Annotated in this window: 60 protein-coding genes, 2 tRNA genes and 1 pseudogene (1 of these 63 only partly in view); 29 read left to right on the top strand and 34 right to left on the bottom strand. The window is 61.0% G+C overall.

Annotation, left to right across the window (positions count from 1 at the left end):
* From NKF26_RS00315 to NKF26_RS00305, 3 genes are all read left to right on the top strand, one after another.
* On the top strand, positions 1–1,014 hold the 3' portion of the coding sequence (locus NKF26_RS00315) for an ATP-dependent DNA helicase (RefSeq protein ID WP_253224766.1). Its footprint begins 1,245 nt before the window's first position; only the last 1,014 of its 2,259 coding nucleotides appear in the window; the start codon falls outside the window, past its left edge; it ends in the stop codon at positions 1,012–1,014.
* Entirely contained in the window at positions 1,011–1,499 is a 489-nt protein-coding gene (gene cgi121, locus NKF26_RS00310) for a KEOPS complex subunit Cgi121 (protein ID WP_253224765.1), read from the top strand. The genes NKF26_RS00315 and cgi121 overlap by 4 nt, the downstream gene beginning before the upstream one ends.
* Before the next feature lie 62 nt (positions 1,500–1,561).
* Complete coding sequence (locus NKF26_RS00305) at positions 1,562–1,939, top strand: hypothetical protein (protein WP_253224764.1); 378 nt, start codon at positions 1,562–1,564, stop codon at positions 1,937–1,939.
* Positions 1,940–2,025: 86 nt separating this feature from the next.
* On the opposite strand, the gene NKF26_RS00300 is transcribed toward NKF26_RS00305, so the two are convergent.
* Both NKF26_RS00300 and NKF26_RS00295 read right to left on the bottom strand, forming a co-directional pair.
* Positions 2,026–2,098: transfer RNA gene (locus NKF26_RS00300), tRNA-Gln, on the bottom strand.
* A gap of 124 nt (positions 2,099–2,222) precedes the next feature.
* Positions 2,223–2,888, bottom strand: a complete 666-nt coding sequence (locus tag NKF26_RS00295) for a helix-turn-helix domain-containing protein (protein ID WP_253224763.1) — start codon at positions 2,886–2,888, stop codon at positions 2,223–2,225.
* A gap of 117 nt (positions 2,889–3,005) precedes the next feature.
* On the opposite strand from NKF26_RS00295, the gene NKF26_RS00290 reads away from it, so the two are divergent.
* The 3 genes from NKF26_RS00290 (at position 3,006) to NKF26_RS00280 (ending at position 5,498) form a co-directional block, all read left to right on the top strand.
* Positions 3,006–4,172 (top strand): FAD-dependent monooxygenase, encoded by a 1,167-nt coding sequence (locus tag NKF26_RS00290; protein WP_253224762.1) that lies wholly within the window; start codon positions 3,006–3,008, stop codon positions 4,170–4,172.
* Positions 4,173–4,234: 62 nt separating this feature from the next.
* Entirely contained in the window at positions 4,235–4,813 is a 579-nt protein-coding gene (locus NKF26_RS00285; RefSeq protein ID WP_253224761.1) for an IMP cyclohydrolase, read from the top strand.
* A 25-nt stretch (positions 4,814–4,838) separates the two neighbouring features.
* Positions 4,839–5,498 (top strand): metallophosphoesterase, encoded by a 660-nt coding sequence (locus NKF26_RS00280; protein ID WP_253224760.1) that lies wholly within the window; start codon positions 4,839–4,841, stop codon positions 5,496–5,498.
* 101 nt (positions 5,499–5,599) lie between these two features.
* Here the strand turns inward: NKF26_RS00280 and mdh are convergent, their stop codons facing one another.
* Together mdh and NKF26_RS00270 are read right to left on the bottom strand one after the other, a co-directional pair.
* Positions 5,600–6,517 carry a malate dehydrogenase gene (mdh, locus tag NKF26_RS00275; protein WP_066139714.1) on the bottom strand — a complete coding sequence of 306 codons (918 nt, stop codon included), beginning with the start codon at positions 6,515–6,517 and terminating at the stop codon, positions 5,600–5,602.
* 211 nt (positions 6,518–6,728) lie between these two features.
* Positions 6,729–7,409, bottom strand: a complete 681-nt coding sequence (locus NKF26_RS00270) for a class I SAM-dependent methyltransferase (RefSeq protein WP_253224759.1) — start codon at positions 7,407–7,409, stop codon at positions 6,729–6,731.
* A gap of 156 nt (positions 7,410–7,565) precedes the next feature.
* Here NKF26_RS00270 and NKF26_RS00265 point away from each other — a divergent pair, with 156 nt between their 5' ends.
* The 3 genes from NKF26_RS00265 (at position 7,566) to NKF26_RS00255 (ending at position 9,607) form a co-directional block, all read left to right on the top strand.
* A complete protein-coding gene (locus NKF26_RS00265) occupies positions 7,566–8,006 on the top strand; it encodes a DUF2391 family protein (protein WP_253224758.1) in 441 nt (146 codons plus the stop codon).
* Positions 8,007–8,054: 48 nt separating this feature from the next.
* Complete coding sequence (locus NKF26_RS00260; protein WP_253224757.1) at positions 8,055–8,645, top strand: hypothetical protein; 591 nt, start codon at positions 8,055–8,057, stop codon at positions 8,643–8,645.
* A gap of 107 nt (positions 8,646–8,752) precedes the next feature.
* A complete protein-coding gene (locus tag NKF26_RS00255) occupies positions 8,753–9,607 on the top strand; it encodes a universal stress protein (protein ID WP_253224756.1) in 855 nt (284 codons plus the stop codon).
* 28 nt (positions 9,608–9,635) lie between these two features.
* On the opposite strand, the gene NKF26_RS00250 is transcribed toward NKF26_RS00255, so the two are convergent.
* Positions 9,636–10,619, bottom strand: a complete 984-nt coding sequence (locus NKF26_RS00250; protein WP_253224755.1) for an A24 family peptidase C-terminal domain-containing protein — start codon at positions 10,617–10,619, stop codon at positions 9,636–9,638.
* 104 nt (positions 10,620–10,723) lie between these two features.
* Here NKF26_RS00250 and NKF26_RS00245 point away from each other — a divergent pair, with 104 nt between their 5' ends.
* Positions 10,724–11,314 carry a DUF3238 domain-containing protein gene (locus NKF26_RS00245; protein WP_253224754.1) on the top strand — a complete coding sequence of 197 codons (591 nt, stop codon included), beginning with the start codon at positions 10,724–10,726 and terminating at the stop codon, positions 11,312–11,314.
* Positions 11,315–11,367: 53 nt separating this feature from the next.
* On the opposite strand, the gene fer is transcribed toward NKF26_RS00245, so the two are convergent.
* Positions 11,368–11,757, bottom strand: coding sequence for a ferredoxin Fer (fer, locus tag NKF26_RS00240; RefSeq protein ID WP_253224753.1), 390 nt, complete (start codon positions 11,755–11,757; stop codon positions 11,368–11,370).
* Positions 11,758–11,856: 99 nt separating this feature from the next.
* On the bottom strand, positions 11,857–13,041 hold the full coding sequence (locus tag NKF26_RS00235) for an inorganic phosphate transporter (protein ID WP_066139695.1): 1,185 nt from the start codon (positions 13,039–13,041) through the stop codon (positions 11,857–11,859).
* Positions 13,042–13,117: 76 nt separating this feature from the next.
* Here NKF26_RS00235 and hisA point away from each other — a divergent pair, with 76 nt between their 5' ends.
* Positions 13,118–13,840, top strand: coding sequence for a 1-(5-phosphoribosyl)-5-[(5-phosphoribosylamino)methylideneamino]imidazole-4-carboxamide isomerase (gene hisA / locus NKF26_RS00230; protein WP_253224752.1), 723 nt, complete (start codon positions 13,118–13,120; stop codon positions 13,838–13,840).
* Between the two features lie 15 nt (positions 13,841–13,855).
* On the opposite strand, the gene NKF26_RS00225 is transcribed toward hisA, so the two are convergent.
* Positions 13,856–14,035 carry a hypothetical protein gene (locus tag NKF26_RS00225; RefSeq protein WP_253224751.1) on the bottom strand — a complete coding sequence of 60 codons (180 nt, stop codon included), beginning with the start codon at positions 14,033–14,035 and terminating at the stop codon, positions 13,856–13,858.
* Positions 14,036–14,156: 121 nt separating this feature from the next.
* On the opposite strand from NKF26_RS00225, the gene hisB reads away from it, so the two are divergent.
* Positions 14,157–14,744 (top strand): imidazoleglycerol-phosphate dehydratase HisB, encoded by a 588-nt coding sequence (gene hisB, locus NKF26_RS00220; protein WP_253224750.1) that lies wholly within the window; start codon positions 14,157–14,159, stop codon positions 14,742–14,744.
* On the opposite strand, the gene NKF26_RS00215 is transcribed toward hisB, so the two are convergent.
* Positions 14,745–15,302, bottom strand: coding sequence for a putative glycolipid-binding domain-containing protein (locus NKF26_RS00215; RefSeq protein ID WP_253224749.1), 558 nt, complete (start codon positions 15,300–15,302; stop codon positions 14,745–14,747).
* An 84-nt stretch (positions 15,303–15,386) separates the two neighbouring features.
* On the opposite strand from NKF26_RS00215, the gene NKF26_RS00210 reads away from it, so the two are divergent.
* The 3 genes from NKF26_RS00210 (at position 15,387) to NKF26_RS00200 (ending at position 17,479) form a co-directional block, all read left to right on the top strand.
* Positions 15,387–15,890: an ACT domain-containing protein gene (locus NKF26_RS00210; protein ID WP_253224748.1), complete on the top strand. Its 504-nt coding sequence runs from the start codon at positions 15,387–15,389 to the stop codon at positions 15,888–15,890.
* A gap of 81 nt (positions 15,891–15,971) precedes the next feature.
* Positions 15,972–16,751, top strand: a complete 780-nt coding sequence (locus tag NKF26_RS00205) for a trans-aconitate 2-methyltransferase (protein ID WP_253233887.1) — start codon at positions 15,972–15,974, stop codon at positions 16,749–16,751.
* An 83-nt stretch (positions 16,752–16,834) separates the two neighbouring features.
* The gene (locus NKF26_RS00200; protein WP_253233886.1) at positions 16,835–17,479 is read left to right on the top strand and encodes a YigZ family protein; all 645 of its coding nucleotides are present in this window, start codon (positions 16,835–16,837) and stop codon (positions 17,477–17,479) included.
* A gap of 18 nt (positions 17,480–17,497) precedes the next feature.
* On the opposite strand, the gene NKF26_RS00195 is transcribed toward NKF26_RS00200, so the two are convergent.
* The 5 genes from NKF26_RS00195 to NKF26_RS00175 all read right to left on the bottom strand — a co-directional run bounded on the left by NKF26_RS00195 (position 17,498) and on the right by NKF26_RS00175 (position 21,303).
* Positions 17,498–18,685 carry an inorganic phosphate transporter gene (locus tag NKF26_RS00195; RefSeq protein WP_253224745.1) on the bottom strand — a complete coding sequence of 396 codons (1,188 nt, stop codon included), beginning with the start codon at positions 18,683–18,685 and terminating at the stop codon, positions 17,498–17,500.
* 66 nt (positions 18,686–18,751) lie between these two features.
* On the bottom strand, positions 18,752–19,402 hold the full coding sequence (locus tag NKF26_RS00190) for a TMEM175 family protein (protein WP_253233885.1): 651 nt from the start codon (positions 19,400–19,402) through the stop codon (positions 18,752–18,754).
* Positions 19,403–19,493: 91 nt separating this feature from the next.
* Positions 19,494–20,183: a DUF5828 family protein gene (locus tag NKF26_RS00185; protein WP_253224743.1), complete on the bottom strand. Its 690-nt coding sequence runs from the start codon at positions 20,181–20,183 to the stop codon at positions 19,494–19,496.
* A 108-nt stretch (positions 20,184–20,291) separates the two neighbouring features.
* Positions 20,292–20,516, bottom strand: coding sequence for a hypothetical protein (locus NKF26_RS00180; protein WP_066139671.1), 225 nt, complete (start codon positions 20,514–20,516; stop codon positions 20,292–20,294).
* A gap of 37 nt (positions 20,517–20,553) precedes the next feature.
* A complete protein-coding gene (locus tag NKF26_RS00175) occupies positions 20,554–21,303 on the bottom strand; it encodes a class I SAM-dependent methyltransferase (protein WP_253224742.1) in 750 nt (249 codons plus the stop codon).
* Between the two features lie 102 nt (positions 21,304–21,405).
* Here NKF26_RS00175 and NKF26_RS00170 point away from each other — a divergent pair, with 102 nt between their 5' ends.
* Positions 21,406–22,008 (top strand): hypothetical protein, encoded by a 603-nt coding sequence (locus NKF26_RS00170; RefSeq protein WP_253224741.1) that lies wholly within the window; start codon positions 21,406–21,408, stop codon positions 22,006–22,008.
* Positions 22,009–22,016: 8 nt separating this feature from the next.
* Here the strand turns inward: NKF26_RS00170 and NKF26_RS00165 are convergent, their stop codons facing one another.
* From NKF26_RS00165 to NKF26_RS00155, 3 genes are all read right to left on the bottom strand, one after another.
* On the bottom strand, positions 22,017–23,765 hold the full coding sequence (locus NKF26_RS00165) for a carbon starvation protein A (RefSeq protein WP_253225573.1): 1,749 nt from the start codon (positions 23,763–23,765) through the stop codon (positions 22,017–22,019).
* Positions 23,766–23,895: 130 nt separating this feature from the next.
* Positions 23,896–24,864, bottom strand: coding sequence for a TRC40/GET3/ArsA family transport-energizing ATPase (locus NKF26_RS00160; RefSeq protein WP_253224740.1), 969 nt, complete (start codon positions 24,862–24,864; stop codon positions 23,896–23,898).
* A gap of 1 nt (position 24,865) precedes the next feature.
* Positions 24,866–25,162, bottom strand: a complete 297-nt coding sequence (locus NKF26_RS00155) for a hypothetical protein (protein ID WP_066139654.1) — start codon at positions 25,160–25,162, stop codon at positions 24,866–24,868.
* A 119-nt stretch (positions 25,163–25,281) separates the two neighbouring features.
* Here NKF26_RS00155 and NKF26_RS00150 point away from each other — a divergent pair, with 119 nt between their 5' ends.
* Together NKF26_RS00150 and upp are read left to right on the top strand one after the other, a co-directional pair.
* Complete coding sequence (locus tag NKF26_RS00150) at positions 25,282–26,532, top strand: GTP-binding protein (RefSeq protein WP_253224739.1); 1,251 nt, start codon at positions 25,282–25,284, stop codon at positions 26,530–26,532.
* An 89-nt stretch (positions 26,533–26,621) separates the two neighbouring features.
* Positions 26,622–27,299, top strand: a complete 678-nt coding sequence (gene upp, locus NKF26_RS00145) for a uracil phosphoribosyltransferase (protein WP_253224738.1) — start codon at positions 26,622–26,624, stop codon at positions 27,297–27,299.
* Positions 27,300–27,334: 35 nt separating this feature from the next.
* Here upp and NKF26_RS00140 read toward each other — a convergent pair whose 3' ends face one another.
* The 3 genes from NKF26_RS00140 to NKF26_RS00130 form a co-directional block, all read right to left on the bottom strand.
* Positions 27,335–27,862 carry an NUDIX domain-containing protein gene (locus NKF26_RS00140; protein ID WP_253224737.1) on the bottom strand — a complete coding sequence of 176 codons (528 nt, stop codon included), beginning with the start codon at positions 27,860–27,862 and terminating at the stop codon, positions 27,335–27,337.
* Between the two features lie 79 nt (positions 27,863–27,941).
* Positions 27,942–29,045, bottom strand: a complete 1,104-nt coding sequence (locus NKF26_RS00135; protein WP_253224736.1) for a threonine synthase — start codon at positions 29,043–29,045, stop codon at positions 27,942–27,944.
* A gap of 106 nt (positions 29,046–29,151) precedes the next feature.
* On the bottom strand, positions 29,152–30,108 hold the full coding sequence (locus tag NKF26_RS00130; RefSeq protein ID WP_253224735.1) for a succinylglutamate desuccinylase/aspartoacylase family protein: 957 nt from the start codon (positions 30,106–30,108) through the stop codon (positions 29,152–29,154).
* A gap of 203 nt (positions 30,109–30,311) precedes the next feature.
* On the opposite strand from NKF26_RS00130, the gene NKF26_RS00125 reads away from it, so the two are divergent.
* Positions 30,312–30,701, top strand: coding sequence for a RidA family protein (locus NKF26_RS00125; protein WP_253224734.1), 390 nt, complete (start codon positions 30,312–30,314; stop codon positions 30,699–30,701).
* A 12-nt stretch (positions 30,702–30,713) separates the two neighbouring features.
* Here NKF26_RS00125 and NKF26_RS00120 read toward each other — a convergent pair whose 3' ends face one another.
* The gene (locus NKF26_RS00120; protein WP_253224733.1) at positions 30,714–31,919 is read right to left on the bottom strand and encodes a potassium channel family protein; all 1,206 of its coding nucleotides are present in this window, start codon (positions 31,917–31,919) and stop codon (positions 30,714–30,716) included.
* 249 nt (positions 31,920–32,168) lie between these two features.
* Here NKF26_RS00120 and NKF26_RS00115 point away from each other — a divergent pair, with 249 nt between their 5' ends.
* Positions 32,169–32,396, top strand: coding sequence for a hypothetical protein (locus NKF26_RS00115; RefSeq protein ID WP_253224732.1), 228 nt, complete (start codon positions 32,169–32,171; stop codon positions 32,394–32,396).
* Positions 32,397–32,454: 58 nt separating this feature from the next.
* Here NKF26_RS00115 and NKF26_RS00110 read toward each other — a convergent pair whose 3' ends face one another.
* The 8 genes and pseudogenes from NKF26_RS00110 to ilvA form a co-directional block, all read right to left on the bottom strand.
* Complete coding sequence (locus NKF26_RS00110) at positions 32,455–33,441, bottom strand: ornithine cyclodeaminase family protein (protein ID WP_253224731.1); 987 nt, start codon at positions 33,439–33,441, stop codon at positions 32,455–32,457.
* A gap of 616 nt (positions 33,442–34,057) precedes the next feature.
* Positions 34,058–35,706 (bottom strand): annotated as a pseudogene (thsB, locus tag NKF26_RS00105) (thermosome subunit beta).
* A gap of 271 nt (positions 35,707–35,977) precedes the next feature.
* Positions 35,978–36,538: a hypothetical protein gene (locus NKF26_RS00100; protein ID WP_253224730.1), complete on the bottom strand. Its 561-nt coding sequence runs from the start codon at positions 36,536–36,538 to the stop codon at positions 35,978–35,980.
* Between the two features lie 72 nt (positions 36,539–36,610).
* The gene (locus NKF26_RS00095) at positions 36,611–37,234 is read right to left on the bottom strand and encodes a CAP domain-containing protein (RefSeq protein WP_253233884.1); all 624 of its coding nucleotides are present in this window, start codon (positions 37,232–37,234) and stop codon (positions 36,611–36,613) included.
* Between the two features lie 186 nt (positions 37,235–37,420).
* Positions 37,421–37,502, bottom strand: a tRNA-Ser gene (locus tag NKF26_RS00090).
* A gap of 42 nt (positions 37,503–37,544) precedes the next feature.
* Entirely contained in the window at positions 37,545–37,733 is a 189-nt protein-coding gene (locus tag NKF26_RS00085; protein WP_253224728.1) for a hypothetical protein, read from the bottom strand.
* A gap of 8 nt (positions 37,734–37,741) precedes the next feature.
* Complete coding sequence (locus tag NKF26_RS00080; protein WP_066139611.1) at positions 37,742–38,122, bottom strand: Rid family detoxifying hydrolase; 381 nt, start codon at positions 38,120–38,122, stop codon at positions 37,742–37,744.
* Positions 38,123–38,191: 69 nt separating this feature from the next.
* A complete protein-coding gene (gene ilvA, locus NKF26_RS00075) occupies positions 38,192–39,403 on the bottom strand; it encodes a threonine ammonia-lyase (protein WP_253224727.1) in 1,212 nt (403 codons plus the stop codon).
* A 238-nt stretch (positions 39,404–39,641) separates the two neighbouring features.
* On the opposite strand from ilvA, the gene NKF26_RS00070 reads away from it, so the two are divergent.
* Positions 39,642–41,984 carry a DEAD/DEAH box helicase gene (locus tag NKF26_RS00070; protein ID WP_253233883.1) on the top strand — a complete coding sequence of 781 codons (2,343 nt, stop codon included), beginning with the start codon at positions 39,642–39,644 and terminating at the stop codon, positions 41,982–41,984.
* On the opposite strand, the gene NKF26_RS00065 is transcribed toward NKF26_RS00070, so the two are convergent.
* Positions 41,953–42,621: an HAD family phosphatase gene (locus NKF26_RS00065; RefSeq protein ID WP_253225571.1), complete on the bottom strand. Its 669-nt coding sequence runs from the start codon at positions 42,619–42,621 to the stop codon at positions 41,953–41,955. The genes NKF26_RS00070 and NKF26_RS00065 overlap by 32 nt on opposite strands.
* A 94-nt stretch (positions 42,622–42,715) precedes the next feature.
* Between NKF26_RS00065 and NKF26_RS00060 the strand changes: the two genes are divergently transcribed.
* From NKF26_RS00060 to NKF26_RS00045, 4 genes are all read left to right on the top strand, one after another.
* A complete protein-coding gene (locus NKF26_RS00060; RefSeq protein WP_253224725.1) occupies positions 42,716–43,465 on the top strand; it encodes an endonuclease NucS domain-containing protein in 750 nt (249 codons plus the stop codon).
* 134 nt (positions 43,466–43,599) lie between these two features.
* On the top strand, positions 43,600–44,631 hold the full coding sequence (gene endA / locus NKF26_RS00055) for a tRNA-intron lyase (RefSeq protein ID WP_253224724.1): 1,032 nt from the start codon (positions 43,600–43,602) through the stop codon (positions 44,629–44,631).
* Entirely contained in the window at positions 44,628–46,187 is a 1,560-nt protein-coding gene (locus tag NKF26_RS00050; RefSeq protein ID WP_253224723.1) for a tryptophan--tRNA ligase, read from the top strand. Before endA ends, NKF26_RS00050 begins: the two co-directional genes overlap by 4 nt.
* 148 nt (positions 46,188–46,335) lie before the next feature.
* Positions 46,336–46,485: a hypothetical protein gene (locus NKF26_RS00045; protein ID WP_253224722.1), complete on the top strand. Its 150-nt coding sequence runs from the start codon at positions 46,336–46,338 to the stop codon at positions 46,483–46,485.
* A 72-nt stretch (positions 46,486–46,557) separates the two neighbouring features.
* Here NKF26_RS00045 and NKF26_RS00040 read toward each other — a convergent pair whose 3' ends face one another.
* Positions 46,558–47,043 (bottom strand): hypothetical protein, encoded by a 486-nt coding sequence (locus NKF26_RS00040; protein ID WP_253233882.1) that lies wholly within the window; start codon positions 47,041–47,043, stop codon positions 46,558–46,560.
* A 67-nt stretch (positions 47,044–47,110) separates the two neighbouring features.
* Positions 47,111–47,746 (bottom strand): trans-aconitate 2-methyltransferase, encoded by a 636-nt coding sequence (locus NKF26_RS00035; RefSeq protein ID WP_253224720.1) that lies wholly within the window; start codon positions 47,744–47,746, stop codon positions 47,111–47,113.
* A 277-nt stretch (positions 47,747–48,023) separates the two neighbouring features.
* On the opposite strand from NKF26_RS00035, the gene NKF26_RS00030 reads away from it, so the two are divergent.
* Genes NKF26_RS00030 through NKF26_RS00020 form a run of 3 tightly spaced genes read left to right on the top strand, consistent with a single transcriptional unit; the run spans position 48,024 to position 51,738 of the window.
* Positions 48,024–49,532, top strand: a complete 1,509-nt coding sequence (locus NKF26_RS00030) for a phenylalanine--tRNA ligase subunit alpha (RefSeq protein WP_253224719.1) — start codon at positions 48,024–48,026, stop codon at positions 49,530–49,532.
* Positions 49,532–51,247, top strand: coding sequence for a phenylalanine--tRNA ligase subunit beta (gene pheT, locus NKF26_RS00025; RefSeq protein WP_253224718.1), 1,716 nt, complete (start codon positions 49,532–49,534; stop codon positions 51,245–51,247). The genes NKF26_RS00030 and pheT overlap by 1 nt, the downstream gene beginning before the upstream one ends.
* A gap of 32 nt (positions 51,248–51,279) precedes the next feature.
* The gene (locus NKF26_RS00020) at positions 51,280–51,738 is read left to right on the top strand and encodes a GNAT family N-acetyltransferase (RefSeq protein WP_253224717.1); all 459 of its coding nucleotides are present in this window, start codon (positions 51,280–51,282) and stop codon (positions 51,736–51,738) included.
* Positions 51,739–51,747: 9 nt separating this feature from the next.
* Here NKF26_RS00020 and NKF26_RS00015 read toward each other — a convergent pair whose 3' ends face one another.
* Positions 51,748–52,806 (bottom strand): quinone-dependent dihydroorotate dehydrogenase, encoded by a 1,059-nt coding sequence (locus tag NKF26_RS00015; RefSeq protein WP_253224716.1) that lies wholly within the window; start codon positions 52,804–52,806, stop codon positions 51,748–51,750.
* A 42-nt stretch (positions 52,807–52,848) separates the two neighbouring features.
* Positions 52,849–53,046 (bottom strand): hypothetical protein, encoded by a 198-nt coding sequence (locus tag NKF26_RS00010; protein ID WP_007982308.1) that lies wholly within the window; start codon positions 53,044–53,046, stop codon positions 52,849–52,851.
* Positions 53,047–53,289: 243 nt separating this feature from the next.
* Between NKF26_RS00010 and NKF26_RS00005 the strand changes: the two genes are divergently transcribed.
* Positions 53,290–53,598, top strand: coding sequence for a non-histone chromosomal MC1 family protein (locus tag NKF26_RS00005; protein WP_253224715.1), 309 nt, complete (start codon positions 53,290–53,292; stop codon positions 53,596–53,598).
* The last annotated feature ends 552 nt before the right edge of the window (positions 53,599–54,150 follow it).

The following is a 54,150-nucleotide window of genomic DNA, read 5'->3' as shown; positions in this document are numbered from 1 at the left end:
GAACCGGTCCACTCCAAACTCGCGGCGGAACCCGCGCTTCGAACCCATATCCTCGCTACCGTCGCATCCGGGTTCGCGGGGACGGAGGAGGAACTGCTCGACTTCCTCGAACGGACGCTGTATGCGACCCAAACCGACGAGACAGGCCGACTCGAAACCGTCACCCAACGAGTGCTCGACTATCTCGAACGGAACGGCTTCCTCGAACGCGACGACCGACTGCGCGCGACCGGACTCGGCCATCGCGTCTCGCAACTGTATCTCGACCCGATGAGTGCCGCCGAAATCATCGACGGCCTCCGGGAGGCGGAGGGCGAACCGACCGCCCTCAGTCTGTACCACCTCGTCTCGCGTACGCCGGACATGTATCAACTCTATCTGCGCTCCGGCGACCGCGAACGATACACCGAAATCGCCTACGAGCGCGAACCCGAGTTCCTCGGACACATGCCCTCGGAGTTCGAGGACAACGCCTTCGAGGATTGGCTTTCCGCGCTGAAGACCGCCCGCCTGCTCGAAGATTGGGCGAGCGAACTGGACGAAGACCGCATTACCGAGCGCTACGCCATCGGCCCCGGCGACATCCGCGGCAAAGTCGAGACGGCACAGTGGCTGCTCAACGCGGCCGAGCGATTGGCCGCAGAACTCCAGCGCGACGATGTCGAGGGAATTCCATCCGCGACGACGACCGCCGTCAGGGAGGCGCGAAAACGCGTCGAGTACGGTGTCGAGGAGGAACTGCTCGACCTCGCGGGCGTCCGAAACGTCGGTCGAAAACGCGCCCGTCGGCTGTACGAAGCCGGTATCGAGTCGCGGGCTGACCTCCGTGAGGCGGACAAATCGGTCGTCCTGGGTGCGCTCCGCGGCCGGAAGAAGACGGCCGAAAGCATCCTCGAAAACGTCGGACGACAGGACCCATCGCTGGACGACGTCGAACCCGACACTGAAACCGCGGTGGCGAGCACTCGGGCGGCCAACGACAGCGGCCAGCAGAGTCTCGGTGATTTCGAATGAAACTGGTCGAAGGACGGGTGACGATCACGGACGTAAACGACTTCGTCGCCCGTCTCGGGTCGATCGGCGACGAGTTCGATTGTGCCGTTCAGGCTTTCGACGCCGACTACGTGGCCGGAAGAGACCATCTCCAATCCGCGGTGGACCACGCGAACCGTTCGTTCGAACGCGGTGAGAACGTCGCTCACGACCGATCGGTCGAAATTCTCCTGTACGCGGCGGGCCGTCGCCAGATCAATCAGGCGCTCGCGATGGGTATCTCGGAGGGTGAACAACGCGTCGTCGTCGTGGTCGATGGTGAGCGGGAACGACCCGCCGCGGATGCCGTCTCCGAGTTGGTGACTCCCGCAGAGACGCTCGGAACCGCGACCCGCGACTCCGTGTTCGAATTTTTCGAGATTTCGGAACGGGAAGCGGCGACGACGACTGTCGATCTCTCCGACCTCGTCTGCGAACGAGTTGCCTTGCTCGAAGTGGACAAGTAGGCTGACGGTGGCCGATTTTGATGGCCAGTATGAATTTCAAACGTCGCCGTGTACCGCTTCGTATGCCCGACGATCACGACGCCGAACGTGTACAGGACAGTGCGCGGAAACGACAGCGTGAGCGGGCCGAGCGCGTCGAAGACATGCTGGGCGACGCGGGTCGAATGCTCGGTGAGCACAAGTATCCGACGACGAGCGAGGAGTTGGCGACCGAATATGGCGACCAACCGCTCGACTTGCCGAACGAGACCGAAACGCTCGGAAGCGTCTTCGACCGACTCGTGGACGAGCGCTTCGAATCGCCAGAAGAGGCACGCGAGGCTGTGTATAACGAAATCTCGGGCGATGCCGGTGGGTTGGCGGAGTACAACGAGGAACGTGAACTACGCGAGTTGGACGACGAGGAAACGAGTTCGGAATCGAACGTCGATCAGGGGTAAACTGTCGAACGTTCCAGTTGAAACGGAGGGGTATTCGACCGTCCGGTCACGACGCTCGACGGGATGGTCGACCGAAAAATTTTGAGTAGTCCCACACGGATTCGAACCGCGGTCGTTGCCCCCAGAAGGCAACAGGATTGGCCACTACCCCATGGGACTGCTGTCGTTCAGCGACTTGGTTCGCTGAATCTGCATTCAACGGTAGCACAGTTCCGTATTTCAGTGTTTCGAACCCGGCCGAGCGTTGCATCCTGCTATCATGGACATCGATTCGGCTACGAACCTACTGGCTCGCGGCCACGAGCGACGAAATCAACGTCATTTCGATACGTTGTAACTGTTTGCTGATCGTTCCAGGAGCGACCGAGAGTTCGTCTGCTATCTCTCGATGCGTCGTTTCGCGGGGGATCTCGTAGTAGCCCTCTCGGACTGCCACTGCCAATACCTCCTGTTGGCGGCCGGTGAGCGTTGCGACCGGATCGGAAATCGATGGCAAGTACTCGCCCATCCGTTCGAGTTCGATTCCGAAGTCGGAAGGAACGTCGTTCAGTGCGGCACTCAGTGCGCGTTCCGTTCCCAAGAACGTCACCCGGACGCCGCGGTCGGTGCCGGTATCGACGAATTCGACCGGCCATTCGAGGACGATTTCGTGATCGAACAGCACACCCAACAGTGCGTCCATGAGCGGCGAGGACTCGTAGTGGGTGTACGTGATGCCGTCGCTTCCGGGTGGAACGTCGAAGTCCAATACCTCCGGCGTTTCCCGCAACAGTTCGCGTATTCGCGTTGGGTCCCCCCGAAGTCGGCTCAGCTCGGCGTACGTTCCATCACGAATCGGGTTGATATAGTAGGTCGTCTCGATGGTAACGTCCGATGCGTTTGCCACCGCATCGTCGAGCGGATGGAGGTCGCCCGCATCCCACCGAACGACGACTGTTGCATACCTCATGTCTCTCTCATCTACTTGTTCCCCGTGACGATTCGATATCGACGATCATCCCTTATAAAGACCAGTGGCATGCTAGAGAACAGAGCGACGATTCCCAGGTTCGTACACGTCGCTACGATGACAACAGATGTGCGATACGGTACGGACATGCGAGTTCTCGTAGTTGGTGGCGGAATCGCTGGGCTGACGCTGGCAGGACTGCTGGAAGGGAGAGGGTTTTCGCCCGACGTCGTGGAGAAGTCCGAAAACTACGGCGGTCTCGGCTACACGCTCAGCCTGTGGCCCGCAGGGTCGAACGTGTTGAAGGGACTCGGCAAATACGACGAACTCCTCGGGGATACCGACCAGTTCGAGGAGTACCACGTATTCAATCACAACGGAGAACAGCTACACGAGTACGATATGGAGAGTCTCGCGGACGAGTACGGTGAGACGTTCCTCGTTTGGCGACCGAATCTCATCGACGTGTTACAGACGACCGTTTCGGAGGGGACTATCAGGATGGGGACGACCGTCACGGACGTCGCCCAGCACGCCGACGGAGTAGACGTCACCTTCACCGATGGCACGACTGGAACGTACGACCTCGTCGTCGGTGCCGACGGTATTCACTCGACAGTTCGAGAACTGGTGTTCGGTGACGTGGAGTTGACCTACCACGACATGACTGGGTGGGCGTTCTGGGTCGATCCCTCGATGGCGACGACGGGCGAGGTACAGGAACATTGGGGTGCGGGACGGTTCGTCGGACTGTATCCGACGGAAGACAAGTTGGCGTGCTTCCTCGCTGCCACCGCGCCGGAAGGAACACCGGATCCGGTCGACGAGCGAATCGAGAGGATCCGAACGACTTTCGACGATATGAGCGGCCTGGTGCCGGATATTCTCGACGAGATGGACGATCCGGCGACGATGTGGCACGACGATTTCTACGACCTCCACATGGACGAGTGGACCAAGGGACGTGTCGTCCTGATCGGCGATGCCGGACATGCAATCCTGCCGACCGCTGGCGTCGGTGCGTCGATGGCGATGGAATCGGCGGCGGTTCTCGCGGACGAGTTGACTCGCACCGACTCGAAGTTTATCGAACAGGCCCTCTCCCACTACGTCTCCCGTCGCCGTGATCGGGTCGATACGGTACAGAAGAAGTCGCGTCGGATCGGTTCGTTCGTCATGGTTGAAAACCACTTCTTGGCGGGTATCCGCGATCAAGGCGTGAAGTTCTACTCCCAAGAACGGATGGAGGAGTATTTCCAGGAGTTCCTGTCGAGCGAGATATAAGATAACACCGTATCTTTGCACAAACCAGCACCTATTTCCGTCCCAATTACGCATGTTCGTGTATGTACGTCGGACGCTTCATCATCGTTGGACCGGAGACAGGCGCGTATCGAGTTTCGTCGCGGTCGTTCCCGAATCGGAAGGCAGTCGCGCGTGAGGACACCGTCACCGTCGGGCCGACCGAGGACGCGCCGGAGACGGACAACCCGTATATTTCGTACAACTGTGCTCGCGTCGTCGGCGACACGGCCGTCATCGGCAACGGGTCGCAGGTGGACCCGATCGCGGAGAAAATCGAACTCGGCTACCCGGCACGTGATGCCCTCGTCGAGTGTCTGCTCTCGCTGGACTACGAGAAGGACGACTATGACACGCCGCGAATCGCGGGTACCATCGGCGAGGAATCGTACATCGGTATCGTCCGGCGCGATGCCCTGTTGGTACGGGAAGTGACGGAGCCGACGCTCGTCGCAACCTACGAGAAGGACGCGCCGGAGTCGTTCGATTTCGAGGCTGACGACGCCGAGAGCGCGGCGAGCACCGCCTACGACCTCGACTTCGAGCATCCCGTCTGTGCGGTCGGTGTTACCCGCAACGGCGGAAACGACGGATTCGACCTCGCCGTCGAGAACGGGAATTAAGGCACCGCCGAACGTATCACCCGACATGAAAGTCGGTATTCTCTCGGACGTTCACTCGAATCGCATCGCGCTCGATGCCGTTCTCGATGATATGCCCCCCGTCGAGGCGTTGCTCTGTGCCGGTGACGTGGTCGGCTACAACCCGTGGCCCGCCGAGTGCGTCGATATCGTCCGCGACCGAGCCACGGCGTGCGTGATGGGCAATCACGACCGAGCGGTCGTCTCGGAGACGCCGTTCGCGTTCAACGGCATGGCGCAGGCTGGCGTCGAGCACGCCCGTGCCGAACTCAACGATTTGCAACGGGAGTGGCTCGCCCGCCTTCCGGATTCGCGTCTCGCGTGCGATGGCCGCGTGAGAATCGTCCACGGTCACCCGGACGACCCGGACCACTACACCTACCCCGAGGAGTTCGACGCCGACATGCTCGGCGACGAGGATGTACTCGTCATGGGTCACACGCACGTCCAGCATCACGAAACGTACGACGAGGGAATCGTGATGAACCCCGGCAGCGTCGGCCAACCGCGCGACGGCGACCCCCGCGCGGCCTACGCGGTTCTGGACCTCGACGACATGACGGTGGACGAACGACGCGTCGAGTACGACATCGGGACGGTGCAGGAGGCGGTTCGGGAAGCCGGATTGCCGAACAAGATCGGCACGCGGTTGGAACTGGGTCGATAGTCGCCGTATCGAGGTTTCGCGAGCCGTTTCCGTCGCCTCTCTACTCTTCTCGTCCGCATCGCGTCCAAAAAAGAACTGACTGTGAGTCGCTCGAAACTCGCTTACTCGATCTTCTCGTACTGCTCCGCGAGTTTGTCGGCGGCCTCGCCGAGTTGTTCGCGCTCGAACTCGGTGAGGTCCCACTCGACGACTTCCTCGACACCGTTCGTACCGAGTTTGACGGGGACACCGAGTGCGACGCCCTCGTGACCGTACTCGCCTTCGAGTTTGACGGAACCGGGGAGCACTTCGCCGGTGTCGCGGATGACGGCTTCGACCATGTGGCCGACGCCCGTCGCCGGACCCCACTGGGTCGCGCCCTTCTTCTCGATGACGTTCATCGCGCTCTCTTTGAGCTCGCCGAGGATCTCCTCTTTCTCGTCGTCCGTGAACTCGGGGTCGGCACCGTCGATGCGGACCTTCGAGAAGACCGGCACCTGTGCGTCGCCGTGCTCGCCCATGATGGTCGCTTCGACGTTCTGGACGGGCGCATCGAAGCGCTGGCTCAGCACGTAGCGGAACCGGGCGCTGTCGAGGCGGCCGCCGAAGCCGATAACTTTCTCCCGTGCTCGGTCGCCTGTCTCGTAGAGGTGACGGTTGAGCAGGTCCACCGGGTTCGAGGTGGTGATGGTGACGAAATCGTCGTCGTTGTGCTCGGCGATGGAGGATCCGATGTCCTCCATGATGGGTGCGTTGTCACCCGCGAGGTCGATACGCGTCTGTCCCGGCTGGCGCGGAATCCCGGCCGTGATGACGACGACGTCCGATCCGGCGGTGTCCTCGTAGGTGCCCTGTCGAACGGTCGTGTTCGAGTCGTAGGCGGCCCCGTGGTTCACGTCGGCGGCCTGTCCAATCGTCTTGTCTTCCATGTCCGGAATGTCCACGAAAACCAGTTCGTCCGCGACGTCACGCAGTGCGATGTTGTAGCCTGCGGCGGCTCCAACAGTGCCTGCCGCACCGACTACGCTTACTTTCACCATGTCACCTAAAAGACGCCCTGCTGTTTGGTTAAATCCTCCGGAAGCGGGATTCTTCGCGCGACCATCGATGATGTGTTTAGAGGCGTCCGCCGTTACGGACCGAATTTGAGGTTACCGCGGTTGACCGTTCGCTTCGAAACGACTCCGTTTCTGGCGAGAAACGCGAACGACGAATCGAGTCGTCTCGAACTTCGACCGGAAATGAAGGGGTTCAGGGCGCGACGCCGACCGTCAACAGGGTGCCGAACTCGCGGTAGCGTTCGACCATCGCCTCACGCGTCTCCCAGCTGTCGGTGGGAAACTCCGACGCGTCGGGAATGTCGATCTCCCGATCCGGGATGTTGTCCTGTTCGGCGACGTACAGTCCCGCGTCGCGGAATGCGTCTCGATACTCCGCAGCGCTCCAGCGTGTCATCTCGACGGCAATCGAGTCCTGCCATTCGTGGGAGTGGACGTTCTCCTCGTAGTAGTTCACCGCACAGAAGACGGTCCCACCGGGGCGCAGAATCCGCCGAACTTCCCGAAGCATCTCGTGGGGCTCGTTCGCGTAGTAGAACGCCTCCATGGTGAAGACATGGTCCACGCTGTCGTCCGCGAACGGCAGGTGGTCGAAGTCGCCGACGAGGTACGACACGGCGGAATCGTCCGTGTACCCGTACGCGTTCCGCGCCATCTCTGGCGACCCGTCGAGGCCGTACACCCGTCCCGCGCCTTTCGTTTCGCGCAGTGCGCGCCCGGCGTAGCCACTCCCACACCCCAAATCGAGTACCGTGTCACCTTCCTCGACCGGCATGCGAGCGAGCGCGTATTTCGCCGTGTGCCAGTGGCGGTCTTCCATCCCTTTGTCGCGGCCGTCCGCCGCCCAATCGTCGAACTCCTCGCGGACACTCATGCACGGGAGAACGGGCGTCCCCGACAAAACGGGTTCGGAACGTGCCGAGTTCGAGCCACATCGAGTTCGGAACGCACTGAGTCGGAAGCGTATCCACCGGAAAACACGGCGATCCGAACGGCCAGCGCTTTATTTCTCGACTCCGTTTCGAGCGATATGGTCGGTTCGAGAAAACGATACGCCTTCGCCGATACGGCCCAGCAAATCCTCGGTGGGTTTCTCCTCGCTGGTCCGTTCGTCGTCACACAGGAGGTGTGGGACGTGGCGGCGACGATGTCGCTGATGCACGCCATCGCGACCGTCTGCCTCGTCTTTGGAATCGGGTACGGTGCACTCTACAAAGCGGACCACGACCGCGACCCGGACCGCGAGGCGGACGTGGCCGGGATTCCAACCCGCTTCATCTCGCTCATGCTCGTCTCCTTCGGGTCGGTTGCTATCCTCGCAATCGTGTTCGCCGCGCCGGAGACGTTCCTCCACGACGGCCTCTTCGACGGTCACACGTCCACCGAAGTCCTGTTCACGACGGCGAAAGCCGTCAGCGTCGGGTCAGTCTTCAGCGTCGTCGGGGCGGCCACCGCCGACACCGTGTTCTGACGTCCATTCCCGCATATTTTAAGTCGGTGCCACTAGTTACCGGACCATATGGATTACCAACTCGACATCGAGAACACGCCCGATTCGATACCCGGTGGAACAGGCGTCCTTCTGCTACACCCGAGTACCGGCGAAACCGACCGAATCGACACGGATTTTCTGAAAACTGACACCGACCGCTTCCTCGTTATCTCGACACGGACCACGGCCCGCGAGGTAAAACAGAAACTCGACCACTACGACGTGGACGAGAGCAAAGCGGACATCCTCGACACCTTGAGCATCGAACGAGGCTACTCCCGCCGAAGCACGAACGACGTCCATTACGTGTCGGCCCCCGACGACCTCGAAGGCATCCTCTCGGTTACGGAAACGTTCCTGACCGAAACCGACGGCAAACGCCGTATCAGTTTCGACTCCATCACGGAGATGGCATACTACGCCGACGAACAGCGGGTGTACGAGACGGTCGAGCAAGTCCTCGGATTGCTCGAAGAAAACGACGCTGTCGGCCTGTTCCACCTCTCGAAAGGCGTCCACGACGAAGTGCAAATCGAGCGCTTCCTCGGCCTGTTCGACGCCGTCGTCGATTTGGACCGGGACGGAAACGTCGACACCGATTTCTCGAAAGTGAACTGATATCTGTCGAGTTCAGCGATATCGCCAACCCAATCCTATCTCCACTCGAAACGCTCCCCTCCTCGGGGAGCTAACGCTTTTGCCATCGGCCACCGTATGTCTCGAAAATGGGGGGAACGAGTGAGTATCGCATCGCCGTCGCCATCGCCGACCCCGCGAACGCCGCGCAGTTGACCCGAACCGCCGTCGATATCGCACGTGAACGGGACGGTGAGGTGCTCGTCCTGCGGGTACTCGTGACCGAGCGCCAATCGCCGTTCGCGCTCTACAACGACGACGTCATCATCCGCGAGTTCGGCGGGGAGGAACAGGAGATTCTCGACCGTGTGGTCGAAACTGCACGGGGTGCGGTCCCGGTCAGCGGGCAGTTGCTCGTCTCCTTCGACGTCGCTCGCGCACTCACGAACGCCGTCGTGGAATTCGACTGCGACGCGCTCATCGTCGGTTGGCAGGCGCGCGAACGGCCGAGCGAAATCGTTCTCGGGAGCAACATCGACCGACTCGTTGCCAGAACGCCGTCCGACGTTCTCGTGGAGAAAATCGGCCCTGCGGACGGCGTGGATTCGATTCTCGTCCCCGTCGCCGAAGGCCCACATGCCGAACTCGCGGCGGACGTCGCCCGTGCTATCGCGGTGGCGAACGATGCGGAAATCAACCTCCTCCGTGTCGGAACGGAGGATACGACGGCCGAGCGATTACTCGCCGGTATCGCGGCCCGCGTGGCTCCCGCGGACGTCGACCGGGAGGTTCGAACCGGATCAGTCACCGACACCGTTGTCGAGGAAGCGTCGAATCACGACATCACTATTCTCGGCTCGACGCGACAAGGGATGCTTCGACGGCAACTCGTCGGATCGGTTCCGCAAGCCGTCGGCCGACGCGCGGATACGACCGTCATCATCACTCGTCGAGAGGTCGGGATTCGGCCACGACTCACGCGATTGGTTCGTGAGACGTTGTGAGAAGTACGGAACCGAGAACAGTTCGAGATCAGATGGTCGCCAGTCCGAGGACGGCCAGCGCACCCGACAGGATGTCGCCGTAGCCCAACGCGACGACGAGTCCGACGAACAGCGGGACGATGAACGGGATTCCCGGCGACACCCACATCTCGTCCTTCGTCACCAGCACCTCCAACCCGTCGCGGAGCTTTTTCGGCGTCGTCCCGTAGGCACCGTGGTCGATGCTGTCGAGGAAGTGGGCGGCACCCCACGGGTCCTCGTAGCCCCCCGATTCGACTGTCCGTTCGCGTTCGATCACCGTCCCGCCGTCGGTCACCATGCCGTCTGTTGGCGGGTTCGATTCCGCGGGCAGGCTTGCCGGGTCACGCAGGTCGTTCGCTCCGTTCCTGAGGTCGGCTAGCGTCGCCCCGCGCCACCGTAGATACATCCGAATCGCGTCCAAATCCACGCCGTTGCGGGTCACCTCGTCCGGTGTCTCCAACAATCGGCCGTGGGCCGTCGGAATCTCGTCCCAGTCCACGACTCGACCGACGAACATCACAGACGAAAGTCGCCCGGTCGCCAAATTGGTTACGAACAGCGCGGCCGGATACAGCGCCCCCAGCAACACCGTATTCGTCAGGATCGTCAACGAGAATACGCCGAGGACGGTTCCCTGCATGGGATACGATTGACTGCCGAGATAGTACGTCGGATAGGACGGAAACAGGGCGGCGACCACGAGAAACGCCTTCATATCCGCGCCGCCGAAGGCTCGGAACCACCAGAAGGCGACGACGAGCGGCGCGACGAACCCGAGACTCACCGCGACGTGAAAGAGGAACAGTTTTCGTTGAAATGGCGACGAACCCATCGCGGTCACCCCGTCCCAGACGAGCAACACGGCGGCGAGCGCTGCGAGCGGATACCACGTCTTGTTGGGTACCCGCCGCGTCTTCACGTCACGCCACGCGGCCCATCCGAAGACGGGGACGGCGAGCAGTCGAAGGAGATCGGGAATCGAAGTATGCACCAAACGGTAGCCCTCCTTGAGATGTTTTAGCTGTTACGGTATATTTGAAGGAAATTGAATATTTCCCACTAATTTTATTTTGTCTTGGTTTGTTCGAGTATCCTATGAGTACAGGGGACGTCTCCCTCGTAAAAATACGGGGCGCTGCTTTCATCCCATCCACCTGGCTTTCACGCCCGAGCGAGGGCGACGGGATGCTCGAATTCAAAGGTGACGACCGTGAATTCACGCCACACGCCGTCAACACCGGTCGGTGCCGCGTCGAACAGGAAGCCGTGGTCGATTTCACAAACGGAACGCTCCTCTCGTTCGCCGACGCCGGACAATCGGTAGAGCGCATCACCTACCCTGACGGAACCGAAGACCGACGAAGCGGGAAAGCGTCGGCGGGAGGAATCTTCTGCACCGACCCGCAGTGGCACGACGATTACGTCGAGTTCGACATGCACGCGAGCGCGAGCAACCCGCTCCGTGCACACGCCGATCCGGTCGATTATCACCTCGAAGCCGTCGTGTGGAACGACGGAGCCGTATACGTTCACGGGCATCACGACGGCTTCCCGTGTTTCGAGTTCTACGTGCAGACCGACTTCGGCGAGTTCCGACCGCTATATCGCCACGACTATCGGGAGACGGGCGATGAACCCCTCGCGCTGGCTGGACCGATGGAGTACGAGTTCGAACGCAGTCTCTGAGACGCGTCGCTCTCGAATATTGCCTAAAAAACCCCCTCCCGAACTCCGTTCGTTTATATGACGCGGTTCTGCAGGTAGTCGAGGTGCTTTGCGTTGTAGACGATTTTGACCTCGTCCGTTGCCGGGCTACCGATGCAGGTCAGGCGAACGTTCTTGTCTTCGACTTCCTCGTCGCTGAGGATCTGCTGCATGTCCATGTCGATCTCGCCCTCTTTGATGATGGACGCGCAGTTCGCACAGGCACCGGCGCGGCACGAGAAGGGCCAGTCGTAGCCCTGTGCCTCGGCGGATTCGAGGATGTATTCGCCCTGGTTGACTTCGAGCGTGCCGTAGTCTTCTTCGTCGAAGCCAGCGTCGGCGGCCTTTTCGAACAGGTCGTCATCGTTAATATCCCAGCCCTGGTCGTCCAGCACTTCGTAGTTGAGGTATTCTACGGTAGGCATCACTCGGGGTTTGGTCGGCGGTATGGTTAGTAGTTGTTGTTTCGTCTGCTTGTGGTGATAAATCAGGAACGATTCGTTCAACTCCCGAATTCCCTACAATCAGCTCGGCGAGAGGGGAACGATAACGAACAGGAGATACGACGCGACGGCCGAGATGGACGGCGTCAATATCCAGAGGACGATGACGCGGCCGGTCGTCGATGGATCGAACAAGTCCCGCGCCTTCAACGTCTCCGGCTCCTCTTCGCCTATCTTCGCCACTTCCTTCTGTTCTTCGGGAAGCACGTTGACCGTCATCTCCTTGCGTTTCTCCCCGTCGTCGCCCCGCACTGCGGCGGTAGCCGCATCGGAGATTCGCACCGTCCGCGTCGCTCGCCCCCAGCCGAGCCCGACGATACACATCGTGGCGCTCACTGCGAGGCTGGCGGGAATACCGATCGCCGAGAGGAACGTGATGAGACTCGCGCTGACGATTTCGACGATGAGTGCCGCCAGCAGGGGCAGGTCGGTCAGGTCGTTCCCGACCGTATCGAGCGTTCTCCGTGCGATAGTGAACGCACCGAGTGCGATTGCGGCACCCGCGAGCAGGACGCCTTGACTCCCGGTGATGTCGCCGCTTCCGACGAGCGGTGCGACCGCGTTGGCGACGTTCGATGCGCCCGCCGAGAACGCCATGTAACAGCCGATGCCGACGACGAGGATCGTCACCATGACCTCCTTCGTCGTCGCGTTCGAGGAGACCGTCGGATACGGTACCGAGCCGACGCGGTTGAACTCGAACAACGGCTCCTCCGACTGTTCGAGTTTGAACCACACGTCGAGGTACGGATACAGATAGCGACCGATGACGGCACAGATCCAGAAGGCCGTAATCGGCGCGAGAAGCCACGCCGAGACGATTCGGAACATAACCCCCTGGTTGAGGGTTCCGGTCGCCGCTCCGAGCCCTGCGATCGCTCCGACGGCCGTCATCGAAGTGGACGCGGGAACGCCGAAGAGGTTCGAGATGAGGAGGGCCAATCCGACGAAGAAGAGGACGCCGACGCTGGCAACGATTGTAAACCGTAAATCGACGATATCGCTGCTCATCGTTTTGATAACGTTTCGTCCGACTGTCCAGCCACCGAGGACCGCGAACGCCGTCATCAATGTGGCTGCACCGAGTTTCGAGACGGTCTTGCTCCCCACCGCAGGGCCGAACGCCACACCGGTCGAAGAACCACCGATATTAAATCCAACAAACGCCGCGACGGCAAGACCGACGAGTAGCAGAATTTCGACCATACTCTTACATTCGTCCCTACGTCTTAAACGGTACCGACTCGGTTGGGTTTAGGGGCCACCCCACCTAAAGCAGAGTATGTTCCCGACGTTCGAAGTCATCCCTGCCGTCGATATGCAGGATGGAGAAGTGGTACAACTCGTCCAGGGCGAAAAAGGCACGGAAACGACCTACGGCGACCCCGTGGACGCCGCGCAGAAGTGGGTCGAAGGCGGTGCGGAAACGCTCCACCTCGTCGATCTGGACGGCGCGTTCGAAGGTGAGCGCAAGAACGCCACCGCGGTCGATGCGATTTTGGACGCCGTCGATGTCGAGGTACAACTCGGCGGCGGTATTCGAAGGGCAACCGACGCGATCGATCTCCTCTCGCGCGGCGTTGATCGCGTCATCCTCGGTACCGCCGCCATCGAAAACCCGGATATCGTCTCGGAGATCAGCGAGTCGTACCCCGGTTCCGTGATGGTAAGCCTCGACGCGAAGGACGGCGAGGTCCTCGTCTCCGGGTGGACGGAATCGACGGGACTCGACCCGGCAGAGGCGGCGACTCGGTACGAAGAACTCGGCGCTGGTGCGATTCTGTTTACCGATGTCGATGTCGAAGGACAAATGGAGGGCGTCCAGACCGACCCCGTTCGGCAGGTCGCCGAAGCGGTCGAGATTCCAGTCGTCGCGAGCGGCGGGGTCGCGTCCGTGGACGACGTTCGAACGCTTCGGGATGTGGGAGCGAGCGCTGTCGTCGTCGGGAGCGCCCTCTATCGTGGAGAGTTCTCACTATCGGACGCGAAGCGTGCGCTCGACTAACGAATATCGTCGAGTCTAACGGGTTTCTCCAGCAAGTCCTTTGAGGGCGTCGGGTGCGTCCCCGAGGCGTGGCTCCGCAAGCCCGTAGGAACCGAGGGCGGCCATCGGTGCGCCGAGGGCCAGGCCGGGCACCGTTCCACAGAGGAGGATGCCGACGGCGACCAACAGGACGCTGAGCATATCTCGCTTTAGCACGAATAAACATATGAGCGCGGGGTAAATATATTTGCGTCAGACATATGTCTGTCTTCCAGAGTGGTTTCGCTGATTTACCACGAGCGGAATTCCCTTGTAGCCACGGCCAAATCACATAGGTATGAGCGACCGAACCGCCGCCGTGACCCGTGAGACGGCGGAAACGACCATCGAAATCACGCTCGACGTGGACGGCGACGGCGACTCCACCGTCGAGACGGGAATCGGCTTCTTCGACCACATGCTCGATAGCTTCGCCCGCCACGGTCTGTTCGACCTGACGGTTCGCGCCGACGGCGACCTCCACATCGACGATCATCACACCGTCGAGGACGTGGCCATCACCCTCGGCGAGGCGTTCGACGAGGCGCTCGGTGACCGACGAGCGATCCGGCGCTTCGCCGACCGGAAGGTTCCGTTGGACGAGGCCGTCGGCGACATCGTCGTGGACGTGAGCGGCCGTCCTCTCTTCCGATTCGACGGTGAGTTCTCACAGGAGCGCGTCGGCGACATGACTAGCCACATGGCGAAACACTTCCTCCGCTCGCTGGCGATGAACGCCGGATTGACGCTCCACGCGGGCGTCTACGGCGAGAACGCCCATCACGAAATCGAGGCCCTGTTCAAGGCCACCGCACGGGCGCTGGACGACGCGACGCAAATCGACGAGCGACGGAGCGACGTGGCGAGTACGAAGGAGAGTCTGTAGCTACGGGAACATCCGCCGAAACACGCCCGGATAGTTCACCACTACCCCGTCGGAATCGACGGGTAGGTCGGCGGTAAATCCGCTTTTCAAACTCTCGTAGCGATACATTCCACCTGACGAACCGAGCGGCTCCAAACAGGTGTATCGCTGTTCGACCGGCGTCGCCGTCATCGATGGCACGTCGAGATAGACGACGGAAATCGTCTCGGACTCGCCGGAACCCAACCCGAGTCGGCGAATGGGAATCGTGTTGGTGAACGGCGTCGCCGAGATATCCACGTCACGGCATCCTGCGAGCTCCAGTGCCCGAGTGCCGTCCTTCGTCCAGTTTCCGTCCCCGTCGTGGTCCAGTTCGATTCCCGACCCTGTCCCGAGCGGATCGGTTTCGATCCGTCGAACCGCTCCCGACCCGTCACACTCCACACGATACCGTATCCGAAACGGTTTCTCGTCCCTGATTCCGACGACGACGCCGTCAGCATTGATGTGGTCGAACTCGACGGTGAGGTGTTCCGTACTGACCCCGTCTCCTGCCTCCCAAACCACGTTCCGTTGCATAGTTTTCGGTCGAAGTGTGATTCGATAAACACTCGCTTTCGACCCCAACAGGACTAAATCGTCGGGCACGTCTATTCGACAAGGATGTTCGACAGAATCATGCAGAAGTTCGAGGGCAGTCCGAGCCAGCAACAGGTCATTCGGCTTCTCCTCGAACGCGGGTTCTCGGTCAGCGACGAGGGACGGGTGGTCTCGGGCAGTATCGAGATTCCGAACACGCAGATAGCGCGCGAAATCGGGGTGGACCGTCGCGTCGTCGATTCGACAACGGACGCGATTCTCAAGGACGAGGAACTGCGCCGTATCTTCCAGAACATCTCCTCGATTCCGAGCCTGATGGATTTGGCCCCCGTACTCGACCTATCGGTGCTGACGATCGACGTGCGGAACGCCGACGAACCGGGCATCGTGGCGACCGTCACGTCCCTGCTGGCGGATAACGACATCTCCATCCGCCAGACGATCAGCGAGGACCCGGAATTCACCGACGACCCGCGCCTCTATCTCGTCACGGACGAGGACGTGCCGGGCGACGTGCTCAACCAACTGAAGAACTTGGAGTTCGTGCATCAGATCCAACTGAGCTGAGACGTTTCGGACACTGGAACACCGCGAACGGAAATCTGTTCGATGGGGAGATAGAAATAGGACCGACGTGAACTCGGCAGCATGAATCGACCGGACGAAGGCACGGAAAACGAGTGGGACACGACCGATTACGACGAGGGCCACTCCTTCGTCTTCGAGTACGGCGAGGGCGTCGTCGATCTCCTCGAACCGAAGACCGGCGAGCGCGTCCTCGACCTCGGATGCGGAACCGGCCATCTGGCCGATCGAATCGCCAGTTCCGGGGCGGACGTCGTCGGTCTCGATTCCTCCGCGGAGATGATATCGGAGGCACGCGAGAGCTATCCGGAGTGCCGGTTCGTCCACGGGGATGCACGCGATTTCTCGTTCTCGGAGCCGTTCGACGCCGTGTTCTCGAACGCGGCGCTCCACTGGGTCTCCGAGCAGGACGCCGTCCTTGACTCCATCACCGACACGCTCCGACCTGACGGTCGGTTCGTCGCCGAACTCGGTGGAACCGGGAACGTCGCTACCATCCTCGATGCAGTACGGGACGTCGCTACTGACCGTGGCTACGATATCGAGAATCCGTGGTACTTCCCGAGCGTCGGCGAATACACCACGAACCTCGAAGCACACGGCTTCGAGGTTCGCTACGCGACCCTGTTCGACCGTCCAACGGAACTCGACGGCGGTCCGGATGGACTGTCGTCGTGGCTCGAGATGTTCGGTGACGGGCTCTTGGCCCCGGTTCCGGACGACGAACAGCGCGCGGTCGTTTCCGCCGTGGAGGACCGTCTCCGCGATGACCTGTTCGAGGACGGGACGTGGACCGCGGATTATCGCCGACTTCGCGTCGTCGCCGTCAATAAACCCGAGTGAGCACCGTGTGCATGCGAGCCGAAATCGTCCCCTCCGCAACGAAATCCACGCCTTTTCGGTGTCGCCCATCGAACCGGTGAACGATGGCTGGCACGACGTACCGGACCGTGGCAGGTCGAGGGGAGTCGGCGTTCGAAGTCCGTGGCTCGGAGTTCATCGGCTACGTGGCACCCGTGGACAGCGTCGAATCGGCCGAATCGTTCATCGAGGAAATCGGGGAACTACACGCCGACGCGACTCACAACGTGCCAGCGTACCGCGTTCAAGGTGGGAACGATTCCGGCGACGGATCGGACGACCTCGGCGGGTTCGTTCGGGAATGGTCGAGCGACGACGGCGAACCGACCAGCAGTGCGGGGAAACCCGCCTTGAACGTCCTCCACCAACGCGATATCGAGAACGTGGTCGCCGTCGTCACGCGCTACTACGGCGGGACGAACCTCGGCGTCGGCGGCCTCGTTCGGGCCTATTCCCGCGCCGTCAAGGAAGCGGTGGACGACGCCGGAGTCGTCGAGGAACGCCCACACCGCCGTCTCGATATCTCGGTCGAATACGACGACTCGGGTACCGTCCGCGGTATTTTGGAGAGCGAAGGCGTCGAATTCGACGCCGAGTACGACGAGTCCGTCGGGTTTTCCGTTCGAGTTCCCGTCGAGGAAAGTGACGCGCTGTGTGACCGACTGCGAAGCGCGACGAGCGGTCGGGCCGACATTCGACCCGACACCTGATCGTCATCCGACTTTCGATCAGAAAACCGCGTTGGCCGCGCTGAACGCACCGTAACCCACGCCGAGCGCGAGCGCGAGCGAGAGCACCCACGCGAGGACGGTGTACACCATCTTCTTTCCGCTGACGCCGCCACCGCTCGCGGCGAAGCCGCTGCCGATGATCGTGCTGACGATGATTTCGTTGAACGAGACGGGAATGCCGAAGAAGACGGCACTCTGTGCGATGGCGAACGCCGGAATGAGTGCGGCTATCGATCGCCGCGGCCCCAGCGCCGAGTAGTCCTGTGCGAGCGCCTTTATCATCCGGGGCGCGCCCGTCCACGACCCGGCGAGCAGGCCGAGTCCGCCGCCGACGAGCACCGGAACCAGCGGAATCGAGTACGGGTCCAACAGCGGGAGCAGCGGCCCGATGGCGAGTCCGACCTGACTCCCACCTGCGGAGAACGCCACGAGGCCCCCAAGTGCGAGCAGGAATCGACGCTGTCCGCGGTTCAGGTCCGAACTCAGTTCGCGTCGGAGTGCGAGGGCGACCAGTCCGCCGAGGACGAGCGACGAGAGGACGATTCCGACATCAATGCCACCGACGGTCGGAAGCTGGAGATGCATGCTGACTGCTTGGGCGATCGAGTCGCTTTCGCCCGGCGGGCCGAGGAAGACGAATCCGACGTTGGCGATGATGAGGCCGACGACCCCTCCTAAAAGCGGAATCGAAACCGTCTCCGAGACGTCCTCACGTCGGAGCACGCGAGCGGTCGCGTAGGCGATTCCCCCGCCGACGAACGGCGTGAGTATCCAGAGGGAAACTATCTGTTGGTACTTCGGCCACGCCGGGACGCCGCCGAGTGCCAACCCGACGCCGACGATTGCGCCAGTGACGGTGAACGCGGTGGCGATCGGATAGCCGGTGAACACGCCGATTGCGACCAGAATCGCCGCCGTCAGCAGTCCCGTCGTCGCGGCGAGCGGCGACAGCTGTACGCCGTGAATCAGTTGCCTCCCAACCGCTTGGGAGACGTTTGCGCCTTGTAGCGCCGCCCCCAGAAACCCGAGAATGCCGACGAGAAACCCCGCACGCATTACGGAGAGGGCGTTCGCACCGACTGCCGGGGCGAACGGGGTCGAGCCGCTCGACCCCGCTCCGATGGCCCACGCCATGAATAGACTCGCGACCCCGGCGATAACGACCGTCAGCAACCCTCCAGCCATATCTATCCGATATAGCGTCTCGCGTCAATAGTGTACCGACTGATATCGGTTCCCGACACCGTGTTTTCAGCGACCATCCGACCCCCGCCCTGATACTTCGACACTTTCGATGAGCCGTGATTGCAACGCGGCGTTTATCGGAATCAGAAGCACCCACAGGAAGATCGCCACCGTCGAATCGAACGCGGCGACGAGTATCGAGGCGACGAACACCAGCGGCGAGGCGAGAAACCGTGCCGCCTGAATCCCGACGGTACGTGAGGTGATTCCCTCTTCGATGAGTTCGCTCCGGGAAGCGTACAGCCAGAGGGCGGCGAGGCTGAACCCAGTGAGTGCCAGCACACCAGCGAGAAACATCACACCGAACCGTCCCGGATAGGTGCTGAACATGCTGGTCGCGTACGGGACGAACGCAACCATGAGTAGAAAGAGGAGGTTGAGCCACACGATTCCTTTCGAGTGCCGCTCGACGTGGACGAAAACGCGTCGGTGGAGTACCCAGTAGAGGCCGATGACCGAGAAACTCAACACGAACCCGAAAAATTCGTTCCACTGTTCGAGGACGCGGATCGGAAGCTCCGATTCCGAAGCGCCAGCCGGAATGACTGGTACCGTGATCTCCAACACTAATAGGGTGATCGCGATGGCGATAACCCCGTCACTGAGCGCGAGGAGTCGATCGGTCTCGTCCGACTCCTGTCGAAATGGAAATGACATATCATGTTCTACGTCATCGATAAACTACCGCATTGTGCCCATCCCTGCCAGTTCGAGCACGACCCTCGATATCGAGAAAAATCCGGTTCGATCAGGTTCTGTCGGCCCGTGGCCCGCCGCTTCGTTTCGGTGCTTCGACGCCTTCCGCCGCTTCGACCGTCTCGGTCTGTTTTTCGGTTTCGACGTGCCAACGGTCGATCTCGTCCTCGTACGCCGTGAGCGAATCGGATACCTCGTTCTTCAGGTGGTCGTCGTTGACGTTCACCTCGAAGATGAATCCTTCCTCGCCGTCCTCCATCCGACTCGTCTGCTGGATGTTCGCGCTGACGAGTTCGTTGTCGAAGTAGTACGGCGCGAGTTGTGTCATCACCTTCTGATACACCGTGTCCTCGACCTTCCGGATGGCTTTTCGGCTTGCGGAGTCGGCGGCACGCGCCACGTAGTTCACCGAGTCCTGCCATCGGTCGACGGCACCTTCGGTGTCGTCTTTTTCCAGTTTCTCGTACGATTCGGTCAGTTTTTCACTCGCTGTTCGGAGATCGTCGTCCGGGGATTCGCCCGCTTGTTCGCCCTTGCCTTCGTTGACGTGTGCTTGTTCCGCCGTCTTCTCGGCGACGTCCTCGCCGAGTCGCTCGTGCGACTTGGGTCGCCACTCGTCCCATTCTCGGAATGCCTCACCCGACACGTCCGCCTCACGAAGGGCTTGCGTGATCCGCTCCCCGTGCTCGACGATATCTCCCCAGCTACCTCGGAGTTTGAAGCCAGAGATGCTCTCTTCCATTCGATTACTCGCTCGTATGTCCTACAGGGTATTATCTTTTACCGCCAATTCGCGTGAGAAGCCTTCTCACGCGCGATCCTTCGAGTTTCACAGTATGTGCCGGTTAGATTATTCGCCTCGAAAATTCCCGTACGTTACTCGCTCAGCGTACGTATTCAGTCGATCTTTCGCGCGTCCGAGCAGTTCGACGTGGCGGCTCACCGCCCGCATCTCGTCCTCGTCTACCTCGATTCGTTCGTCCCCGTAGATGTCGCGCGCCTCGCCATCTTCGGTCGCGTCGATGACGGTCGAGAGACCGCACCGACCACACGCTTCCGTCCGTTTTCCACCCATAGTTCGCCGTACGGACGCGACCGTGTTATGTGTTACCCTATTGGTCCCGTTTCCGTCCGTTTTCCCCGTCGTCCTTCCGAAGGACGGCTTTGTAGTAGCCATCTCCCGGACGGACCTCGGCGACGTACCACGGCGTTCCGACGGTCACGTCCTGCAGTCGGTCGGGTGAGAAGAGGACGAAGTGAAGGCTTCGTCCGACTTCCCGCTCCCCGTCTCGTTCGTATTCGAAGTGGAACGTCCGATGGGCGATACCCCGTCGCGGGTCGGGTCGATAGCCGAAGACATCGTCCGGTCCGCAGTTCGTCGGATCGTAGTTGTCCACGACGGCGACACCGTCCTCCTCGGTAATCCGGGCGAGGTCGGAGAGAAATTGTCGTGCACCGGCGAGTGACCCCGTGAGACCGAGTTGTGTCCCGTTGAGGAGCACGGAGCGGAAGCGATTCGGCGGAAACGCCAGCTCGAACATGTCCATCACGCGGGCGTCTTCGACGCCGCGCTCGCGGGTCGCTTCGACGGCGGCCGGACTGACGTCGATGGCGACGACTTCCCCCCTCTTTTGGAGAAATTCGGCGTACTGCCCCGACCCACAGCCGATATCGACGACCGGACAAGGGAGCGAATCGAGGAGGTCCTTCCAGCTATCGCTCCACTCCTCCGGCTGTCTGAAGTAGTTCTCGTAAATGTGCCCGTCCCACGTTTCCGCGCCGTCCCTGTACAGACAGTCGCCGCGCAGTCCGCCGCGTTCGTAATCCAGTATCGCTCGACCGAGTGGGTCCGAATCCATCATAGTCTGTCACACACTATCATTTGTAATAAAATCATGATGAGTGACGGTACCCATGAGCAACCCAACAACGGATATTTATCGCTCCCTCGCAATCGATCGAGTATGGATGGCGGTATCGAATCTCACGATTCGGACGGTTCGGCGACGGTTCCAGATTGGGACGACGAGTACGTAGACCGGGTCAGCGACAGGCTGTTCGTCAATTACGACCTCGAAAAAGCCTACTCAGTCCGTGGCGAGCCGTTCACGCTCTACGGACGGCTGTTGATCGAGACCCAGAAACAGTTCCTCCACCGCTCCATCAACTACGCCAACCACAGCGCCGAGGAACACCTGTTCGTCCGCCGTGCGGAGTCGGTTCGTGTGCGTGACCTCGAATCCATCGTGGACTTCGGTCACGAACTCGCCGACGAGTGGATCGACCCCGACGAGGAACACTTCGGAACGAACTTCACCTTCGTCGTGATCGCCCCCGAAATCCCGGACGACGTGGATGATTTCGTCGCCGACTTCAGCGACCGAACGCTCCTGAAATACGGCTTACACGGCCAGTACGAGATCAACCTCGCCGTCGTCGCCCCAGACCACGAAACCCTCGTCGCCAGCAAGAACGCGGACGTCGGCAAGGCGTTCGCTCTCTGGCAACCACTCGTCCCCAAAAAATCCGGTCTGTTGTCTCGATTTGTTCGGCGATTCAAACCGTAGTCGGCGGCTTATTCCTCGGCGTCACCCCCGTCGGTGACGGGTCTTCCACTGGGTTCGTTGCGCGCGGACGTGATGTTCGCATAGCCGATTCTGACCAGCGAGAGCGCGAGTCCGACGAGGACGAGCGCGATGATCGTTTGGACCCCGGCAGAAAGCGCGCTTCCGAGTGACATACTGCTGCCTTGGACGAACTTCTGCCAGATGTTCTGATACAGCGCGAGATACAGCAACCCGAGGATGGTCACGATGGTCATTGCCGCCATCGGGACGCCCGTGCTGAGGAGCTGTTTGCTCTTGTCCCAGTTGGCGAGCCACACCGTCGCCGTCAGCAGCGCCAGCGCCGCGAGCAACTGGTTCGCCCCGCCGAACAGCGGCCAGAGGTCCGACCACGTTCCGGACGCCACGAGCGCGTAGGCGATGACGCACTGCAATCCCGCGTTGAAGTATCGGTTCGACGCCACGCTTTGAACCTGCGTCTCCGGCGTGCCGACGATTTCCTCGAACATGTACCGACCGAGGCGAAGCGCCGTGTCGGTCGAGGTGAGCAGGAAACTCACCATGACGAGCGCCATGAACGGCGCACCGAAGCTGGGGTCGATGCCGAAGCTCGTGAGCATGATACCGCCACCGGTCGCGAAGTTGGGGAGTGCCTGTCCAACACCGCCACCCTCGACGACCTTTCCGACGAGCGCGACCGACGCGAGTGCAAGCGTTGCGAGAAGCCCCTCACCGAGCATGCCGCCGTACCCGATGACCCGCGCGTCCGATTCCTTGTTCAGCTGTTTCGAGGTCGTTCCGGACGACACGAGCGAGTGGAACCCGCTGATGGTCCCGCACGCGATGGTGATGAACAGCAGCGGGAACAACGGCTGGTCGGTCACGCCCCAGAAGCCGTTATATCCCGAAATGTTGACCGTGAGCGGTTGGGTCGGTGTGATGGCTCCGATGTTGAGCCAACCGCCAATCGTCCCGACGATGACCGCCAACAGCGCCCCGCCGACGCCCGCGTACAACAGGAACGACGACAGGTAATCACGCGGTTGCAGGAGCGTCCACACCGGCAGGACGCTCGCGATGAACGCGTACAGCAGGACGATCGGAACCCACGTTTCCGCCGTGAGTTCGATGGGGTACGCCTGTCCGACGAAAACGCTGGCGAACACCCCGATCACGAAAATCACCGTTCCCGGCCCGAACGGCAGGTTCAGTTGGTACAGGTAAACTCCGAACACGACCGCCAACGCGATGTATAACATGCTCGCCGTTGCGGCGCTCGGGTATTTCTCGAAGACGACCCCGACGACGAACGCGAACACGGCGACGACGAGAATGATGGTCAGGAACGCGAACCACAGCAGCATGTTCTTGCCGCGCTCGCCGACGTACTCACCGATGATGTGCCCGATGGACTTCCCCTCGTGACGGAGACTGCTCGACAACGAGATGAAGTCGTGGGTCGCGCCGAGCAGCGGATTACCGATGGCAATCCACAGCAGCGCCGGTATCCATCCCCAAATTACCCCTGCCGTAATCGGGCCGACGATTGGTGCACCTCCTGCAATACTGGAATAGTGATGTCCCAACAGGACGGGCTTTTTCGCGGGAACGTACTCCTGCCCGTCCTCGTACTTATGCGCCGGCGTCTCGTTGCTGTCGTCCAATTCTACGAACTGTGCGAGATATCGTGAATACGTCAGATATCCTATGCTGAAAAGTACCAGTACGCCGAGTACCAGCCATATGATTGCAATCGCCATGGTATTTTGCCTCATGGCAAGTAGAATGATGATGAACAATAAGTGTTCCTCCTGCCGTCTGCGGCGTTGGACGGCCAAAAACGTCGTTTCTCGAACAACCCGTACTTGTTTTTAACAGATTAGTGACTGATTACTCCGCGACCGTCGGCTCGACGTCGACCGCCAACTCGTCCGCAACGTCAGTCAGCAGGCTTCCTTTCACTTCTGATACTCTCGATTCGATGACTGCGGCGACCGGTTCGTCGAACGATTCGCGGATGTGGTCTATCCTGTCGCGCTCGGTCCGACAGCGATCACGGAGATACGTCGCCCCGCGTCCGGTTTCGTCGTCGTCGGGTTCCGGCGTCACCTTGTTGATGACGAGTCCCGACACGGGCAGTCCCGATTCGGTGAGTTCCTCGACCGCCCTCCCGGTCTCACGGATCGACAACTCGTCCGGATTGAGGACGAGGAAGAACGACGCGTCGTCGCGCAACACGTTCCCCGCGAACTCGAACAACTCCTTTCGCTCCTGTAACCGAGCGATGATCGGGTCCCCGTCCGCCACTCGACGCGGTTCCCTGTCGCCGATCGCGGCCTTTTCGAACAGGTCGATACTCTGTCGGCGCTTGTGAAGCAGGCGGTCGATCCAGCCTTCGAGGAACTCGGGAAGCGAGAGGAGTCGGAGCGTCCCGCCGGTCGGCGAGGTGTCGAAGACGACGCGGTCGTACTCCTCCGAACTCTGCATCACGTCGATGAACCGGTCGAACAGCGCCGATTCGTGCGCGCCCGGCGTCTGGTGTGCCATCTCGACTTGGCGGTCGATGGCGTTCACCAACCCCGCGCTGACGTGGTCGCCCAGGGAGCGTTTTATCTCCATCAGGTGGTTTTCGACCTCCTCCTCGGGGTCGATCTCCATCGCCCAGAGGTTCTCGATTCCCTCCACCGAACGAGGGTCGTCGCCGAACTGCTGGTCGAACACGTCGGACGTGCTGTGTGCCGGGTCGGTCGAAACGACCAGCGTTTTCAACCCCGATCGGGCGCATTTCAGGCTGTATGCACTCGAAACGGTCGTCTTTCCGACACCGCCCTTGCCGCCGAAGAACACGAACTTGTTCATGCTAGAAGTGGAACTGTTGGCCCTTTCGTTCGACGAGCGATTCACGGTCCCACATCCGCCGTTCCCACGCCTCGAACTCGTCGGTGAGGTACGGGAGCAGTTCGGCGGTGTAGTACGATACCGGACTCGGTACCCCGAACACGTCGGGGAAGCACGCGAGCATGAATTCGTCCTCCAAATCCTCGGCTTCCTTCTCTATCAGTTCGTAGGCGGGATGGGAAATCATCCCGTGATAGAGGCCGCGAAGCCACTCCTCGACGGAGCGACGGAACGTCTCGATTCGGTCCGCGAGAGACATACACACACAGTATTCCCCTCGCTATTTAAGCAGGCCGGTCGGTTCGAACGCCGGTTCGGACGGTTCGAAAGGCGTCCAGCCAGGCTTAACACGGTGGAATACGTGTGCCACGATAACAAATGAATCAGGGGTCCATTCCGGTCACGATTTTGAGTGGCAACCTCGGCGCGGGCAAGACGACGACGCTCAACCACCTCCTGCGTGAGAGCGACGACACGGACATCGCGGTTCTCGTCAACGACATGGGTGAGATCAACATCGACGCCGAACTGCTGGAGGACGGCACCGAACTCGTCGCGGACGAGGGAGTCGCCGAACTCTCGAACGGCTGTATCTGCTGTGAGCTACAGGACGATTTGCGAACCGAAGTCACCCGTCTCGCCCGCGAATGGGAGTTCGACACGCTCGTCGTCGAAGCGTCCGGCATCAGCGAACCCGCCCCCATCGCGCGGTTGTTCACGACGGAATCGCGCGTGGCCGCCCGCTACGACGTGGACGCGACCGTCACCGTCGTCAGCGCCCGACAATTCCGGGACTTCTTCGAACCCGGTGCGCCCGTCGAGCGAACGGAAACGGAGGACGGCGAGGTGCGCCCCCTCTCGGACCTCGTCATCGAGCAGATCGAGTTCTGTGACATCCTCCTTCTGAACAAATGCGACCTCGTGGACGACGACCGACTGGACGAAATCGAAGCCACCCTCCGCGCGCTCCAACCCCGCGCGGAACTGATTCGAACCGAACACGGACGGGTTTCCCCCGACCGAGTGCTCCAGCGCGGCCTGTTCGACCTCGGCGCAGTCAGTGACTCCGCCGGATGGAAGCAGGCCATGGAACACGCGGACGGTCACGACGGCGACCATCACCACGATTCCGAAGGGACACACGACCACAACAACAACCACGACCACGGCCACCGCCATCCGCAGGAGGCCTTCGGGATCACGTCGGTGTCGTATCGCGCCACCCGACCGCTTCATCCCGCTCGCTTGCACGACTTCTTCGCGTCGCTCCCGGACGGCATCGTCCGCGCCAAGGGGACGTTCTGGGTCGCCGGACGGGACGACGTGAAACTGGAATACGGGCAGGCAGGATCGTCCGCCCGTGTGACCGTCGCCGGGGCGTGGATCGCCAGCCTTCCGGAGATCGATCAGGACCTCTACCGGAGCAACCGCTCGGCAAGTTACTGGGACGAGGAGTGGGGCGACCGCCGGACGCAACTCGTCTTCATCGGAACCGACGTGGACGAGGATGGTATTCTCGCCACGCTGGACGACTGCGCGCTGACCGACGACGAGATGGACGCCGACTGGAACGCGTTCGACGACCCGTTCCCGAGCGACGAGGACGGTCTGCTGACCTACGGCGAATGACCAGTTGGCGGCGTTCCACGACTGTCACTGGCTCCCGCGGGTTCGCTCGTATCGTTAGCTTATAGCCACTCGCCACTCACGAATCGAATATGACTATCGAGAAGCGAGGTGACGCCCACCTCATCACGCACGCGATGGCGAAGGACACCCTCTCGAAGATTCGAGACGAGAAGACCGAACAGGTCGGCTTCCGCAAGGGACTCGTGAAACTCGGTCGTATCTGTGGCTACGAAATCATCGACGGCGCGATGGACACCGAGTACGTCTCCATCGACACGCCGTTGACCGAGACCACCGGCGAGCGCGTCAAAGGACTCGACAACGTGGTCATCATCAACGTCCTCCGCGCCGCGACGCCGTTCGTCGAAGGCCTGCTCAAGGCGTTCCCCCGCGCCAAACAGGGCGTCATCAGCGCCGGACGCGACGAGGAAGCGGGCATGAACGAAGACGGTGAGTTCCCCATCACCATCGACTACGTCAAGCTCCCCGAAATCACCGAGGAGGACACCGTCATCGTCGCCGACCCGATGCTCGCCACGGGTAGCACGATGTGTGCCGTCCTCGAAGAAGTGCTCCGCGAGCAGCCCAATCCGGAGAACTTCTTCGTCCTCTCGGCCGTCAGCGCCCCCGACGGATTGCTCCACGTCCACGACCAGTTCCCCGAGGCCGACCTCCTGACCGTCAGCATCGACGACCACCTCAACGACGACGGCTTCATCGTCCCCGGACTGGGCGACGCGGGCGACCGCGCCTTCCGAACGACGTAACCGACACGTTTCGCGGTCCCTCGCACAGTCGGTCGTTACCTGTCCAAAACCCCGGCCGCCGTCTCGAAGCGCTCGCGTTGATTTTCTCGAAACGGTGCGCCGGTCCGCTCAAATTCATCCGGGGCTATGAACCGGGCTTCATCGGCATCCGACCCGGGCACCACCTCGCCGTCCGTCTTCTCGCGCCGAACCACGTAGCCGATGGAGACGACGTACTTCCCGCGATACGGACCAAAAGAACGCGCGTCGAGAAGTGAGAGGTCGTCCGGAGTAACCGAGAGTCCCGTCTCCTCGTGGAGTTCGCGGGCCGCCCCGGCCGCGGGCGGTTCGCCCACTTCGAGATGACCGCCGGGAATCGTCCACTCACCTCGTCCGGGGTCGGCCGCGCGCTTGACGATGAGAGCGCTGTCGTCGTCCACGGCGGCGACGCCCGCACAGGGTACCGGATTGTGCCAGACGACTCGGTCACAGTCCGGACAGAGGTGCCGCTGGCGGCCTTCGATTTTCGCCGTTGTCAGTTCGGTGCCGCAGTACGGGCAGTTGTTCGGCGGTCGGTTGACCATTCGTGAAATCGATTCGACAGAACTCGCAAAAGGGTATCGATAACGTGGATGACGCACGAAAACGACCGCCGCAATCCCGTTACGATTTCAGCCCGCTTCCGGTGAGGGGAACGACCACGTCCGCGTCCTCGTCCAAAATCCCGTGCTCGCGGTAGGCCGTCAGTCCCGCGACGGCCACCGCGCTCGTCGGTTCGATGTAAAAACCGGTTCGGTGAAGCCTGTCGAGGGCGTCCTGGGTCGCACCGGCGTCGAGCGAGATGGCGTCGCCGCCCGTCTCGTGGATGGCGTCGAGGATTTGGTCACGGCGGACGGGTCGGGTGATCTGAATCCCGTCGGCGACGTCGTTCCGCTCGGGTTTGTCCCTCCCGTCGCCGTCGAGTTCGTCTGCGATGGGGGAGACACCGGCGGCCTGCACTCCGAGCAGTCGCGGCATCGAATCCGTCCACCCCGCGTCGTACAGGGCGCGAAAGCCGCGGTACGTTCCCAGAAACAGCGTGCCGTGGCCGAGCGGCGTCACGACCGCATCCGGAACCTCCCAGTCGCGCTGGGCGGCGAGTTCCAGCGCGAACGTCATCGTGCCAGCGAAGAAGGCCGGGTTCCACGCGTGGCTGGCGTACCAACCACTACCGGCTTCGACGGCCTCGATACAGGCATCGGTCACGTCCTGTCTACTTCCCTCGATGCGAACGGGGGTCGCGCCCACACACTCGATGGCTTTGACTTTCGAGGCTTTCGCGTCCGCCGGAACGTAGATCTCTGCGTCGATTCCGGCGCGAGCGGCGTACTGAGCGATTGCCGCACCCGCGTTGCCCGAGGAGTCCTCGATCACGGTCTCGACGCCGAGTTCGGCGGCACGCGACAGGGTCGTCGTCGCGCCTCTGTCCTTGAAACTCCCCGACGGAAACACGCAGTCGAGTTTGAACTGGGCGTTCCAGTCGTCTGCGTCCACGAGCGGCGTGAACCCCTCGCCGAGGCTCGCGACGCGGCGGACGGGGAGGAACTCCTCGAACGCCCAGAGACCGTCCCTCGTGTCGATGTCAGAGAAATCGGGAGCGGGACGGTCCGGGTCGGGAAGCGGTCGTTCGGCGAAGTCGAGTGGATGGCCGCACTCACACCGCCACGGTTCGTCTGCTCCGGCGGCGTATTCGCGTCCACAGGCCGAACATGAGAGGTTGGAGAGCATTGTGATAGTGGGGAAACTCCGGTCGTTGTAAGTGTCGTGGGGAGCGGAGCGTTGTGAGTCTTGTGAACGGGAAGTTGTGAACGGAAAGTGTCGTCAGTCGGAGCAATCAGTAGCGACTGACGTCGATGCCGATCGAACAGACGTATTCGCCAGTGGCGACCTGCGGCAGGCGACGGGAGCGCCAGAAGATACCGGAGCGGTCGGCGGTGATTTCGGCCTTGAGCTTACCGAACACATTGGTGATGGTGAATAGGGTTTCACCCGGTGAGACTTCGTCGCCGAGGTCCTTCTCGAAGTTGACGAGACCGCCGCTCGGTGCGCCGTAGCGGTCGAACCCGGTTGCGCGGGTCTGCGAGTTCAGCTCCACGTCCCCTTCGAGGAAGCCGTAGTATCGGAGGACGTTGAATGTACCATCCACGCCGTACTGGATGCTCTCTTCGTCCCATCCGACACAGCCGCCGAGTTCGGGGTCGATGGTCGGAATACCGTCGTCGGGCGCGGCGCGGGCGAGTTGCCCGTCCGGACCCTTCTGGTCGAGAACGTAGCCGCAGTCGAACACTTTTGCGAGTTCGAGACATTCGTCGTGCAGTCGATGGCGCGGCCCACAGCGAACACGAGCCTCGTTCATCATTCGACTGGTCGAACCCTGATGCAAGTCGAGAATGAGATCGGCACGCGAGGCGGCCTCGAAGGTCGCCGCCGCGATTCGTTCGCTCGACGTCCCCGACTCGTTGCCGGGGTACGTTCGATTCATTTTCGTGTCGTCGATTGGGTTCCGGTGTTCCGCGACCTGAAAACCGTGGTAGTTGACGAGTCCAGTGACGAGAATCGTCCCCGAAATATCCTCGGGAGCGAGTTGCGGGACGACTCGATTCACGACGCCGAGACCGTTGAGTTCGTCGCCATCGCTAACTGCCTGTATGTAGAGCGTCTTTCCATCATGCGCGCCGTTGATGACGGCGACGGGAAGCCCGAACTGGCTCCCGTCACGGGTTTCACCAACCGGGAGGCGGCCCGTGTCGATTTCCCCTGGGGCCGCGCTCGCCGTTCCGAGCGTTGTCATTATCGATACACCGTCGCCGAAAACCCTTAGCAGTTCGGTATTCCGGTTGCCAGTTGGATGAACTGTCGGTCTGTATCGAATTGGGATTGTGAACTTCTTCTCCTTCGACCACCCGTATTTCCCGGATACTACTCCTTCCGAAAATACTTTGAACTGATAGCTTTCACACCAACGATTTTACCTCGGTGTGTCGTGGCCCATCCATGGAACGAAAACGCGTCTCCAGTGGTACCGAGTGGGAGGACCGCGTCGGCTACTCGCGTGCGGTTCGTATCGGTACCGACGTTCGCGTCTCCGGGACCACGGCCACCGCCGAGGATGGGTCCATCGTCGGTGAAGGGGACGCCTATGCCCAGACGAAGCGGGCGCTCGAAAATATCGAAACCGCGCTCACTGAAGCGGGGGCACACCTTGACGACGTGGTTCGAACGCGGATGTACGTGACCGACATCGAAAACTGGGAACCGGTCGGCGAGGCACACGCCGAATTCTTCGCCGACGTGCGTCCAGCCACGAGCATGGTCGAGGTGAGCCGACTCATCGCTCCCGAACTGCTGGTCGAAATAGAAGCCGACGCCATCATCACCGTGTGAAATCGTCCGGAATTACTCACCTTGCGTGCTGCCGGACAACTCTTCGAGTCGTTCCGCACCCAACCGCGTTCCCTTCGCCAGGAGCACGTCCCCGGCGTTGATTTCGGTTTCCGGCCCGGGCGAGATGACCCAATCGTCCGGCGGCCGCCGAACCGCGATGACGCGCATTCCCGTCTCGGTTTCGACCCGCTCGGCTCCCAGTGTCGTGCCGTCGAACGCGCTCCCGTGCGTGACCGTCACGCGGACGATGACCTCGTCGCTCTCCTGTACGGCGTACTCCACGACCGGATGGGTACCCAGACCACGGAGCACGCCCTCGCTGATTTCCACCGCCGCGTCGCTGATGACTTCCGTACTGTTTGCGAGGTGGACGAGACCGCGCAAGGAAACGGGATCGTCCGCGTTCGCCGCCGCCTGCAACGTCCACGCCTCGAACCGCGACTGGAGTGCGTCCACTTCGGCTTCGAGTTCCACGACTTCCTCCGCCACGTCCGTGCTGTCGAACAGGACGCTCCCGTAGGCCAGATCAACCGCTAACTCACTCATGTTCTTCATCAACACGATTGAATCGACGGCGCGTTCGAGGTCCGTATCCCCGCCTTCCGGTGGTTCCGGCGGTTGATACTCCTTCCCGGTCGCTTGCTTGTACACCTCCGCGACGCCGTCTTCCGATCCGCGCAGGAGCAGTCGGTCGTCCACCCGGAGGTCGGTGTCACGATGCGGGTTCAGAATCCAGTCGCCGCCGCGATGAATGGCGATGACGCGAACCCCCGTCTCGGTTTCGAGGTTCAACCCGCCGAGCGTCTGTCCCGCGAGCGGCGACGAACTCGCCACCGAGACGTGTACCAGTGTCTCTATCGCCTCCGGAAGCGTCGCCCGCATCGCCTGCGGGAGACCGATATCCTCCAACACTACCTTCGCGATGTCGCCCGCCGCGTCGGCAATCTTCTCCGCGGCTCCGACGACGCCGAGTACGGGTGCGAGTTCCTCGGCGTCCTCCGGACTTCTGGCGGCCATGAGCAGGCTCATCCGCGCCTGCAACTGAAGCACGTCCATCTTCCCTTCGAGCGCGAGCACCTCCTCGGCGATGTCGTCACTGCCGTGGAGGACCGCGGAGTACGAGAGGTCGATCAGAAGTTCCGCCGTGTCCTTCATCTCCGCCAAAACCTCTTTCACACTCCGTGGTTCGTACTCCACGTCGCCGCTCGCGGGTTCCATAGTCCGACGTTGGTCGCTCTCCCGTAAAAACGTTCGCTGGTTGCAACAGGAACCGTTCGTCGAGTCCCGTGTTCGTCCTCGAACGCCGTTTGGAACTCATGCGATGATCGTCCGTGATGTACTCGTCGTGTTCACTACCCCGTGGTTTCCACTGGAACTCCATCGTCACCGATCGATCGAATCCGGATCGAACACGCAATGCGCTCGTGTCGTGCGAATGCTTATCATTTTTCCCGCCTTCTTTCTCCCATGAGTCAGGAGGAGTCGGAAGACCATCCGGTCACGAAGGTCGTGCGAACCGTCACGCCGCCCTACTACGGTCATTCGGACAGGGAGATGAACACCATCGGCGCGGGTATCTTTCTCGGCCTGCTCGTCCTGCTGATTCCGCTGTTGCCGTTCCTGATCATCGTCTGGGTCATCTCGAAGCTGACCGACGAACTCACGACGCGGGCACCGGTCGGCGACGAGGAGTAGCTACTGGGGCTAAAATCATCAAAAAACGGCCCGCTTCAATCCGGTTCGGATCCCTGAATCAGACGCCGAGAAGGTCGAACGGGTAGCCGTTGTCGTTCTCGTTCGCGTGCTCGTAGACGACGTGTGCGGCGGCAACGTCTTGAATCGCCAGTCCGGTGCTGTCGAAGACGGTGACGCCGTCGTCTCCGGTGCGGCCCTCCAAGTCGCCGATCACGATGTCGCCGATGTCGCCGTGGATGTCGTCGTCCGTGAGGGTTCCCTCGTTGTACGGGACGTTGATCTCGCCCGAGTGGGTGGTCTGGGCGTGGTCGTCGATGACGAGTTTCGCGTTCAACAGCACCTCGTCCGCGATCTCGTGTTTGCCCTCCGCGTCGGCACCCATCGCGTTGATGTGGGTGTGCTCGCCGACGGCGTCGGCCGAGACGATGGGGGATTCGACCGGCGTCACGGTCGAGAGGATGTCACAGGACGCAGCTTCCGAAATCGATCCGGCGCGAACGTCGAACTCGTCGTCGAAGTAGTCGATGAAGTCCGCGACCGCTTCCTCGTCCAGGTCGCTGATGACGACTTCCTCGATGGGGCGAATCTTCGAGATGGCTTCCAACTGGGTGTAGGACTGGACGCCAGCGCCGACCAGACCCATGCTCGTCGCGTCCTCGACGGCGAGGTGGTCCGTCGCGACGGCGGCGGCCGCGCCCGTGCGCTTCATCGTGAGTTCCGTCCCGTCCATGATGGCGAGCGGGTACGCCGTCTCGGGGTCGCTGTAAATCATCGTCCCCATGACGGTCGGCAGGTCGAAGCCGTCCGGGTTGTCGGGGTGGACGTTGACCCACTTGATTCCGGCCGCGTCCCAGCCGTCGGCATCCAAATAGGCGGGCATCGACCGGAAGTCGCCGTTGTACTGCGGCAGGTCGATGTAGGATTTCGCGGGCATCTGCGCATCGCCGAGCGCGTAGGCCGCGAATGCGTCCTCGATGGCCCGAATGAGTTCGGGCATCTGTGTGTTCTCGTCTACGGCATCCTGATTCAGCAGGAGTGTCTCCATATTTGGAGGGATACGTGGTTCCCACTTAGTTCCATCTTTTACCGATTTTTGCTCCCGATCGTCGTCTCCTCTGCTGATTTGAGGAATGTTTCGGGGGAATTCGTGTGAATTCTTGATCTCGAAAGTACTCGAAGGAGATTCACATTCATTAGTTTGATTGCAGTAACATCCGGCAAACACGTCTCGATTCGACGTGGATTCAAAAATCGGTTCGAGTTCAGTAGACGACTCCGCGGTTTACTCGGGGTAAAAATCGGACGGTGGCCGATTTTCCATCTCCTCGATTACGGCTTACCGTCCCGTGACGACGAAACCGGATTTTGCCCCGAATCAGCACGTCTTCTCGGCGAATTTCACGCTGTCTTTCCGTATCGTTATCGTGAGATGATGGCAGTCCGTCGCGTGCCAGATTCGACTTCCCGGGGTTGACGAAAACGACGGTCGTCAACGACTACAGTCTATCCGCTACGCGCCGCTATTCGACGTGAGTCTAAAAAATCGGTTCGAGTTCAATAGACGATTCCTCGGGGGTGAGCGGAGTGAAAGATAGCCTGAACCTATCTTCCGTCTCACGGGCTTCGCCCGTTCGACATTCGAGGTTTCTTCGAAACCTCGCTTACATCGCGCCGCCCATACCACCCATGCCGCCCATGCCACCCATGCCGCCGGGTGCGCCGCCTTCGTCGCCACCCTTGTCGGTGGAGAGGTCGCCGGCGGAGATGATGTCGTCTATTTTGAGGACGAGGTTCGCGGCCTCGGTCGCACTGGAGAGTGCCTGCTCCTTGGCGTGAGCCGGCTCGACGATGCCCGCCTCGAACGTGTCTTCCACGTCGCCGCTGAAGACGTTCAGGCCGGCGCGTTTCTCGCCGTCCTCGTGTTCCGCGCGGAGGTCGACGAGCGTGTCGATGGAGTCCAGTCCAGCGTTCTCGGCGAGAACGCGCGGGACGAGTTCGAGCGAGTCGGCGAACGCTTCGACGGCCAACTGTTCGCGGCCCTCGACGCTGTCGGAGTAGTCGCGGAGTCGGGAGGCGAGTTCGACTTCGATGGCACCGCCACCGGAGACGACTCGTCCGTCACTGACGGTCTGTGCGACGACGTCCAGTGCGTCCGTGATACCTCGTTCGAGTTCGTCCACGACGTGGTCGGTGGAACCGCGGAGGAGGAGCGTGACACCGTGGGAGTTCTCGCCGCCCGTGACGTAGAACAGCTCGTCGCTGTCGTCGCGGGTGACGCTACCTTCTGCAACGTCGTCCGCGGACGCGCTGTCGAGGTCCGAGACGATGTTCGTGTTGAGAACCTCTCGGAGGAACTTGATGTCGCTCTTCTTTGCGCGTCGGACGGCCAGAATGCCCTCCTTCGCGAGGTAGTGCTGTGCGAGGTCGTCGATGCCCTTCTGGCAGAAGACGACGTTCGCGCCCGTGTCATGATCTGATCGACCTTCTCCTTCAGCTGGGCTTCCTCGCGGTCGAGGAAGTTCTTGAGCTGATCGGGGTCGTTGATGGAGATCTCGGTGTCGACGTCGGTTTCCTCGACCTCGACGGCTTCGTTGAGGAGGAGAACTTTCGCGTCCTCGACGGAGCTCGGCATGTTGTCGTGGACGGGGTCCTTGTCGATGACCGCGCCGTCGAGCAGTTCGGATTCACCAGCCGAGCGGCCGGTCTGAGTCTCGATGTTGACGTATTCGAGGTCGACCGTCTCTTCGACGGTGACGGACTGAACCGCGTCGACGATGATCTGGCTCAGGACTTCCTTGTTGAGTTCGGCACCTTTGCCGGTCATGCTGGTTTCCGCGACTTTGCGAAGGAGGTCTTCGTCGTCAGTGTCGACCTCGTCCGCGATGTTGTCGATCTCCTCGCGTGCTTTCTCGCTTGCGAGGTGGAAGCCTTTGATGACTGCCGTCGGGTGGATGTCCTGTTCGAGGAGGTCCTGTGCGTTCTTGAGGAGTTCACCCGTCACCGCGACGGCCGTCGTCGTCCCGTCACCCGCTTCGTCCTCTTGGGTTTCGGCGACTTCGATGATCATCTCGGCCGTCGGGTTGTCGATGTCCATCTCCTTGAGGATGGTGACACCGTCGTTCGTGATGGTCACGTCGCCCATCGAATCGACGAGCATCTTGTCCATCCCTTTCGGACCGAGTGTGGAGCGAACGGCGTCCGCCACCGCTCGCGCCGCAGTGATGTTGTGTTCCTGCGCGTCCTTGTCCTTGACTCGCTGGGAGTCCTCGGACATTACGATCATCGGCTGACCTTGCATGCGCTGACTCATAGTACAATGGCGACTATGATTGTGCTTCTATATAAATCTTTATCCACTGCCTCGTTCGCGGACATCCAGCGATCGAATTCTGAAACAGAAAATCGCCGTAAGGCGGTCGGTACGACGAAAATCACGATACTAGTTAACACGAGTCTCTCGATGAAAATCCGATTCTCAAACTCCTATTTATATACTCCGATGCACAGTTCATACCCCCCTCCCCTTTCTCGTCTCGACGCCCGTCGTTTCTCGGAACGTCTTCCCGACGGTGTCCACTCGATCAGTTTTCTCGTGGCACTTCCCTGTGACCGAGACGATGGTTTCGATGGTAGTACATGTGGACCCCGCCGGAAATCGTCACCAGTACGGCGAGCCCGAGTGCCCACCACAGTACCGGCACGAGACCGAACGGTCCGGCACCGAGCTGTGCCCCTGTCAACAGTGCGAGGCTGACACAGCCCAAAACGAAGTAGTACTCCGACCACGGGAGGTCGTTGTCGGGAACGATTTCGAGATACGTGTTCAAGAGCTCGGCCCGCTCGGTCAACGTGATGTCACCGTGTGCCGGGTCGTAATCGATAAAGCCAGTCTCGTTAAGCTTCGGCAGATGTGCCTGTTGGAGCGTGTTGTACACCCGTTTGCGTTGTTGTGAGGTTACTTCGTCGACGGTGACGTCGTTCTCCCACGCCGCGATTTGCGTCGCAAGCTCCCCGATTTCGGCCGCTTCTTCCCTACGTCGCAAGTAGTGGAGTGCGTATCGTCGCCGTTGATTGCTCAGTATCTGGAAGATGATATCTCTCGACAGTGGCGTCTCCTTCGTCTCGTCTGCTTCTTCGTTCATTGTGTCGTCTATCGACCGGGCGAATGTTCGTTTTTGAGAGGTGACCCTAACTATTTAATTTTTTGCACCGATTTAGCAGAAGTCTTCTGTTGCATATATTCTTCCATCCCGAGTATAATAGGTTCCCAGGCCTTCTCGCTCCCAATTTTTGGAGAGTAGGTTCTTTCGGTGTTCCGGCGAGTGCATCCACTGTGAAACGATTCCACGAGCGAGTTCCTTCGCCGTCCGATATCGCACTACGGTCCCATTGTCGGTTCGAACCCGCCGGTCGAAGTAGGTGTACGCGATGTTCTCCCCCGCACCCCGAATGCAGTAGTACTCTGCCCGCCGATACCGGTCATTTGGGTCGGCACCCGACGGCGACACGTGCGCGAAGTATCTTTTCTTCCCCATATCGGCACTGTGATTTCTCGCGATGTCGCGGAGCGCACCGTCGAATTCGAGCGGGGCGAGTCCGTGTTCCGCTCGCCGTTCGTTGATACCGCGATGGACGTAAAACTCCACCCAGCGGCGAAACTGCGTCCGGTTCGGGTCGGTCAGCCGTTTCGGCTGGTCGTGTGGAACGTCCACCACCTGTACTCCGCGGGCCGTATCGAGCGTCCGTTCGCCGGGGACGTGGTAGCCAGCGACGTATGCCCCGGAGAACAGTACGATGAGGAGGACCAAGCAAAGCGGGACGAGCGAGCGCGTACGCATTCGTTCGCTGTTCGACCCCCGGTGTGATGAATGTCGGGCCCTGCTGTTCCGGTAATCGACATTTTCGAACGGAGCTCTCGATGGTGTGAATGTGAGACTCCTGCTCAAATCCAGTCCGATGCGTTTTCTCGTTCGCCGTTTTGAAGTGCACGCTACGCGGTGCTCGCCAAGCAGTTCACTCGAAAACGCCGGGACTGGGATTTGAACCCAGAATCCCATAAGGGAACACGCTTTCCAGGCGTGCGCTTTGCCATTCGGCCATCCCGGCTTACCTGTTGGTTACCGGGTGCGGTGTTTAAACCCTTCTTTTCTAATCGAGTGCCCCGTGGGCGATGTAGGTGAATATCGGTGCACCGATCGCCACGACGAGCGTCGTCCCGACGATCATCGGAACCGAGTAGCGATAGCCGGTGACCAACTGGTACCCCTGTAGGAGGACGAGAAACGCGAGCGCGCCGACGACGCCCCACAGGAGACTCGCCTTGACGCGAGGATTCACAGCTATCCTTACTCGGTGCTGGCGATGGCCTCGATTTCGACGCCGACGCCCTTCGGCAGGTTCGCCACTTCGACGGCGCTGCGGGCCGGTGGATTGTCCTGGAAGTACTCCTGGTAGGATTCGTTCATCTCGTCGAAGTCCTCGATGTCGTCCATGAAGACGGTCACTTTCAGCACGTCCTGCATGTTCAGCCCTTCCTCTTCGAGGATGCCTTTGACGTTCTCCAGGCTCTGGCGCGTCTGCACCGAGATGTCCTCGTCGGCGAGGAGCTCGCCGTCGGGCGTCATCGGAATCTGACCTGCGGTGAAGAGAATGTCACCGTTCGTCGTTGCCTGACTGTACGCGCCAACCGCCTCGGGAGCGTCCTGCGTGCTGATGATTCGTTTCATGCACGTCACTTCGGGCCGTGGAACTTAAACCTACGTCAATAGGGGGCGAAAAATCAACCACCGATCCGCTCAGACCAGCACTTCCACGTCGAACCCGTTCTCTCGCAGGGAGTCGAGAAGGTTGTCGACGTGCTCCGGGCCGCGTGTTTCGAGGTCCAGTTCGACCTCCGTCGCGTTCATACCGATGTCGCGGGAGGTGCGGTCGTGCTGGATGGCGTAGATGTTCGCCTGTGCATCCGCGATGACGTCGAGGAGTTTTCGCAGCGAACCGGGTCGGTCCTTGAGTACCGTCTTGAGTTTGACGTAGCGCCCGGTTTCAACGAGTCCGCGCACGATGACGGTCGTGAGGAGGTTCATGTCGATGTTACCGCCGCTGAGGACGGGGACGACCACCTCGTCGTCCGCGTAGTCGAACTTGCCTCCGAGGATCGCGGCGAGACTCACCGCACCCGCACCCTCCACGAGCGTCTTGCCGCGTTCGAGCAGGTAGGAGACCGCCACCGCGATTTCCGAATCCGAGACGGTGACGACCTCGTCCACGCGGGCGTCTATCACGTCGAACGTCCGCTGGCCGACGCTTCGGGTGGCGATTCCGTCCGCGATGGTATCAACGCTGTCGAGCGTCTGGACGCTCCCCTTCTGGAGCGAGTCGGCCACGCTCGATGCGCCCTCGGCCTGCACGCCGATGACTCGGGCATCGGGGTTCCGTCCCTTGATGGCGGTTGCGATGCCGCTGATGAGGCCGCCACCACCGATGGGGACCACGACGGTTTCGACCTCGGGAAGGTCGTCCATGATCTCCAGTCCGATGGTCCCCTGCCCCGCCATCACCTTCTCGTCGTCGAAGGCGTGGACGTAGGTTCGGCCCTCCGTCTCCTCGATTTCGTGGGCGCGCTCGGCGGCTTCGTCGTAGTCCTCGCCGTAGAGGATGGCCTCCGCGCCGTAGTTCTCCGTCGCACGCACCTTCGAAATCGGAGCGTGTTTCGGCATGACGATCTTCGCATCGACGCCGCTTCGGGTGGCCGCGAGTGCGACACCCTGCGCGTGATTGCCCGCGCTGGCCGTGACGACACCCGCTTCCTTTTCGGCTTCCGAGAGGGTCATGATGCGGTTGGTCGCGCCGCGAATCTTGAACGACCCCGTCCGCTGGAACGTCTCCAGTTTCAGGTGGACTTCCGCACCCGTCATCCGAGTAAAAGTGTGAGAGTAATCGAGCGGTGTATGTCGGGCCGTCTCGGCCACCCGCTCCCGCGCCGCCAACACGTCTTCAAGCTCTAGCATAGTTGTCGGTAGTTTTTGCGACGCTTTATCGTTTAGGAAGTGTCCCCGCGAATTCGTTGACGTTCGTCACCGCGAGACCGATTTCAAGTGAATACCCAAAGAAACGAAGCGCAACGAGACGGTCGTTGCGTGACCGTGTCCGGGAGCGCCCTCGCAATTCATGTTCATTTCTCATCAAATGTCTGCTGACAGCCCGGTACAGAAACGCCTTTTTGCTTTCCACTCTGCCTACGAAACGATGCAGGTCTCCGAGGCGGTTCCACAGTTCGCGGAGGCGTTCGCCTTCGAGGAGTTCAACCGAATGCAACGCGAGATGCTTCCCGCGCTGCTCGAAAGCGACGAGAACGTCGTTGCCAGCGCGCCTACGGCGAGCGGCAAGACGGCGCTCGCAGAACTCGCCATCTGCAAGGCGCTGCGCGACGACGGCACCGCGCTGTTCATCGCCCCGCTTCGGGCGCTGACCAACGAGAAGGAAAGCGACTGGGAACGCTTCGAGGACCTCGGCTACTCGGTGTACGTCGTCACGGGAGAACGAGAGTTGAACCCGCGGCGCGCCGAACGCGCCGACATCCTCGTGATGACGCCCGAGAAGACCGACTCGGCGACCCGGAAACACGACTCGTCCCGCTACTCCTTTATCACCGACGTGGACTGCTGTGTCATCGACGAGGTGCACCTGCTCGATTCGGAGAAGCGCGGGGCCGTCCTCGAAGTCACCATCTCACGCCTCCGCAGGCTCTGTGACCCTCGTATCGTCGCGCTTTCCGCGACGATGCCGAACGTGAGCGACGTGGCCGATTGGCTCGACGCGCCGCCGGAGACCACTTTCGAGTTCGGGGACGACTACCGCCCCGTCGATTTGCACGCGGACGTGAAGACCTACTCCCACGGGGACAACTCCTTCGCGGACAAGTATCGCAGGCTGTATCGTGCGCTGGACCTCGCGGAGCCACACATCCGCGAGGACGGACAGGCGCTCGTCTTCGTCGCCTCGCGGCAGGACACCGTGCAGGCCGCGAAGAAGGCCCGCGACGAAATCGCCGAGCGGGACATCCCCATCGGTGCGCGCGGCGACTACGATTTCCATACCGAAACGCAGGAACTGCGAAACGATACCCTCAGAAACTCCGTGCTCGACGGCGTGGCGTTTCACCACGCGGGACTGTCGAAGAACGACCGCGACCGGGTCGAGGAGTGGTTCAAACAGGGAAAGATTCAGCTCCTCTTTTCCACCTCCACGCTCGCGTGGGGTGTGAATCTCCCCGCCCGATGTGTCGTCCTGCGCGACACCAAACTCCACGACCCGCTCGAAGGCGAGGTGGACATGAGTCCGCTCGACGTGCTCCAGATGCTCGGACGGGCGGGCCGTCCCGGCTACGACGACGTGGGCTACGGGTGGGTCGTCTGTGACTTCAAGGACGCGGACAAGTACCGAAAACTCCTGCGCGAAGGCAAGGAGATCGAATCCCGTCTCGCGGAGGATTTGGACTCCCATCTCAACGCCGAAATCGCGATGGGCACCATCTCGGATCTGGACGATGTGATGTCGTGGCTTCAAACCACGTTCTACTACGTCCGCGCCCAGACGAAACCCGACGAGTACGATTTCGAAAATCACCGTGAGCGCGTCAGAAACACGCTTCAGCGCCTCGTCTCGCGCGGATTCGTGGAGCAGGGCGACGACCTCTCCATCGAGGGCACGGCGCTCGCCATGCTCGCCTCGAAATTTTACCTCAACCTCGACACGGCCGAACGGTTCCGCCGCCTCGCGGAGGCCGACGACATCGACGTGCCGAAGGTGCTCGAAACGGTCGCTGGCGCGGCCGAGTTCGACAGCGTGAGTGCCCGTCAAGCCGAGCGTGACGCCATCAATTCCGTCCTCGTCGGACAGGATTCCGGCGACCTCGAAGCGGGCGGGCGGAAGGTGCTCGCCATCCTCCGTTCCAGCATGACGGGTTCGACGCCGGGCGACTTGCGGAGCGACGCGTGGGTCATCCAGCAGAACGCGGTTCGACTGCTCGCGGCGCTCCGTGCGTTCCTGAAACGGCTCGACAGGCCGGTCGCCGCGAACCTCGTCACCCGAATCGAGGCCCGCGTCGAAAACGGCGTCGGGGAAAGCGCTGTCGGACTCACCGCGATCGATGGGGTGGGTGCCGGGCGGTCCAGCAAATTGGCGACGGAAGGTCTGGAAACGCCCGCCGACGTGCGCGCCGTTGGCGTCGATGGGTTGGTCGATGCGGGTCTCACCGAGGGCGTCGCCGAACAGGTCGAAGCCAGCGCCCGCAAGCTTCCCGACTTGGAGATCGAATGGGGGTCGTTCCCGAGCCGAATCGCTCGCGGCGAGAACGACATGCGCGAGGTCACCATCAAGAACCGTGGTAACCGCGAGCAAGCAGCTATCGACGTGACTGTCAACGGCGTCGAAATGACGGAAAAATCGACGTATCTCGACGGCGAGACGACGATTCCCGTCGGCGTCTTCGGGGGCACGGCCGACGAGATGGAGTTCACCGTTCGCGTCGCGTTCCCCGACCTCCCTCTCCTGCCGGTTACCGACGTTCGGTCCGTGCAGGTCGAGTGAGCAGTTCTTCGTGCAATTCGGCGGGTGAGGAGACGACCACGTTCGCCATCGTGAGGTCGAGTTCTTTCGCACCGTTCGGATAGCCGACACAGTACGTCCCGGCCCGAACGGCCGATTCGACGCCGTGTTCTGAATCCTCGACCGCGGCACACTCGTTGGCTCGATAGTCGAGCAACCCGGCCGCGTACTCGTAGATTGCCGGTTCGGGCTTGCCGGGAGCGTCGATGTCGTCGGCGCTGACGACTTCCTCGAATTCGAGGTCGAAGCGGTCGGTGACTATTTCTATCCAGTCGTGAGGTGACGAGGACACGAGCGCCACGTCGGTCCCGTCCGCTCGTAGGTCGTCCAACAGGTCGTGAAAGCCGTCCATCAGCGAGACGTGCTCGCCGTAGAGGTCCTCGGCGATTCCGTCGTAGAGGGAGATGAACTCCGATTTCGTCACGTCGGTCCCGTACTCCTCGTCCAGATAGTCGTAGATCTCGCGGAAGTTCATCCCGGTGATCTCGTTGTCGCCGATATCCTCCACGCCCACTTCGGGGAAGATGATCTCCTCTTCGAGTTCCGCCCAGAAATCCTCCGAGTTCACGATGACGCCGTCCATGTCGAACAGCACTGCCTGTCGCTCTGCTCCTTCCATTTCTTCTATCTCTTCCATTTTCTCTTCGTTCATCCTTTTCACTCAAAACCCTTGGCCCGAACGTTCAAATACGAACACGGAACCAACCCGGGCCATGACAGACACGATTCGCGTGTTCGCCGGTGACTGTACGATTACGACGGACGGCGACACCCACGGACAGCGGCGCGGCGAGGTCGTCGCCATCCTCAAACCCGACGATACCCTCCTCGTCCACGACGTGGATGGCTATCAACCGGTCGAATGGCTCACCCGTGCGGAAACCGCCCACGCCTCGCTCGACGGCGATTCGTTCACGCTCGTCGCCGCGACCGACGACCATCGCGTTCGCGTCGATTGTCACGCCTGCCACGGGATTTCCCGCTATCCGGGCTCAGTCGCCGGGATTTCCGTCGGAACCTGCCCACACTGCGACGGCACGCTCACGCGAGCCAAGGGAGCGGTTTCGTGTCTCGGTTGTCACGAGGAGTATCCGATTCCGCGTCGGGCCAGTATCGGAACGGAAACGTGTGACTGCGGCCTACCGTCCATGCACGTCGAACGCGGAGCCGAATTCGAACTCTGTATCGACCGCGACTGCGGCACCGTTTTCGAGGCCGTGCGGCGACGATTCGACCGGGAATGGGACTGTCCCGACTGCGGAGCCGACATGCGAATTCTGAACAAGGGCAGTATCATCGCGGGATGCGACCGCTATCCCGACTGCGAGGTCGGCTTCGGAATTCCGAACGGGATGATCGTGGGTTCGTGTGACTGTGGCCTTCCCGTGTTCCGAACCTCGACAGGTCGTCGGTGTTTGAACACCGATTGCGAGATGTTCGAAGACGGCCGTTTGGAGGGCTGATTTCCCATCGATGACTGCTCTCTCGGCCGTCCGAGTGGTGTATTAACGGGGTGGCAGAACACCGTTCTCCGGACGGTCGGGTGAGTTCGTCCCTGAGTCGTAGTGCATTTGAAGGCCCACATCACAGAAGACGTATGGATGGAAGCCTACGCGACGACGAAGTCCGTGTCGGCGGCGACGCCCGCCAGCGGTACTACGATTCGCGGGGATACGGTCGCCCACTCAGTGGCAACGAGGTAGCGTTTTCACGCGTCGAAGCCGCCCACCTCCTGCTTCGCGGCGACCTCGACTCGGTCGATGGTAACGGATTTCAGAAATTTTTACAGGAATCGACTGGCAACGGATTTGCGGCCCGATTCCTCGTCTACGCAAACCTTCGAGAGCGCGGGTTCTACCTCTCGCCGGATCGAGAGGGATGGGTGTCGAACCCCCACCCGTCGTCGGATTTCGTCGTCTATCCGCGCGGGAGCGGCCCGTGGGACGACGAGGTGTCACACCGGATTCGGGTCGCGAGCGAGCGCGATCCGATTCCCGTCGCGGAGCTAGGCGACGTGGTCCTCGCGATCGTGGACGAGGAGAGCGAAATCACCTACTTCGAGACCGATCGCATCGAGATCGAGGGGACGACGGATCACGACGTACCGACCGACCTTTCCGGGTCGATCGTCGGCGACCGCGTGCTGGTGTGGGACGCTCCCGACGAACTCCACGGCAAGGCGTTTTACGGCCAGCAGATGGGTGGACGCGACGCGACGGGGATTCTACAGTTGTCGCTCGTGGAGGCCGCCCATCTGGTCGCGGAGGGTAATCTCGAAATCGGGGGAACGTACGACGACATAGTCGAGCGAGGTGAGGAGGTCGAAGGCGAGCGGTTCGACCGCCGCTTGCTGGTGTATCGAACCCTTCGGGAACATGGCGTGGTCCCGAAGACGGGATTCAAGTTCGGCGCGGATTTCCGGACCTACGCCGACGTGAAGTCGGTGGACGACCTCGGGCACTCGGAGTATCTGATTCGGGTGTTGAAGGACGACTACGAGTTCGTCCCGCGTGACCTCGCGCTCGACGTTCGACTGGCACACGGGGTACGAAAGCAAATGATTTTTGCGCTCATCACGGAGAACGAACGAATAGACACTTGGCTGTCGGTGACACGACTTACACCATGACACGAGACGATTCATCCGAAACGGGCGGACTCCTGCCCGACGGTGGTACCGCAACGGGGGAGGACGACGTCGTCCTCGACCCGTGGGGGTCGGCGACGGTGTCCGACTACCGCAAACTGTTTGAGGAGTTCGGTATCGAGGAGTTCGACGACGTCCTCCCGGCGGTTCCGGACCCACACTACCTGATGCGCCGGAGCGTCATCTTCGGCGACCGTGGCTACCGCCGCGTGGCCGAGGCGATGCAGAACGACGAACCGTTCGCCGCGCTGTCGGGGTTCATGCCGACCGGTGACCCGCACATCGGACACAAACTGGTGTTCGACGAACTCATCTGGCATCAACAGCAGGGCGGGGACACCTACGGGCTCATCGCGGACCTCGAAGCCCACAGCGCCCGTGGCCTCTCGTGGGAGGAAATCGACGAGCATTCGCGGGATTACCTGCTCTCGCTCATCGCCCTCGGGTTCGACGCCGAGACGGGGACGCTCTACCGCCAGTCCGAGAACCGCGAACTACAGGATTTGGCGTTCGAACTCGGGTCGAAGGCCAACTTCTCGGAGTTCCAGTCCATCTACGGCTTCGACGGCGAAACCAACGTCTCGCACGTCCAGAGCGTCGTCACGCAGATGGCGGACATCCTCTACCCGCAACTCGACGAACCGAAACCGACCGTCATTCCGGTCGGTCCCGACCAGGACCCGCACGTCAGGTTGGCCCGCGACCTGGCGGTTCGGATGCGCTACTTCGGCGTGACGAAAGCTTACGCGAGTTTCGAGGCGGACGAGACGGAACTGTCTCACATCGCGGCGGCGTACGAAGCACGCGAGGAGTACGCCGAGGACCCCGAGATGCCCCGCTGTGAGGACGCGGCCGCGTGGCTCGCCGAGAACGGCGACCCGGACGTTCCGGCCGTCGAGACGACCATCTCGAAGCTCGAAAACGCCGGCATGGAGCCGCTTCGCCCCCGTGTTCGGTTCCTCGACCGCAACGCGACAGAAGCGGCATATGGGGCACTCATCGACGCCATCGAGGGCGAAAAACGGGTGTTCGACGAGCACATCGACGTGTTCGACTACTCGCGGGAGGAGGCCAAAACCCTCGCCCGTGAAATCGAAATCGAGAACGATGGCTACGGCTTCATCATGCCATCGTCGATCTACCACCGATTCATGACCGGTCTGACGGGCGGCAAGATGTCCTCGTCGGTTCCGGCCAGCCACATCAGCCTGCTCGACGACCCCGAGGACGGCTACGACAAGGTGAGATCCGCGACGACGGGCGGCCGCGAAACCGCCGAAAAACAGCGCGAGTTGGGCGGAAAGGCCGACGAATGTCCGGTGTACGAACTGTACGCCTACCTCCTCGCGGGTGACGACGACGAGTTCACGAAGGAGGTCTACGACGAATGTGTCTCCGGCGAGCGCCTCTGTGGCGACTGCAAGGAGCAGGCCGCTCAACTCATGAAGGAGTTCCTGGAAGACCACCAGGAAAAGCGTGAAGAGGCGGAAGAACTGTTGGACGGCTTGGATATCGAGTTGGAATCCTCGCGTCGATAACCGATTCCCGATTTCGACGCTTCAGAAGTGTTTTGCGGGTCCGGTCTCTATCTCAAACGTGATGTCACGGCTCCGTTCGTTCGAAGGATTCGGTGTATCCGGTGTCGTCGTCGGTGTGTTTTTGATCTGGCTCGGGTTTCGAGACCAGATGTGCACTCCCAATAGTAGCGTCGGTAACCCCTGTGGTCCGAGTTTCATCCTCCTCATTCCCGGAGTCATCCTCATTCTCATCGGTCTCGGTCTCTTCTTCCTGGGATACCAACATCAGCAGTCCTCTGCACCGGACGCCGACGGCTAATCGGACCGACCTCCACGCGCTTGCTTCCCGTTCGACGCATCGCGTTCGTATGAATTTCGATGATCGATACCATCATCCGTCAGAGTCGGTATCTCCGTCGTCGCTGTCCGAATCAGTGTCGCCGTCATCGCTGTCCGAATCAGTGTCGCCGTCATCGCTGTCCGAATCAGTGTCGCCGTCATCGCTATCGGAATCGGTATCGCCGTCGTATCCGTCCGAATCCGCGTCCCCGTCATGCCTAATCGTACCCGTGCTTCCCCCGTCGCTTTTCGAAGTCCCGCTCGAATTCGCTCCGGCAATCGTTTGGCCAGCACCGGTCTCGGGAGAGGATGGCGATTTTTCGACGTTGAATCCGATGCTGTAGAGGATAACCGGCGGGAAAACGTACGAGGCAATCGCCAGCAGCACGAACAGTTTGTTGACGAAGATAAGCAACCCGAATGCGGTGAGCGCCGCGGTCGCGGCCGCATGTATCGCCGTGTGGGTGTACTCTCGATAGTACTCCCAGAGGCCGCGGAGCCATCGTACCGTCCCTCCTCGGGTTGCGATAGCGGACATAGCTAATATTCGTTTTCTACAGGTAAGAACCCAGCTACGAACTACGAATGATGACCGGATACTCTCCTCACTTCTCGACGACGACACACGGAGTCGCCGAATCAACGAACTCCTCGTCTTCGGCGTCTATCAGTTCCCAGTAGCTCCGCGTTTTCGCGCCAGTTATGTTCCGAACGACATCCTCGCTAATGATATTCGCGCCGCTCAAGACGAGTTCGAACGATTCCCGTTTGCGTCCCTCGAACTCCCTATCGAACGTTCTCCTGCTCTGTTCGTTCGGATAGTTCAAAATGAGATGACCTCCCGCTCGAACGTGTGAGTACAGGTTCTCGATTGCTCGGCGCGGTTCGTCCACGAAATAGAGCGTGGCGACGCAGTACACCACGTCGAATTTCCGATTCCTATCGAGATTCGGGAGCGAATCGACCGCGAAATGGAGGTTGTTCAACCCTTCTTCCGTCGCTTTCTCGGCGTTGTCCCGGACGACCGTTTCCGAGATGTCGAACCCGTACACGTCGATGTCGGGGTGGCGCTCGGCGAGGAGGAACGGGACGACCGCCGGTCCACAGCCAACCGACGCGAAGTTCTCGGGCGTGCCCTCCCGTTCGAAAGATCGCTCCACGAGGTCTGCCATCCGCTCGCCGCCGATGTAGGCACAGCGGTCGTAGTTCGCCCTGTCGTAGAACCGCTCCCAGTCCATCATCGTCCCCAAATCACGCCATGTGGGGTAAACCCCTCCGGAACCCTTTTGTCGATTTGACGCCACCATTCAGCCATGCCATCCGAATCCCACCATGGCAGTAGTGCAGTCGAACCACGGCCACCGCTGGGATTCGGCTTTTTTATCGCGGTCTGAGCGGTCGGTGGACTCCTCCCGCGGCGGGAGGACGAAACCGGGTGCAGGAGCCCGAGTGGTCCGTCTGTCTTCAGAAGGGCTAAACCGGCGGAACGGGAGATACGACCAACGACTACCAGTGGACATGAAACTACCAGAATCACAGGTCGCGGTGTTGGAAGCCGCGAGCGCGAACGACGAACAGACGATAGCGGAACTCGCCGAGGAGACCGGTCTGAAACCGGAGACGGTGACGGGCGCGGTCTTCGAACTCGAAGACGAGGGACTGCTGTCGATCGACGAACGAACCGAGGAATCCGTCTCGCTGACCGAGGAAGGCGAGGAGTACGCCGAGGACGGACTGCCGGAAATTGCCCTCTACGAGGCAGCCATCGACGCCGGGGCTGACGACGACGCCGTTCAGATGGGCCAACCCATCGGGGGATCCGGACTCGGCGGTCCGCAAGTGAACATCGCCCTCTCGAACTACGCTCGAAAGGGCTACGGGAGCATCGACAGCGGCGAAATCACGGTCGACCCCGACGCGAACCCGGACGAGGACGACGAAGCGAGCGCGCTCGCCGCGCTCGCGGATGGGGAATCCGTGGACGACGCGGACACGCTGGACCAGTTGGAAAGCCGCGGCCTCGTCGAGCGCTCCGAATCGACGGTTCGCTCCGTGACGCTGACCGAGGCGGGCGTCACCGCGATGATGGAAGGTATCGAAGCGGCCGAGACGGTCGGCCAGCTAACACCGGAAATGCTCACGACCGGCGACTGGCGCGACGTGGAGTTCGCCGAGTACAACGTCGCGGCCGACGCCGAGCGAGTCGACGGCGGCAAGGTTCACATCCTGCGCCAGACCGCGAACCGCGTCAAGGACGTGCTCGTCGGCATGGGCTTCGAGGAGATGGACGGCCCGCACGCGGACGCGGACTTCTGGATCAACGACTGTCTGTTCATGCCCCAGGACCACCCGGCGCGCACCCACTGGGACCGGTTCGCGCTGTCGAACCCCACCGAAATCGGGGACTTGCCGGAGGACCTCGTGGAGCGCGTCCACAGCGCGCACCTCGAAGGTGTCGGCGAAAACGGCGAGGGATATCACTCGCCGTGGGACGAGGACTTCGCACGAGCAATCGCGCTTCGCGGGCACACCACCTCGTTGTCGATGCGATACCTCTCGGGCTATGCGCAGGGCGAGTTGGAACCGCCACAGCGCTTCTTCAGCGTCGAAAAGGTGTACCGCAACGACACGCTCGACCCGACTCACCTGCTGGAGTTCTTCCAGATCGAGGGCTGGGTGATGGCCGAGGACCTCTCGGTTCGTGACCTGATGGGTACGTTCGAGGAGTTCTACGCCCAGTTCGGTATCACGGACATCCAGTTCAAACCGCACTACAACCCGTACACTGAGCCGAGTTTCGAACTGTTCGGCAACCACCCGGAGACGGGTGAACTCATCGAAATCGGGAACAGCGGGATGTTCCGTCCCGAGGTGCTCGAACCCCTCGGCGTCGAGTGCGACGTGATGGCGTGGGGTCTCGCCCTGGAACGCCTGCTGATGTTGATGTACGGCTTCGAGGACATCCGCGACGTTCACGGGACGCTGTGTGACCTCGAACTGCTCCGCGACGTGGAGGTGATTCACTGATGCCAACTGTCGATGTCAACCCCGACGAACTGCGACAACTGACCGGTCACGACGAAAAGAGCGACGACGAACTCAAGGAGGACATGTTCGGCCTCGGCCTGGAGTACGAGGGCGACACGGAGGACGGCGACATGCAGTTGGAGTTCGCCCCTGACCGCCTCGACCGTCTTTCCATCGAGGGTGTCGCGCGCTCGCTTCGCTACCAGTACGGCGACGACAGCGGCGTCTACGTCCCGAAGCTGAACGACGCGGACTGGACCATCGAGGTGGACGAGAGCGTCCCCGAGGAACGCCCCTATGTCACCGGTGCGATCGTCCGTGGCGTGAACCTCAGCGAGGACGCACTCGACTCGCTCATCCAACTGCAGGAGAAACTCCACGCGACGATGGGTCGCAAACGTGCGAAAGGTGCCATCGGGATTCACGATTTGACGATGCTCAAGGGGAGTTCGGCCACCGAGGAAGGCGGCAACTCCATTCGCTACGTCGGCGTCGACCCCGACGGCGACCGGTTCGTGCCGCTCGACGCGGACGCCGAGATGACACCCGACGAAGTCCTGCGTGCCCACCCGACCGGCGAGAAGTACGCCGATCTGGTCTCGGAGTACGACCGCTACCCGGCCATCTACGACGATATCGGTCTGTTCTCGTTCCCGCCGGTGATCAACGGCCGCCGGACCGAGGTCGAAGCCGACTCGCGCAACCTGTTCGTCGAACTCACCGGAACCGACCAGTGGACCATCGACAAGATGTGTGCCATCATCTGCTACGCGCTTGACGCCCGCGGCGGCACCATCGAGGAAGTCGAAGTCGAATACGACGACCGAACGCTGGTCCGGCCGAACTTCGACGTGACGACCAAGGAGGTCACCCACGACCGTATCGAGACCCTGCTCGGTATCGAGTTCACCCCGGACGAAGTGCTGGACCTGTTGGCCCACTCCGGCCTCTCCGGCGAAGCCGAGGAGACCGACGACGGGGGCGTCGTCTACGAGGTGGAAATTCCGCCCTATCGCGTGGACGTGCTCCACCCCGTAGACATCGTGGACGACATCGGCCGCGCATACGGCTTCAACGACCTCTCGCCCCGCTACCCTGACGTGGGGACGGTCGGCGGCCGACACGAGCGCTCGCAACTCGAAGACGCAGCGCGCGAGGTTCTCGTCGGTCTCGGCTTCGAGGACCTGCTCAACTTCCACATGATAAGCGAGGAGGAGAACTTCGAGCGCATGCGCGTGGAACCCAGCACCGACGTCGTCGGCGGGGGCACTCCTGCGACCATCAAAAACCCCTACAGCGAGGACTACACCATGCTCCGAACGTGGGCGCTCCCCTCGCTCATGATGGTGCTGGAGAACAACACTCACCGCACGTACCCGCAGGACCTCACGGAAATCGGTCTGGCGGCGGCAGTTGACGACTCGGAGAACACGGGCGTCGCCGAACACCGAACCGTGGCTGGCGTCCTCGCGCGCTACGACGCCTCCTACGAGGACGCCAAGGCGCGTCTGCAAGCCATCGCTCGCAACTTCGACGTGACCCTCGAAACGCCCCCGACGGAGCACCCGTCGTTCATCTCCGGCCGTGCGGCCGCCGTCGTCATCGACGGGGAGACGGTCGGAATCGTCGGCGAAATCCATCCGGAAGTGCTCGTTGAGCACGACCTGGAGGTTCCGGTCACCGGATTCGAGTTCCGACTGGACGCACTAGAGTAACGACTAACTCCTTTTCGTGTGGCGGTTTTTCTATGAACTACGAATTTCGTCCTATCACTGTGGACGATGTGCGCGCCATCGTCTCGTGGCACTACGACCCGCCGTACGATTTCTACGACATGGAGAGTGACCCAGAGGATTTGGCGCTGTTCACTAATCCGACTAACTGGGACGACAAGTACGCGGTGTTCGCTGCAGATGACGAACGCGCCGGTTTCTTCTCGTTCGAATTCTCGGATGGAACGCTCGAAATAGGGCTCGGGATGCATCCCCATCTCACCGGACGAGGCAACGGACGGTCGTTCGTCGAAGCCGGGTTGGTGTTCGCTCGGAAGGAGTACGACCCCGAGGAGTTCTCCCTCGCCGTCGCGACGTTCAACGACCGCGCGATTTCTGTCTATGAGAAGGTTGGATTCGAGCGCGTCGAGGTGTTCGTACAGGAAACCAACGGTGGGGAGTACGAATTTCTCGAAATGCGGCGTGATGCCTGACGAGTGATTCTACGAAAGGTCCGCTCCGATGGCGTCCTCGATACTGTCGTAGCCGTCCCGATCGAGGAGTTCAAGCAGTCCTTCGTTGATATCACGCGCTATTGACGGCCCTTGATAGATGAGACCGGTGTACAACTGGACGACGTGTGCACCTGCACGAATCTTCTCGTACGCGTCCTCGGCGGTGAAGATTCCCCCCACACCGATGATTGGAACGTCCACCCGTTCGGCGGCGAATCGAATCATCTCCGTTGCACGCGTTTGGATCGGCATTCCCGATAGCCCGCCATCTTCGTCTCGGTACTCGCTCCGGAGCGTTTCGGGGCGGTCGGTCGTCGTGTTCGTGGCGATGACGCCGTCCAACCCGAGTTCCGCCACGAGATCGAGTGCGTCCGCGATCGCTGGCTCCGGCAGGTCCGGCGAGAGCTTCACGAGTAACGGACTTGCGCCTGCATCCTGTAGCGTCGTCAAGATCCGTTCGAGATTCTCGCGGTTCTGTAGTTCACGTAGACCGGGCGTGTTCGGACTGGAGACGTTCACGACGAAGTAGTCGGCGTGCGAGGAAACGCGCTCGTAGCTGTACAGATAGTCCTCCTCTGCCGTCTCCAATGGGGTCGTCTTCGACTTCCCGATGTTCGCTCCCACGGGAACGTCCGGGAGCGACTGCATTGCCATGCGTGCACCGATTCTGTCGGCTCCGTGGTTGTTGAACCCCATCCGGTTGATGATACCTTCGTCCTCGCGGAGTCGGAACATTCTCGGTTTCGGGTTGCCCGGTTGGGCCTCCGCAGTTACACCCCCGATTTCCACGTGTCCGAACCCGAGGCTCGCCAATGCGGAGGGAATCTCCGCGTTCTTATCGAACCCGGCAGCGACACCGACCGGGTTGGGAAATCTCTGGCCGAGCGCGTCGACCGTCAGGCGGGGGTCGGTGACTCGGTAGTTCATCCCGAGCAATCGCTCGGCCGGTGTCCCCTGCACCGTTCTCAAGAGCGTGTGAACCGTGCTGTGTGCACGCTCTGCTGGCAACTGGAATAAAAGTGGTTTAACGACCTCGTATCCGTTCATCGTTCTTCGAATGAAAATCACCTGCGGGGTGCCCGCGGCGACCTAAAATTCGTGTTCGACCTCGTCTTTATCCGCCTTCTGGATAATGATCTTGTCTTCCCGAACTCGTACAAAGACTTCGTCACCGATCTCCATGCCAGCGACGGCAAGTTCGTCTTCGTGTAGGTTGACGTGGACGTTGTGATATTCTCCGTCTTCGTCTTTCGCGCCACTCGGGCTGAGCTTCTTTTTCCGTACCATCGCGGTATCTTATGCAGTCCTTCACCGTAGGATGTACTTAAGTGTTTTCTACCGTACTGTTCCGCTCCGTCTCTCTTAGAAATGCCCTATGAGCCGAGACCACTTACCTTGCTCGGCCTGTTTTTCCAGTGTGAAACCACGATACTGCGGAACTCTCCTATTTATGTCTATCGCCGAAAACCGCTCATATCGGCGATATATTTATAGTGGACCCTGTGCTGGGTTGGCATGGAGGAGAAAACCATGGTACGTGACGATGGTAAGCGGAACTTTGCACTGCGCCAATCGGATGGAGACGAATCAAGTGTCTTTTCGGGGAACACCCCTCGACAGGCTGCGCTCAAAGCAGCACGTCGACTTGACCCAGGTAGTTCCGAAGATGCGGCGGACAGAGTCGAGCTCCGACTTCGAGAGAAGGGTACCGACAAAGTCCACATCTACGAGGGTTGGGCATGGCACGAGGAGGCCCCTGACGACAAACCAGACTGGATGCCGACCGAAATAACGGAGGCAAACGTCTCCAAACAGGGCATCGAGCACCTGGACGAGTGAATCGAACGTACTCAATAACCGAGTGTTTTATTCGACTGCTACATAGTATAGTATTCTTCGCATGCGCGTAGCGTAGCAGAAGTTTTTTTTGCTCGCTCAAAAAAATAACAGGATGCGCGAGGCACATCCGGCCGGACTGAACGCACGACGCGTAGGATGACGGTTCGATCTTCCACTCGCGCAATAGTTCTCTCGACCAGTAGCTGTAACCGTTCAACCGTTACGCTAATCCGCAAACCGAACTACCCGAGTTGCGTTCCCTTCGAGCCACATCGGTTGCCCGCTTGCTCGATAACTCGAAATCAATGGCCCTTGGTGAACTATTTCTCCCTTTTGTGGGCTTACTTTGAGATATAATGCTAGTTAATCTGTGCCTATGAGAGTTTCATTCGACGGGCTTAAGTCTAACCCCCGACTTTGAGTAAATGCGAAGGACGCCTCGTGGTCACCCCGCGAGGTGTCAGCCCGAAACCCATCACATCTCACGATGTGCCCGCTGGGTTTCGGGCGAAAGAAAGCCAATCCAATGCCCTTAAGTGTATGGGGGCACTC

Source organism: Haladaptatus sp. AB618 (assembly GCF_024136965.1).
Classification (GTDB): domain Archaea; phylum Halobacteriota; class Halobacteria; order Halobacteriales; family Haladaptataceae; genus Haladaptatus.
Note: the sequence above shows the minus strand (reverse complement) of the source record. Positions and strands in the feature narration are given on the sequence as shown.

Excerpts from the sequence above, each read along its gene's own strand:
- cgi121 (WP_253224765.1), top strand. The coding sequence starts at position 1,011 with ATGAAACTGGTCGAAGGACGGGTGACGATCACGGACGTAAACGACTTC.
- NKF26_RS00305 (WP_253224764.1), top strand. The coding sequence starts at position 1,562 with ATGCCCGACGATCACGACGCCGAACGTGTACAGGACAGTGCGCGGAAA.
- NKF26_RS00295 (WP_253224763.1), bottom strand. The coding sequence starts at position 2,888 with ATGAGGTATGCAACAGTCGTCGTTCGGTGGGATGCGGGCGACCTCCAT.
- NKF26_RS00290 (WP_253224762.1), top strand. The coding sequence starts at position 3,006 with ATGACAACAGATGTGCGATACGGTACGGACATGCGAGTTCTCGTAGTT.
- NKF26_RS00285 (WP_253224761.1), top strand. The coding sequence starts at position 4,235 with ATGTACGTCGGACGCTTCATCATCGTTGGACCGGAGACAGGCGCGTAT.
- NKF26_RS00280 (WP_253224760.1), top strand. The coding sequence starts at position 4,839 with ATGAAAGTCGGTATTCTCTCGGACGTTCACTCGAATCGCATCGCGCTC.
- mdh (WP_066139714.1), bottom strand. The coding sequence starts at position 6,517 with ATGGTGAAAGTAAGCGTAGTCGGTGCGGCAGGCACTGTTGGAGCCGCC.
- NKF26_RS00270 (WP_253224759.1), bottom strand. The coding sequence starts at position 7,409 with ATGAGTGTCCGCGAGGAGTTCGACGATTGGGCGGCGGACGGCCGCGAC.
- NKF26_RS00265 (WP_253224758.1), top strand. The coding sequence starts at position 7,566 with ATGGTCGGTTCGAGAAAACGATACGCCTTCGCCGATACGGCCCAGCAA.
- NKF26_RS00260 (WP_253224757.1), top strand. The coding sequence starts at position 8,055 with ATGGATTACCAACTCGACATCGAGAACACGCCCGATTCGATACCCGGT.
- NKF26_RS00255 (WP_253224756.1), top strand. The coding sequence starts at position 8,753 with ATGGGGGGAACGAGTGAGTATCGCATCGCCGTCGCCATCGCCGACCCC.
- NKF26_RS00245 (WP_253224754.1), top strand. The coding sequence starts at position 10,724 with ATGAGTACAGGGGACGTCTCCCTCGTAAAAATACGGGGCGCTGCTTTC.
- fer (WP_253224753.1), bottom strand. The coding sequence starts at position 11,757 with ATGCCTACCGTAGAATACCTCAACTACGAAGTGCTGGACGACCAGGGC.
- NKF26_RS00235 (WP_066139695.1), bottom strand. The coding sequence starts at position 13,041 with ATGGTCGAAATTCTGCTACTCGTCGGTCTTGCCGTCGCGGCGTTTGTT.
- hisA (WP_253224752.1), top strand. The coding sequence starts at position 13,118 with ATGTTCCCGACGTTCGAAGTCATCCCTGCCGTCGATATGCAGGATGGA.
- hisB (WP_253224750.1), top strand. The coding sequence starts at position 14,157 with ATGAGCGACCGAACCGCCGCCGTGACCCGTGAGACGGCGGAAACGACC.
- NKF26_RS00215 (WP_253224749.1), bottom strand. The coding sequence starts at position 15,302 with ATGCAACGGAACGTGGTTTGGGAGGCAGGAGACGGGGTCAGTACGGAA.
- NKF26_RS00210 (WP_253224748.1), top strand. The coding sequence starts at position 15,387 with ATGTTCGACAGAATCATGCAGAAGTTCGAGGGCAGTCCGAGCCAGCAA.
- NKF26_RS00205 (WP_253233887.1), top strand. The coding sequence starts at position 15,972 with ATGAATCGACCGGACGAAGGCACGGAAAACGAGTGGGACACGACCGAT.
- NKF26_RS00200 (WP_253233886.1), top strand. The coding sequence starts at position 16,835 with ATGGCTGGCACGACGTACCGGACCGTGGCAGGTCGAGGGGAGTCGGCG.
- NKF26_RS00195 (WP_253224745.1), bottom strand. The coding sequence starts at position 18,685 with ATGGCTGGAGGGTTGCTGACGGTCGTTATCGCCGGGGTCGCGAGTCTA.
- NKF26_RS00190 (WP_253233885.1), bottom strand. The coding sequence starts at position 19,402 with ATGTCATTTCCATTTCGACAGGAGTCGGACGAGACCGATCGACTCCTC.
- NKF26_RS00185 (WP_253224743.1), bottom strand. The coding sequence starts at position 20,183 with ATGGAAGAGAGCATCTCTGGCTTCAAACTCCGAGGTAGCTGGGGAGAT.
- NKF26_RS00180 (WP_066139671.1), bottom strand. The coding sequence starts at position 20,516 with ATGGGTGGAAAACGGACGGAAGCGTGTGGTCGGTGCGGTCTCTCGACC.
- NKF26_RS00175 (WP_253224742.1), bottom strand. The coding sequence starts at position 21,303 with ATGATGGATTCGGACCCACTCGGTCGAGCGATACTGGATTACGAACGC.
- NKF26_RS00170 (WP_253224741.1), top strand. The coding sequence starts at position 21,406 with ATGGATGGCGGTATCGAATCTCACGATTCGGACGGTTCGGCGACGGTT.
- NKF26_RS00165 (WP_253225573.1), bottom strand. The coding sequence starts at position 23,765 with ATGGCGATTGCAATCATATGGCTGGTACTCGGCGTACTGGTACTTTTC.
- NKF26_RS00160 (WP_253224740.1), bottom strand. The coding sequence starts at position 24,864 with ATGAACAAGTTCGTGTTCTTCGGCGGCAAGGGCGGTGTCGGAAAGACG.
- NKF26_RS00155 (WP_066139654.1), bottom strand. The coding sequence starts at position 25,162 with ATGTCTCTCGCGGACCGAATCGAGACGTTCCGTCGCTCCGTCGAGGAG.
- NKF26_RS00150 (WP_253224739.1), top strand. The coding sequence starts at position 25,282 with ATGAATCAGGGGTCCATTCCGGTCACGATTTTGAGTGGCAACCTCGGC.
- upp (WP_253224738.1), top strand. The coding sequence starts at position 26,622 with ATGACTATCGAGAAGCGAGGTGACGCCCACCTCATCACGCACGCGATG.
- NKF26_RS00140 (WP_253224737.1), bottom strand. The coding sequence starts at position 27,862 with ATGGTCAACCGACCGCCGAACAACTGCCCGTACTGCGGCACCGAACTG.
- NKF26_RS00135 (WP_253224736.1), bottom strand. The coding sequence starts at position 29,045 with ATGCTCTCCAACCTCTCATGTTCGGCCTGTGGACGCGAATACGCCGCC.
- NKF26_RS00130 (WP_253224735.1), bottom strand. The coding sequence starts at position 30,108 with ATGACAACGCTCGGAACGGCGAGCGCGGCCCCAGGGGAAATCGACACG.
- NKF26_RS00125 (WP_253224734.1), top strand. The coding sequence starts at position 30,312 with ATGGAACGAAAACGCGTCTCCAGTGGTACCGAGTGGGAGGACCGCGTC.
- NKF26_RS00120 (WP_253224733.1), bottom strand. The coding sequence starts at position 31,919 with ATGGAACCCGCGAGCGGCGACGTGGAGTACGAACCACGGAGTGTGAAA.
- NKF26_RS00115 (WP_253224732.1), top strand. The coding sequence starts at position 32,169 with ATGAGTCAGGAGGAGTCGGAAGACCATCCGGTCACGAAGGTCGTGCGA.
- NKF26_RS00110 (WP_253224731.1), bottom strand. The coding sequence starts at position 33,441 with ATGGAGACACTCCTGCTGAATCAGGATGCCGTAGACGAGAACACACAG.
- NKF26_RS00100 (WP_253224730.1), bottom strand. The coding sequence starts at position 36,538 with ATGAACGAAGAAGCAGACGAGACGAAGGAGACGCCACTGTCGAGAGAT.
- NKF26_RS00095 (WP_253233884.1), bottom strand. The coding sequence starts at position 37,234 with ATGCGTACGCGCTCGCTCGTCCCGCTTTGCTTGGTCCTCCTCATCGTA.
- NKF26_RS00080 (WP_066139611.1), bottom strand. The coding sequence starts at position 38,122 with ATGAAACGAATCATCAGCACGCAGGACGCTCCCGAGGCGGTTGGCGCG.
- ilvA (WP_253224727.1), bottom strand. The coding sequence starts at position 39,403 with ATGCTAGAGCTTGAAGACGTGTTGGCGGCGCGGGAGCGGGTGGCCGAG.
- NKF26_RS00070 (WP_253233883.1), top strand. The coding sequence starts at position 39,642 with ATGCAGGTCTCCGAGGCGGTTCCACAGTTCGCGGAGGCGTTCGCCTTC.
- NKF26_RS00065 (WP_253225571.1), bottom strand. The coding sequence starts at position 42,621 with ATGGAAGGAGCAGAGCGACAGGCAGTGCTGTTCGACATGGACGGCGTC.
- NKF26_RS00060 (WP_253224725.1), top strand. The coding sequence starts at position 42,716 with ATGACAGACACGATTCGCGTGTTCGCCGGTGACTGTACGATTACGACG.
- endA (WP_253224724.1), top strand. The coding sequence starts at position 43,600 with ATGGATGGAAGCCTACGCGACGACGAAGTCCGTGTCGGCGGCGACGCC.
- NKF26_RS00050 (WP_253224723.1), top strand. The coding sequence starts at position 44,628 with ATGACACGAGACGATTCATCCGAAACGGGCGGACTCCTGCCCGACGGT.
- NKF26_RS00045 (WP_253224722.1), top strand. The coding sequence starts at position 46,336 with ATGTGCACTCCCAATAGTAGCGTCGGTAACCCCTGTGGTCCGAGTTTC.
- NKF26_RS00040 (WP_253233882.1), bottom strand. The coding sequence starts at position 47,043 with ATGTCCGCTATCGCAACCCGAGGAGGGACGGTACGATGGCTCCGCGGC.
- NKF26_RS00035 (WP_253224720.1), bottom strand. The coding sequence starts at position 47,746 with ATGATGGACTGGGAGCGGTTCTACGACAGGGCGAACTACGACCGCTGT.
- NKF26_RS00030 (WP_253224719.1), top strand. The coding sequence starts at position 48,024 with ATGAAACTACCAGAATCACAGGTCGCGGTGTTGGAAGCCGCGAGCGCG.
- pheT (WP_253224718.1), top strand. The coding sequence starts at position 49,532 with ATGCCAACTGTCGATGTCAACCCCGACGAACTGCGACAACTGACCGGT.
- NKF26_RS00020 (WP_253224717.1), top strand. The coding sequence starts at position 51,280 with ATGAACTACGAATTTCGTCCTATCACTGTGGACGATGTGCGCGCCATC.
- NKF26_RS00015 (WP_253224716.1), bottom strand. The coding sequence starts at position 52,806 with ATGAACGGATACGAGGTCGTTAAACCACTTTTATTCCAGTTGCCAGCA.
- NKF26_RS00010 (WP_007982308.1), bottom strand. The coding sequence starts at position 53,046 with ATGGTACGGAAAAAGAAGCTCAGCCCGAGTGGCGCGAAAGACGAAGAC.
- NKF26_RS00005 (WP_253224715.1), top strand. The coding sequence starts at position 53,290 with ATGGTACGTGACGATGGTAAGCGGAACTTTGCACTGCGCCAATCGGAT.